The sequence below is a fragment of the Nostocoides sp. HKS02 genome, from assembly GCF_009707485.1.
Lineage (GTDB): Bacteria > Actinomycetota > Actinomycetes > Actinomycetales > Dermatophilaceae > Pedococcus.
Genome location: NZ_CP046121.1, coordinates 57,672 through 114,241, shown reverse-complemented (window position 1 = coordinate 114,241; position 56,570 = coordinate 57,672). Strand labels below are relative to the sequence as shown.

51 protein-coding genes and 4 pseudogenes (2 of these 55 cut by a window edge) are annotated in these 56,570 nt (G+C 71.5%); 31 read left to right on the top strand and 24 right to left on the bottom strand.

Annotated features, from left to right (window positions below):
* Together GKE56_RS00520 and GKE56_RS00515 are read right to left on the bottom strand one after the other, a co-directional pair.
* Positions 1–998: the 5' portion of an acyl-CoA carboxylase subunit beta gene (locus GKE56_RS00520; protein ID WP_154682898.1), read on the bottom strand. 559 nt of this gene lie to the left of the window's left edge; only the first 998 of its 1,557 coding nucleotides appear in the window; it begins with the start codon at positions 996–998; its stop codon lies off the left edge, out of view.
* Between the two features lie 84 nt (positions 999–1,082).
* Positions 1,083–2,264, bottom strand: coding sequence for an acyl-CoA dehydrogenase family protein (locus GKE56_RS00515; RefSeq protein WP_154682897.1), 1,182 nt, complete (start codon positions 2,262–2,264; stop codon positions 1,083–1,085).
* A 107-nt stretch (positions 2,265–2,371) separates the two neighbouring features.
* On the opposite strand from GKE56_RS00515, the gene GKE56_RS00510 reads away from it, so the two are divergent.
* From GKE56_RS00510 to GKE56_RS00500, 3 genes are read left to right on the top strand one after another with little or no spacing between them, the layout of a single operon-like run.
* Positions 2,372–2,761 carry a MerR family DNA-binding transcriptional regulator gene (locus GKE56_RS00510; protein WP_154682896.1) on the top strand — a complete coding sequence of 130 codons (390 nt, stop codon included), beginning with the start codon at positions 2,372–2,374 and terminating at the stop codon, positions 2,759–2,761.
* Between the two features lie 43 nt (positions 2,762–2,804).
* Positions 2,805–3,803 (top strand): NAD-dependent epimerase/dehydratase family protein, encoded by a 999-nt coding sequence (locus tag GKE56_RS00505; RefSeq protein WP_154682895.1) that lies wholly within the window; start codon positions 2,805–2,807, stop codon positions 3,801–3,803.
* A 41-nt stretch (positions 3,804–3,844) separates the two neighbouring features.
* On the top strand, positions 3,845–4,549 hold the full coding sequence (locus tag GKE56_RS00500) for a M50 family metallopeptidase (protein WP_230209071.1): 705 nt from the start codon (positions 3,845–3,847) through the stop codon (positions 4,547–4,549).
* A gap of 6 nt (positions 4,550–4,555) precedes the next feature.
* On the opposite strand, the gene GKE56_RS18000 is transcribed toward GKE56_RS00500, so the two are convergent.
* Together GKE56_RS18000 and GKE56_RS00495 are read right to left on the bottom strand one after the other, a co-directional pair.
* Positions 4,556–4,843 (bottom strand): PfkB family carbohydrate kinase, encoded by a 288-nt coding sequence (locus GKE56_RS18000; protein WP_370518501.1) that lies wholly within the window; start codon positions 4,841–4,843, stop codon positions 4,556–4,558.
* Positions 4,844–4,880: 37 nt separating this feature from the next.
* A pseudogene (locus tag GKE56_RS00495) lies at positions 4,881–5,522 on the bottom strand (PfkB family carbohydrate kinase); the annotation flags it as partial.
* Positions 5,523–5,615: 93 nt separating this feature from the next.
* Between GKE56_RS00495 and GKE56_RS00490 the strand changes: the two are divergent.
* On the top strand, positions 5,616–6,995 hold the full coding sequence (locus GKE56_RS00490) for a glucose-6-phosphate dehydrogenase (RefSeq protein WP_154682894.1): 1,380 nt from the start codon (positions 5,616–5,618) through the stop codon (positions 6,993–6,995).
* Between the two features lie 28 nt (positions 6,996–7,023).
* Here GKE56_RS00490 and GKE56_RS00485 read toward each other — a convergent pair whose 3' ends face one another.
* The gene (locus GKE56_RS00485; protein WP_154682893.1) at positions 7,024–7,884 is read right to left on the bottom strand and encodes a tryptophan 2,3-dioxygenase; all 861 of its coding nucleotides are present in this window, start codon (positions 7,882–7,884) and stop codon (positions 7,024–7,026) included.
* Positions 7,885–7,986: 102 nt separating this feature from the next.
* Here GKE56_RS00485 and GKE56_RS00480 point away from each other — a divergent pair, with 102 nt between their 5' ends.
* A complete protein-coding gene (locus GKE56_RS00480; RefSeq protein ID WP_154682892.1) occupies positions 7,987–9,792 on the top strand; it encodes a biotin carboxylase N-terminal domain-containing protein in 1,806 nt (601 codons plus the stop codon).
* Positions 9,793–9,817: 25 nt separating this feature from the next.
* Here the strand turns inward: GKE56_RS00480 and GKE56_RS00475 are convergent, their stop codons facing one another.
* Both GKE56_RS00475 and GKE56_RS00470 read right to left on the bottom strand, forming a co-directional pair.
* Positions 9,818–10,276 carry an antitoxin gene (locus tag GKE56_RS00475; protein ID WP_154682891.1) on the bottom strand — a complete coding sequence of 153 codons (459 nt, stop codon included), beginning with the start codon at positions 10,274–10,276 and terminating at the stop codon, positions 9,818–9,820.
* A 96-nt stretch (positions 10,277–10,372) separates the two neighbouring features.
* Positions 10,373–11,779, bottom strand: coding sequence for an NAD(P)H-quinone dehydrogenase (locus GKE56_RS00470; protein WP_154682890.1), 1,407 nt, complete (start codon positions 11,777–11,779; stop codon positions 10,373–10,375).
* 157 nt (positions 11,780–11,936) lie between these two features.
* On the opposite strand from GKE56_RS00470, the gene GKE56_RS00465 reads away from it, so the two are divergent.
* The 15 genes and pseudogenes from GKE56_RS00465 (at position 11,937) to GKE56_RS00390 (ending at position 27,879) form a co-directional block, all read left to right on the top strand.
* Positions 11,937–13,070 (top strand): ABC transporter substrate-binding protein, encoded by a 1,134-nt coding sequence (locus tag GKE56_RS00465; RefSeq protein ID WP_154682889.1) that lies wholly within the window; start codon positions 11,937–11,939, stop codon positions 13,068–13,070.
* Complete coding sequence (locus GKE56_RS00460; RefSeq protein ID WP_195908196.1) at positions 13,063–13,947, top strand: ABC transporter permease subunit; 885 nt, start codon at positions 13,063–13,065, stop codon at positions 13,945–13,947. Before GKE56_RS00465 ends, GKE56_RS00460 begins: the two co-directional genes overlap by 8 nt.
* Entirely contained in the window at positions 13,944–14,801 is an 858-nt protein-coding gene (locus tag GKE56_RS00455; protein ID WP_154682888.1) for an ABC transporter permease, read from the top strand. Before GKE56_RS00460 ends, GKE56_RS00455 begins: the two co-directional genes overlap by 4 nt.
* A complete protein-coding gene (locus tag GKE56_RS00450) occupies positions 14,798–15,895 on the top strand; it encodes an ABC transporter ATP-binding protein (RefSeq protein ID WP_154682887.1) in 1,098 nt (365 codons plus the stop codon). Before GKE56_RS00455 ends, GKE56_RS00450 begins: the two co-directional genes overlap by 4 nt.
* A gap of 38 nt (positions 15,896–15,933) precedes the next feature.
* Positions 15,934–16,785: a purine-nucleoside phosphorylase gene (locus tag GKE56_RS00445; RefSeq protein WP_154682886.1), complete on the top strand. Its 852-nt coding sequence runs from the start codon at positions 15,934–15,936 to the stop codon at positions 16,783–16,785.
* Positions 16,786–16,801: 16 nt separating this feature from the next.
* The gene (locus GKE56_RS00440; RefSeq protein ID WP_154685527.1) at positions 16,802–18,514 is read left to right on the top strand and encodes a phospho-sugar mutase; all 1,713 of its coding nucleotides are present in this window, start codon (positions 16,802–16,804) and stop codon (positions 18,512–18,514) included.
* A 20-nt stretch (positions 18,515–18,534) separates the two neighbouring features.
* Complete coding sequence (deoC, locus tag GKE56_RS00435; RefSeq protein ID WP_195908195.1) at positions 18,535–19,545, top strand: deoxyribose-phosphate aldolase; 1,011 nt, start codon at positions 18,535–18,537, stop codon at positions 19,543–19,545.
* Positions 19,546–19,572: 27 nt separating this feature from the next.
* Positions 19,573–21,021 carry an aldehyde dehydrogenase family protein gene (locus tag GKE56_RS00430; RefSeq protein WP_154682885.1) on the top strand — a complete coding sequence of 483 codons (1,449 nt, stop codon included), beginning with the start codon at positions 19,573–19,575 and terminating at the stop codon, positions 21,019–21,021.
* An 8-nt stretch (positions 21,022–21,029) separates the two neighbouring features.
* Positions 21,030–21,951 (top strand): annotated as a pseudogene (locus tag GKE56_RS00425) (aldehyde dehydrogenase family protein).
* A 213-nt stretch (positions 21,952–22,164) separates the two neighbouring features.
* Positions 22,165–22,569 carry a hypothetical protein gene (locus tag GKE56_RS00420; protein ID WP_230209069.1) on the top strand — a complete coding sequence of 135 codons (405 nt, stop codon included), beginning with the start codon at positions 22,165–22,167 and terminating at the stop codon, positions 22,567–22,569.
* A gap of 83 nt (positions 22,570–22,652) precedes the next feature.
* Positions 22,653–23,750, top strand: a complete 1,098-nt coding sequence (locus GKE56_RS00415; protein ID WP_154682884.1) for a glycerophosphoryl diester phosphodiesterase membrane domain-containing protein — start codon at positions 22,653–22,655, stop codon at positions 23,748–23,750.
* Positions 23,747–24,397, top strand: a complete 651-nt coding sequence (locus GKE56_RS00410; RefSeq protein WP_154682883.1) for a DUF4129 domain-containing protein — start codon at positions 23,747–23,749, stop codon at positions 24,395–24,397. Before GKE56_RS00415 ends, GKE56_RS00410 begins: the two co-directional genes overlap by 4 nt.
* Positions 24,394–25,473: a DUF4350 domain-containing protein gene (locus GKE56_RS00405; RefSeq protein WP_154682882.1), complete on the top strand. Its 1,080-nt coding sequence runs from the start codon at positions 24,394–24,396 to the stop codon at positions 25,471–25,473. Before GKE56_RS00410 ends, GKE56_RS00405 begins: the two co-directional genes overlap by 4 nt.
* Before the next feature lie 103 nt (positions 25,474–25,576).
* A complete protein-coding gene (locus GKE56_RS00395) occupies positions 25,577–26,587 on the top strand; it encodes a MoxR family ATPase (protein ID WP_154682880.1) in 1,011 nt (336 codons plus the stop codon).
* Positions 26,587–27,879, top strand: a complete 1,293-nt coding sequence (locus GKE56_RS00390; protein ID WP_154682879.1) for a DUF58 domain-containing protein — start codon at positions 26,587–26,589, stop codon at positions 27,877–27,879. Before GKE56_RS00395 ends, GKE56_RS00390 begins: the two co-directional genes overlap by 1 nt.
* A gap of 96 nt (positions 27,880–27,975) precedes the next feature.
* On the opposite strand, the gene GKE56_RS00385 is transcribed toward GKE56_RS00390, so the two are convergent.
* Entirely contained in the window at positions 27,976–28,971 is a 996-nt protein-coding gene (locus GKE56_RS00385) for a stage II sporulation protein M (RefSeq protein ID WP_154682878.1), read from the bottom strand.
* A 23-nt stretch (positions 28,972–28,994) separates the two neighbouring features.
* On the opposite strand from GKE56_RS00385, the gene GKE56_RS00380 reads away from it, so the two are divergent.
* The gene (locus GKE56_RS00380; RefSeq protein WP_154682877.1) at positions 28,995–29,819 is read left to right on the top strand and encodes an RDD family protein; all 825 of its coding nucleotides are present in this window, start codon (positions 28,995–28,997) and stop codon (positions 29,817–29,819) included.
* 42 nt (positions 29,820–29,861) lie between these two features.
* Here GKE56_RS00380 and GKE56_RS00375 read toward each other — a convergent pair whose 3' ends face one another.
* The 4 genes from GKE56_RS00375 to GKE56_RS00360 form a co-directional block, all read right to left on the bottom strand.
* Positions 29,862–30,977, bottom strand: a complete 1,116-nt coding sequence (locus tag GKE56_RS00375; RefSeq protein ID WP_154685525.1) for an adenosine deaminase — start codon at positions 30,975–30,977, stop codon at positions 29,862–29,864.
* 62 nt (positions 30,978–31,039) lie between these two features.
* Positions 31,040–31,444 carry a cupin gene (locus tag GKE56_RS00370; protein WP_154682876.1) on the bottom strand — a complete coding sequence of 135 codons (405 nt, stop codon included), beginning with the start codon at positions 31,442–31,444 and terminating at the stop codon, positions 31,040–31,042.
* A gap of 29 nt (positions 31,445–31,473) precedes the next feature.
* Entirely contained in the window at positions 31,474–32,490 is a 1,017-nt protein-coding gene (locus GKE56_RS00365) for a cell wall metabolism sensor histidine kinase WalK (protein WP_154682875.1), read from the bottom strand.
* A complete protein-coding gene (locus GKE56_RS00360; RefSeq protein ID WP_154682874.1) occupies positions 32,487–33,224 on the bottom strand; it encodes a response regulator transcription factor in 738 nt (245 codons plus the stop codon). Before GKE56_RS00360 ends, GKE56_RS00365 begins: the two co-directional genes overlap by 4 nt.
* A 160-nt stretch (positions 33,225–33,384) precedes the next feature.
* Here GKE56_RS00360 and GKE56_RS00355 point away from each other — a divergent pair, with 160 nt between their 5' ends.
* Positions 33,385–33,846 (top strand): hypothetical protein, encoded by a 462-nt coding sequence (locus GKE56_RS00355; RefSeq protein WP_154682873.1) that lies wholly within the window; start codon positions 33,385–33,387, stop codon positions 33,844–33,846.
* Between the two features lie 28 nt (positions 33,847–33,874).
* Here GKE56_RS00355 and GKE56_RS00350 read toward each other — a convergent pair whose 3' ends face one another.
* The 5 genes and pseudogenes from GKE56_RS00350 to GKE56_RS00325 form a co-directional block, all read right to left on the bottom strand.
* Positions 33,875–35,164: a thymidine phosphorylase gene (locus tag GKE56_RS00350; protein WP_154682872.1), complete on the bottom strand. Its 1,290-nt coding sequence runs from the start codon at positions 35,162–35,164 to the stop codon at positions 33,875–33,877.
* Positions 35,165–35,205: 41 nt separating this feature from the next.
* Positions 35,206–35,568, bottom strand: coding sequence for a cytidine deaminase (locus GKE56_RS00345; protein WP_230209356.1), 363 nt, complete (start codon positions 35,566–35,568; stop codon positions 35,206–35,208).
* 424 nt (positions 35,569–35,992) lie between these two features.
* Positions 35,993–38,020, bottom strand: a pseudogene (locus GKE56_RS17025) (hypothetical protein); the annotation flags it as partial.
* Entirely contained in the window at positions 38,017–39,660 is a 1,644-nt protein-coding gene (locus GKE56_RS00330; protein ID WP_154682870.1) for an ABC transporter ATP-binding protein, read from the bottom strand. The pseudogene GKE56_RS17025 and the gene GKE56_RS00330, both read right to left, overlap by 4 nt.
* A gap of 173 nt (positions 39,661–39,833) precedes the next feature.
* Positions 39,834–40,751 (bottom strand): BMP family protein, encoded by a 918-nt coding sequence (locus GKE56_RS00325; RefSeq protein WP_230209068.1) that lies wholly within the window; start codon positions 40,749–40,751, stop codon positions 39,834–39,836.
* On the opposite strand from GKE56_RS00325, the gene GKE56_RS17020 reads away from it, so the two are divergent.
* Positions 40,750–40,896: a hypothetical protein gene (locus GKE56_RS17020; protein ID WP_230209067.1), complete on the top strand. Its 147-nt coding sequence runs from the start codon at positions 40,750–40,752 to the stop codon at positions 40,894–40,896. The two genes, GKE56_RS00325 and GKE56_RS17020, sit on opposite strands and share 2 nt — an antisense overlap.
* Before the next feature lie 119 nt (positions 40,897–41,015).
* Here GKE56_RS17020 and GKE56_RS00320 read toward each other — a convergent pair whose 3' ends face one another.
* The 3 genes from GKE56_RS00320 to GKE56_RS00310 form a co-directional block, all read right to left on the bottom strand.
* Positions 41,016–42,233, bottom strand: coding sequence for an amidohydrolase (locus GKE56_RS00320; protein ID WP_154682868.1), 1,218 nt, complete (start codon positions 42,231–42,233; stop codon positions 41,016–41,018).
* A 44-nt stretch (positions 42,234–42,277) separates the two neighbouring features.
* Entirely contained in the window at positions 42,278–43,873 is a 1,596-nt protein-coding gene (locus tag GKE56_RS00315; RefSeq protein WP_154682867.1) for a methylmalonyl-CoA mutase, read from the bottom strand.
* A 128-nt stretch (positions 43,874–44,001) separates the two neighbouring features.
* Positions 44,002–44,481 (bottom strand): GbsR/MarR family transcriptional regulator, encoded by a 480-nt coding sequence (locus GKE56_RS00310; protein WP_230209066.1) that lies wholly within the window; start codon positions 44,479–44,481, stop codon positions 44,002–44,004.
* A 94-nt stretch (positions 44,482–44,575) separates the two neighbouring features.
* On the opposite strand from GKE56_RS00310, the pseudogene GKE56_RS00305 reads away from it, so the two are divergent.
* A pseudogene (locus GKE56_RS00305) lies at positions 44,576–45,488 on the top strand (ATP-binding cassette domain-containing protein).
* Complete coding sequence (locus tag GKE56_RS00300) at positions 45,485–47,074, top strand: ABC transporter permease (RefSeq protein ID WP_154682865.1); 1,590 nt, start codon at positions 45,485–45,487, stop codon at positions 47,072–47,074. The pseudogene GKE56_RS00305 and the gene GKE56_RS00300 overlap by 4 nt, the downstream one beginning before the upstream one ends.
* Positions 47,075–47,098: 24 nt before the next feature.
* Here the strand turns inward: GKE56_RS00300 and GKE56_RS00295 are convergent, their stop codons facing one another.
* Complete coding sequence (locus GKE56_RS00295) at positions 47,099–48,190, bottom strand: mannose-1-phosphate guanylyltransferase (protein WP_154682864.1); 1,092 nt, start codon at positions 48,188–48,190, stop codon at positions 47,099–47,101.
* A gap of 98 nt (positions 48,191–48,288) precedes the next feature.
* Between GKE56_RS00295 and GKE56_RS00290 the strand changes: the two genes are divergently transcribed.
* The 6 genes from GKE56_RS00290 to GKE56_RS00265 all read left to right on the top strand — a co-directional run bounded on the left by GKE56_RS00290 (position 48,289) and on the right by GKE56_RS00265 (position 54,306).
* Complete coding sequence (locus GKE56_RS00290) at positions 48,289–49,428, top strand: glycosyltransferase family 1 protein (protein ID WP_154682863.1); 1,140 nt, start codon at positions 48,289–48,291, stop codon at positions 49,426–49,428.
* Positions 49,429–49,620: 192 nt separating this feature from the next.
* Positions 49,621–49,998 (top strand): succinate dehydrogenase, cytochrome b556 subunit, encoded by a 378-nt coding sequence (gene sdhC / locus GKE56_RS00285; protein WP_154682862.1) that lies wholly within the window; start codon positions 49,621–49,623, stop codon positions 49,996–49,998.
* A 10-nt stretch (positions 49,999–50,008) separates the two neighbouring features.
* Positions 50,009–50,473, top strand: coding sequence for a succinate dehydrogenase hydrophobic membrane anchor subunit (locus tag GKE56_RS00280; protein ID WP_154682861.1), 465 nt, complete (start codon positions 50,009–50,011; stop codon positions 50,471–50,473).
* A gap of 28 nt (positions 50,474–50,501) precedes the next feature.
* Complete coding sequence (gene sdhA / locus GKE56_RS00275) at positions 50,502–52,277, top strand: succinate dehydrogenase flavoprotein subunit (RefSeq protein ID WP_154682860.1); 1,776 nt, start codon at positions 50,502–50,504, stop codon at positions 52,275–52,277.
* Positions 52,277–53,038: a succinate dehydrogenase iron-sulfur subunit gene (locus tag GKE56_RS00270; RefSeq protein WP_154682859.1), complete on the top strand. Its 762-nt coding sequence runs from the start codon at positions 52,277–52,279 to the stop codon at positions 53,036–53,038. The genes sdhA and GKE56_RS00270 overlap by 1 nt, the downstream gene beginning before the upstream one ends.
* 5 nt (positions 53,039–53,043) lie before the next feature.
* On the top strand, positions 53,044–54,306 hold the full coding sequence (locus GKE56_RS00265; protein WP_154682858.1) for a D-alanyl-D-alanine carboxypeptidase family protein: 1,263 nt from the start codon (positions 53,044–53,046) through the stop codon (positions 54,304–54,306).
* A 65-nt stretch (positions 54,307–54,371) separates the two neighbouring features.
* On the opposite strand, the gene GKE56_RS00260 is transcribed toward GKE56_RS00265, so the two are convergent.
* The 3 genes in view from GKE56_RS00260 to trpS are tightly spaced (at most 10 nt apart) and all read right to left on the bottom strand, a layout consistent with a single transcriptional unit that may run on beyond the window.
* Positions 54,372–55,466 (bottom strand): YihY/virulence factor BrkB family protein, encoded by a 1,095-nt coding sequence (locus tag GKE56_RS00260; RefSeq protein WP_154682857.1) that lies wholly within the window; start codon positions 55,464–55,466, stop codon positions 54,372–54,374.
* 1 nt (position 55,467) lies between these two features.
* Positions 55,468–55,986: a 2'-5' RNA ligase family protein gene (locus GKE56_RS00255; protein WP_154682856.1), complete on the bottom strand. Its 519-nt coding sequence runs from the start codon at positions 55,984–55,986 to the stop codon at positions 55,468–55,470.
* A 10-nt stretch (positions 55,987–55,996) separates the two neighbouring features.
* Positions 55,997–56,570, bottom strand: partial view of a tryptophan--tRNA ligase gene (gene trpS / locus GKE56_RS00250; protein ID WP_154682855.1) — the 3' portion only. Its footprint extends 458 nt past the window's final position; only the last 574 of its 1,032 coding nucleotides appear in the window; its start codon lies beyond the right edge, outside the window — the gene reads right to left on this strand; its stop codon occupies positions 55,997–55,999.

The following is a 56,570-nucleotide window of genomic DNA, read 5'->3' as shown; positions in this document are numbered from 1 at the left end:
CCGCCCTTGACCATCGAGTTGTTGGCCACGATGCCAACGGTCTCGCCGGCCATCCGTCCGAAGCCGATCACGAGCTCGGGTGCGAACAACGGCTTGACCTCGAAGAACGACTCGTCGTCGACCAGGCCGTCGATGACCTCGTGGATGTCGAACGGCTGGCTCTCCCGCTCGGGCACCGTGTGCCGGGTGAGCGGCGTCGCGGGCTCCTCCGGCGCGTACGCCGGCAGCTCCGAGCGCCAGCTGGTCGGGAGGTAGGAGAAGTAGAGCTTGGCCAGCTCGATGGCTTCGGTGTCGTCGGAGACGAGCAGGTCGCCGACCCCTGACACGGTGCAGTGCATCCGCGCCCCGCCCATGTCCTCGAGCGAGACCTTCTCTCCCACCACCATCTCGGCCATGCGTGGACTGCCCAGGTACATCGACGCGTTGTCCTCGACCATGATGACCAGGTCCGTGAACGAGGGGATGTACGCGCCGCCCGCGGCACTGGGGCCGAACAGGCAGCAGACCTGGGGCACCTTGCCGGAGAGCGCGACCTGGTTGTGGAAGATGCGACCCGCGCCGCGGCGTCCGGGGAACATCTCGACCTGGTCGGTGATGCGCGCACCCGCCGAGTCGACGAACCAGAAGACGGGCAGCTCCTCGCGCAACGCCATCTCGGTCGCGCGCACGATCTTCTCGACCGTTCGCGCACCCCAGGAACCGGCCTTCACCGTGGGGTCGTTGGCGATGACGACGGCCGCGCGCCCGTCGACCGTGCCACGGCCCGTCACCACACCGTCAGCGGGCAGGCCCTGGGCGGTCGCGTTGGCATACCGGCCGTCCTCGACGAAGCTGCCCTCGTCGAACAACAGCGCGATGCGGTCGCGTACGTAGAGCTTGGCCTGGGAGTCGAGCTTGGCCTGAGCCTTCTCCGTGGCAACCGCCGAGTCCTGGTATGCCGCGGCGAGCCGCTCACGGACGTCGGTCACCTTGGGATCGGTGCCGGAGTCCTCGCCCACCGCGAACGGGGGGCTGGACCGACGGCGTGGACGGGACGGACGACGTGGTGGGGGTCACCGGCATACCCTCTCGCAGCTCGGTGGTCATGCGCTGGGCAGGCCGAGGTGCCGGGCGATCACCATGCGCTGCACCTCGGAGGTGCCCTCGCCGATCTCGAGGATCTTCGCGTCGCGGTAGAACCGGGCGACGGGGTACTCCTCCATGAAGCCGTTGCCGCCGAAGACCTGGGTCGCGATGCGGGTCGCCGTGACGGCCGCCTCGGTCGCGTAGAGCTTGCAGACGGCGGCCGCCTGCTTGACCTCCTTGACCGAGCGGCGGCCGTGCTCCAGCTCGTCCTTGAGCCAGGCGGCCTTGTAGGTCAACTGGCGCGAGGCCTCGACCATGACGGCAAGGTCGGCGATCTGGAACGAGATGCCCTGGTTGACCCCGATCGGCTTGCCGAACGCCTTGCGGGTCTTGGCGTACTCGGTCGTCTCCTCGAGCATGCGCTGGCTCATGCCGACCGCGAGCGCGGAGATGGCGATGCGGCCGTCGTCGAGGGTCTTGAGGAACTGCTTGAACCCGTCGCCCTCGCGGCCGAGCAGGTGGTCGGCCGGGACGCGGCAGTTCTCGAACGTCAGGCCATGGGTGTCGGACGCGTGCCACCCGAGCTTGTCGTAGGCCGGCTCGACCGTGAACCCCGGTGTGCCGGAAGGGATCATGATGGCGCTGAGCTGCGCGGACCCGTCATCGTTGGTGCCGGTGCGGGCCGTCACGGTCACGACCGAGGTGATGTCGGTGCCCGAGTTCGTGATGAACGCCTTGGCGCCGTTCACCACCCAGTCGTCGCCGTCACGGGTGGCCTTGGTGCGGGTGGCACCGGCATCGGACCCGGCGTCGGGCTCGGTGAGGCCGAAGCCCGCGAGCGCACGGCCAGCGACGAGGTCGGGCAGGAAGCGCTCCTTCTGCTCCTGGGTGCCGTAGGTCAGGATCGGGTTGATGCCCAGGCCCACGCCCGCGGACAGCGTGATGCCGATCGACTGGTCGACCCGGCCGAGCTCCTCGATCGCGACACAGAGGCTGGTGAAGTCGCCGTCGGCGCCCATACCGCCGAACTCCTCGGGCACGACGAGGCCGAACAGGCCCAGCTCCCCCATCTTGGGCACGAGCTCGCTCGGGAAGTAGTGGTCCTTGTCCCACTTCGCGATGTGCGGCTCGACCTCGGCCTCGGCGAACTCCCGGACGACCTTCCGGAAGTCCTCGTGCTCCTTGCTCAGCTCGAACATCGTGCTCCCACTCTCGTTGTCGTAGGTGCGGCGCGAGGATCGCCCGACCGCCCGGCATACCGTCAGTTACTTGACGTTGACGTAAACGTAAAGCAATACTCACCGGTATGCCAGCCCCGGAGCGTGAGACGTGGACCATCCGGGACATCGCGGACGAGTTCGCGGTGACGCACCGCACCGTGCGGCACTACGAGGACCTCGGCCTGATCACGCCGGAGCGCCGGGGCACCACCCGCGTCTACCACCGTCGCGACCGGACCCGGCTGGCCCTGATCCTGCGCGGCAAGCGGCTCGGCTTCCCGCTGGAGGAGATCCGGACGATCATCGACCTCTACGACCGCCCCCGCGGCAAGGCGAGCCAGCTCGAGTACGTGCTCGGCCAGATCGACGAGCGCCGCACCGACCTCGAGCAGCGCCGCCGCGACCTCGAGGACGCCCTCACCGAGCTCGAGCAGTTCGAGCGGCGCTGCCAGGAGGACCTGGCCCGGTTGCGCTGAGCCAGGCTCCGATGGGTGGCGCCGACCGGCCTAGGGTGGACGCATGAGTGCCCAGTCAGTTCTGTTCATCGGCGGCACGGGCGTGATCAGCTCGGCCTGCACGCGCGAGGCGCTGGCCCAGGGGTGGGCGGTCACCGCGCTCAACCGGGGCACCAGCACGACCCATCCCCCAGTGGAGGGGGTCGAGGTCCTGCACGCGGATGTGCGCGATGCCGAGGCGGTGCGGGCAGCAGTCGGCGACCGCGAGTTCGACGTCGTCGCGGACTTCCTCTCGTTCACCCCCGACCAGGTCCAGCAGCAGCTCGACCAGTTCGCCAGCCGCACCGGGCAGTACGTCTTCATCAGCTCGGCCTCGGCCTACCAGACGCCGCCGAACAGGCTTCCCGTCACCGAGTCCACGCCGCTGCGCAACCCGTTCTGGGCCTACTCCCGCAACAAGATCGCCTGCGAGGACCTGCTGGTCCGGGCCTATCGCGACGCCGCGCTGCCGACGACCGTCGTGCGCCCCTCGCACACCTACGACCACACCCTGCCGCCGTTCGAGGGCCGGTGGACCGTGGTCGAGCGGATGCGTCGCGGCCAGGAGGTCGTCGTCCACGGCGACGGCACCTCCTTGTGGACGATCACCCACCACACCGACTTCGCCCGTGCCTTCGTGGGGCTGCTGGGACGGCGCGACGCGTTGGGCGAGGCGTTCCACATCACCTCCGACGAGGCACCGACGTGGAACCGCATCTACACCGACCTCGCCGAGGCCGCCGGGGTCGAGCCCCGGTTGGTGCACGTCCCGTCCGAGGCCATCGCCGCCGTGGACGCCGACTTCGGGTCCTCGTTGCTCGGCGACAAGGCGCACTCCATGGTCTTCGACAACAGCAAGATCCGGTCGCGGGTGCCGGGCTGGACGGCCACGGTCCCGTTCGCGCAGGGCGCCCGGGAGATCGTCGCCTGGCACGACGCCGACCCGGCCCGGCGCCAGGTCGATGAAAGGGTCGATGCGATCTACGACCGCCTCGTCGAAGCCCATCGCACCGCCCGCCGGTAGCCGCCGGGGCCCGCACGGCGCGGTCGGCTAGGTTCGCCGCCGTGGACTGGGAAAGCGTGCGCAGCCGGCTGGAACCCGCGACGGGTCAGGTCGCCATGAGTGCGTCAGCCGTGACCGTGGCCTTGGTGGCAGCCGTCATCGTCGTGGCCGTGCCCGCCGTCTGGCAGGTCCTGCGACTGGCGGTGACTCTCGTCCACGAGCTCGGTCACGCCATGGTGGGCCTGGCCGTGGGACGGCGCTTCACGGGTTTCATGCTGCGGGGCGACATGTCCGGGCACGCGGTCACCGTCGGGCCCTCGCGCGGCCCGGGCCGGATCCTGTCGACCTGGGCCGGTTACCCCGCGCCGGCCGTGGTGGGCGCGGTGCTGATCTGGACGGCAGGTCGTGGCTGGGCGGCACCAGCCCTCACCCTCGTGGTCGTCGTCCTGGTCCTCGCCCTGGTCCGGGTGCGCTCCCTGCTCACTGCGGTCGTGATGCTGACGGCGCTCGTCGCGACCGGCACCCTCTGGTGGTGGCGTGATGACGCGGTGCAGGCACAGGCGCTCGTCGCGTCCGGCACCGTGCTGCTCGTGGGGGCGTGGCGACATCTCGGTGCAGTGCTGCGCTCGCGCACCCGCACGAGCGACCCAGCGGTCCTCGCCACCCTGACGCACATCCCGCGCACCGTGTGGAACGGCTCGTTCATCCTCGTCTGCGCCGGCGCCACCGCCCTGGCCGTCCGTGAGGTTGTCAGCGTCTGGCAGTGACGACGCCTACGCCGACGCGTCCCGCCCGGCGAGGAAGGCGTCGATCTCCGCCGCTGTCGGCGCGGTGGCTGGACCGCGCCGCGTCACCTTGATCGCCCCCGCCGCATTGGCCCGGCGCGCCGCCGTGTCCCAGTCCGAGCCGGCCGCACGGCACGCGACGAGCACCCCGGTGTGGGTGTCCCCGGCGCCGTTGGTGTCGATCGCCTCCTGCGGATGACCGGGCAGGTGTGCCGAGCGGCTCCCCCTCGCGCAGCTGGCACCCGTTGGGCCCGTCGCGGACGATGCAGACGGCATCGGCCGGCAGCCGACGCGCGAGCGCCGCGGCCGAGGCCACGGGGTCGGCGTGTCCGGTGAGCTGCTCGGCCTCCTGGGCGTTGGTGGTCCACACCGTTGTGCGCGCGAGCACGCGCCGCTGCACTGCCTCGGGCAGCCCTGCGAAGGCCGCGCCCGGGTCGAGCACGACGACCACCCCGGGCGCGAGGCCCGCGAGCCAGCCCAGGAGCGGGTCGCGGGTGCGGCCCACCAGCGAGAAGCCACTCACGCAGACTAGGTCGCCGGGCACGGGCGCCGAGGTCTGCAGGGACTCCAGGCTGATGCGACGCTCAGCGCCCTGGGTCGTCACGAAGGTGCGCTCCGCGCTCGGCTCGACCATGACGACGCAGATGCCGGTGTCGAGCTCCGCGACAGCCGGGCTGCTCACGGCGACTCCCTCCGCCGCCAGCGCCGACCGCACCAGGTCGCCGTTGGGGCCGGTCCCCACCGACCCGGCGAGCACCGCGGATGCGCCGGAGCGTGCCGCCGCGACGAGGATGTTCACCGCTCCCCCGGCATAGCGCGCGTAGGAGTGCGCCACCGCGTTGCCACCGCGCACCGGCAGCGCGTCCACCACGACCACCTCGTCAACGAGGGCTTGCGCGGTGTGGATCACCCGGGGGGTGGGCACGGTGTTCAAGGCGCCCTCGTGGGTGGTCATGGTGAGGGAGTATGCCGCGTGGGCTGACGGGGCGCTCCGACGAGACCGCGGGCGGGCCGATGCCGCCGGGTGCGGCGTGGAATGCTGCACGGCATGGCGAGCGCACCGCAGACGACCCTGCTCATCCTCGGCGCCGGGGGTGACCTGACCCACCGGTTGCTCCTGCCCGGGCTGGCCAGTCTGCTCGCGGTCGAGCCCGACCGCGAGGTTCGCGTCGTCGGCGCCGACCGCGTCGACTTCACCGACGCCCAGTGGCGCAGCCGCGTCAAGGACGCATTCGCCAGTGCCAAGCCACCCGCGAAGGTCACCAGCGCGGTCACGAAGCACACGGCATACGTCAAGACCGACCTGCTCGACGAGACCGCCCTGCGCGAGCTGGTCCACGGTTGCGGCCCCGGTCCACTGGTCATCTTCTTCGCCCTGCCCCCGCAGGTGACGATGAAGGTCTGTGACCTGCTCCAGCACGTCGACCTGCCCGAGGTCACCCGGCTCGCGCTGGAGAAGCCGTTCGGCACGGACCACGCGACGGCGGTGCGGTTCAACGCGCTGTTGCACAAGGTGGTCGCCGAGGACGACATCTTCCGGATCGACCACTTCCTCGGCGTCGCGACGGTGTTCAACCTCGTCGGCCTGCGCTTCGCGAACCGCATGCTCGCCCCGATCTGGAGCGCCGAGCACATCGAACGCGTCGAGATCGTCTACGACGAGGACCTCGCGCTGGAGGGACGGGCGGGCTACTACGACACCGCGGGGGCGCTGAAGGACATGCTGCAGAGCCACCTGCTCCAGGTGCTCGCGCTCTTCGCCATGGAGTCGATCGCCGCCCTCGACGCCCGGGAGCTGCAGGACCAGAAGGCCCAGGTGCTGCGCGCCACGCGGGTCTGGGGCGGCTCACCCAAGCGGTCGTCCCGGCGGGCGCGCTACACCGAGGGGACGCTCGGTGGCCGAACGGTGCCGGACTACGCCAAGGAGGTGGGGGTCGACCCGAAGAGGTCCACGGAGACCTTGGCCCAGGTCACCCTCGAGGTCGCCAACAGCCGGTGGGCCGGCGTGCCCTTCGTGCTACGCAGCGGGAAGGCGCTGGGCGCTCCGCGCAAGCAGATCGTCGCCCACTTCCGGGACGTCCCGCACCTGCCGACCGGATTCTCCGGGGGCTCGGGCGGGGACCGGCTGACCATCGACCTCAAGCCCGGGGCGGTGTCGCTCACGCTGACGATGAACGCCGAGGGCGACCCGATCGACCTGGAGCAGAAGACCCTGACCGCCACGCTGGCCGCGCCACGGATGCAGCCCTACGGCGAGGTGCTCGCGCAGATCCTCGACGGGAGCCAGCTGCTCACGGTGCGCGGCGATGCCGCCGAGGAGTGCTGGCGGGTCATGGCGCCGGTCATCAAGGCCTGGGCGGACGACACGGTGCCCCTGGAGACGTATGCCGCCGGATCCGCCGGTCCCGACGGCTGGCTCGCGCCGTAGGGGCAACCCCGCAGCAGGACGTCACCCCTCAGACGCGGGCGCGCACGGCGTAGAGCTCGGGGAAGAAGGTCAGGTCGAGGGCCCGGCGCAGGAAGTCGACGCCCGACGAGCCGCCGGTGCCCTTCTTGTGGCCGATGGTGCGCGTGACGACCTGCAGGTGGCGGAACCGCCACAGCTGGAAGTTGTCCTCGATGTCGACCAGCTCCTCGCACGTCTCGTAGACGCCCCAGTGCTCGTGCGGCGCCGCGTACACACCGGCGAAGGTGTCGACCAGCGCCTCGCTGAACCGGTACGGCTGGGTGAAGTCGCGCTCGAGCAGATCGGCGGGCACGGCATACCCGCGCCGCGAGAGGTAACGCAGGAACTCGTCGTAGAGGCTCGGCTCGGCGAGGAGCTCGGCGAGCATCGCGCGCGCTGCCTCGTCGTGGTCGAAGACCTTGACCATGTCCGCGTTCTTGTTGCCGAGCAGGAACTCGACCGCACGGTACTGCCAGGACTGGAACCCCGACGACGTCGCGAGGAACGGCCTGATCTCGGCGTACTCGCTCGGCGTCAGGGTCGCCAGCACCGACCACTGGTCGGTCAGCGTGCGCTGGATGTGCTTGACCCGCGCCATCCGCTTGAGCGCCGGGGCGAGGTCGTCGGAGGCGAGCAGTGACCGCGCCGAGCGCAGCTCGTGGAGCATCAGCTTGAGCCACAGCTCGGACGTCTGGTGCTGGATGATGAACAGCAGCTCGTCGTGCTGCGGGGGCACCGAGCGAGGGTGCTGGGCGCTCAGGAGCTGGTCGAGCCCGAGGTAGTCGCCGTAGGACATGGCGGCGGAGAAGTCCCGCTGCACGCCGTCCTCGATCGGCCGGATGGCCCGCTGGTCCTCATCGCTGACGCTCATGCGCGCAACCTATCGCCTCCCCCTGCGAGTGCCGTGCGAGTGTTGGCGAGGCCACACCCGGGGGTGACCGAAACGGCCCGGAAACGGGCTAGGCTCCGGCGCATGGCGCCCATTTCCGAGTCCACGACGAACCCGGCCTCCCGCCCCATCTCCAAGGTCCTCATCGCGAACCGTGGTGAGATCGCAGTGCGGATCGCCCGCGCGTGCAAGGACAGCGGGATCGGGTCGGTCGCGGTCTACGCCGACCCGGACCGGGACGCGCTGCACGTGAAGGTGGCCGACGAGGCCTACGCGCTGGGCGGCTCGACCCCTGGCGAGTCCTACCTGGTCCAGGACAAGCTCCTGGACGTGGCGAAGCGGTCCGGCGCCGACGCGGTGCACCCGGGCTACGGCTTCCTCGCCGAGAACGCCTCGTTCGCCCAGGCCGTCATCGACGCCGGGCTGACCTGGATCGGCCCCTCCCCCGAGGCCATCGACTCCCTCGGCGACAAGGTCAAGGCCCGGCACATCGCCGCCCGGGCCAACGCCCCGCTGGTGGCCGGGACGTCCGACCCGGTCGAGACGGCCGAGGAGATCGTCGAGTTCGCCAAGGAGCACGGCCTCCCCGTCGCCATCAAGGCGGCATACGGCGGTGGCGGTCGCGGTCTGAAGGTCGCGCGCACCCTCGAGGAGATCCCCGAGCTGTTCGACTCGGCCACCCGTGAGGCGGTCGCCGCGTTCGGGCGCGGCGAGTGCTTCGTCGAGCGCTACCTCGACAAGCCCCGCCACGTCGAGACCCAGTGCCTCGCCGACCAGCACGGCGCCGTCGTCGTGGTCTCGACCCGCGACTGCTCGCTGCAGCGCCGCCACCAGAAGCTCGTCGAAGAAGCCCCCGCACCCTTCCTCTCCCCGGAGCAGAACGCCGAGCTCGTGCGCGCCTCCAAGGCGATCCTGGCCGAGGCCGGCTACACCGGCGCCGGCACGTGTGAGTTCCTCGTCGGCCAGGACGGCACCATCTCCTTCCTCGAGGTCAACACCCGCCTCCAGGTCGAGCACCCGGTCACCGAAGAGGTCACCGGCATCGACCTGGTCCGCGAGCAGTTCCGCATCGCGAACGGCGAGCACCTCGGCTACGACGACCCCACCGCGGTGCGGCACTCGTTCGAGTTCCGGATCAACGGCGAGGACGCCGGCCGCGGGTTCCTGCCCGCCCCCGGCGTCGTGGCCGTGTTCGAGCCGCCATCCGGACCCGGGGTCCGGCTCGACTCCGGCGTCGTCGCCGGTGACGTCATCGGCGGCGCCTTCGACTCCATGCTCGCCAAGCTCATCGTCACCGGCCGCGACCGGCACCAGGCCCTCGAGCGGGCCAGGCGGGCGCTGGCCGAGTTCGTCATCGACGGCATGCCGACGGTGCTGCCGTTCCACCGCGTCGTGGTCGAGGACCCCGCATTCGCCCCCGAGGGCGACACGCCGTTCTCGGTGCACACCCGCTGGATCGAGACCGAGTTCGACAACCAGATCCCCCCGTATGCCGGTCCACTGGGCGAGGCGCCCGAGGACGGCGGCGACCGGCAGACCGTCGTGGTCGAGGTCGGCGGCAAGCGACTCGAGGTCGTCCTGCCCGGCGGCCTCGCGCTCGGTGGCGGCGGCGCTGCGGCGAAGAAGAAGGCACCCAGGCGCTCGGGCGGCGCCAAGTCCGGTGCCGCGGCATCAGGCGACGCGCTCACCGCGCCGATGCAGGGCACCATCGTCAAGATCGCGGTCGAAGAGGGTCAGGAGGTCGCCGCGGGCGAGCTCGTCGTCGTCCTCGAGGCGATGAAGATGGAGCAGCCCATCAACGCCCACAAGGCCGGCACCATCACCGGCCTCGCCGCCCAGGTCGGCCAGACCGTCACCAACGGCGCCGTGATCGCCGAGATCAAGGACTGATCGCGGCGGGTTCCGGCGTCCTGGGTCAGGGAGTCGGGCTGCCCTGCTGGGTCGGACCGCCCTCCGGCAGCGGGTCGTCGCCGCCAGGGTGGGCCGGAGCCTGGTCCGGGCGCAGGTCGGGCTGGAGCGGTCCGCCCGGCTCGCCGGGGCGCTGCGGCCCGCCGGGCGTAAGGGGCCCGTCTCCCTCGCTCGGCAGCTGGGGGTCGTCCGTAGCCGGTGACGGGTTGGGCGCAGGGGCCGGTGGCGGGTCGGGCGCCGGGGTCGGGGATGCGGGAGCGGGCGTCGAGTCGGCCGGCGCGGGAGCCTGGTCCGGGGGAAGGCCGAGCTGCTCGCGGAGCAGGTCGCTGCCCCGGTCGACCTGGTCGGCGTACTTCCCCCCGGTCTTGGTGTCGATGATCTCCTCGACCTTGTCCAGGGCCGAGTCCGCCTGCTGCGGGTTCCCCTTGACGTAGTCCTTCACCTTGTCCAGCCAGCCGTTGGTCATCGGTCTGCCCCTCCTGGATTGGCGCGCCCAGCTGGTCGCGCTCGTCGGTCACTGTCGCTCGACCCTAGCGCCGATGGGCGGGAACGGTGCGGCTCGCTACTCGGGGTGGTGCAGCTGCCGGGCGGCCTCGGCGACGGACCCCGACAGCGAGGGGTACACCGTGAACGTGCCCGCCAGCTGGTCGACGGTCAGTCCGTGCTGGACGGCCAGGGTCACCGGATAGACCAGCTCCGAGGCCCGGGGCGCCACGACCACACCACCGACCACGGTCCCCGTGCCGCGGCGCGCGAACAGCTTGACGAAGCCGTCGGTGATGCCCTGCATCTTGGCGCGCGGGTTGGTAGCCAGCGGGAGCATGACGCCGGTCGCGTCGATGCGGCCTTCGTCGAGGTCCTGCTGCGAGAAGCCCACCGTCGCGATCTCGGGGTCGGTGAAGATGTTCGCGGACACGGCGCGCAGGTTGAGGGGCGCCACGGCGTCACCGAGGGCGTGGGCCATCGCGATGCGGCCCTGCATGGCGGCCACCGACGCCAGCGGCAGGACCCCGGTGCAGTCGCCCGCGGCATACACGCCGCGCACCGACGTACGCGAGACGCGGTCCACCGCGACGTGACCGGACTCAGTGAGGGTGACTCCCGCCTCCTCGAGACCGATTCCCGCCGTCTGGGGGACCGAGCCGACGGCCAGCAGGGCGTGGCTGCCCTCGACCTCACGGCCGTCCACGAGCCGGACGACCACCCCGGTGGCCGTCCGGGTGACGGCAGCCATGCGCGAGCGCCCGAGCACCTCCATGCCGCGCTTGCGGAAGACGTCCTCGATGACGGTGGCGGCGTCGGCGTCCTCGCCGGGCAGGACCCGGTCACGCGACGAGACGAGGGTGACCCGGCCCCCGAGGCCGAGATAGGCCTGCGCGAGCTCGGCACCGGTGACACCGGACCCGACCACGATCAGGTGCTCGGGCAGCTCGGCCAGGGAGTAGATCTGCTGCCAGGTGAGGATGCGCTCGCCGTCGGGCTGGGCCGTGGCCATGACCCGCGGGGTGGCGCCGGTGGCGACGAGCACGACGTCGGCGCGCAGGGTCTGCGTCGAGCCGTCGGCGAGGGTGGCCTCGACCTCGCTGGCCGACACCAGGCGGCCGGACCCCGCGAGGACGGTGACGCCGTCGGCGGCGAGCCGGGCGCCGATGTCCCGGGACTGCGCAGCGGCCAGCGCGAGCACGCGGCGGTTCACCGCGACGAGCTCGGCGACGGAGTCGGAGACCTCGTCGCCCTCCTGGTCCTCGAGGTGCACCCCGAGGTCGGAAGCGGTCTCGAACTGGCTCATGAAGTCGGCCGTGGAGATCAGCGTCTTGCTGGGCACGCAGTCCGTGAGCACGGCGGCGCCGCCGAGTCCGTCCCGGTCGACGACCGTGACGGCCGCGCCGAGGTGGGCGGCCACCAGGGCGGCCTCGTACCCGCCCGGACCCCCTCCGAGGATGACGACCGAGGCTCCGCGCGCATTCACAGGCCCTATCCAACCATCCGCGAGCCGGGCACCATTGGCCACGGCGTGTTCACCAGCCCTTTGCAGTTCTCGCGCCGACCGGTCGCCCAAAGGCCATACTGTCCGCGTCGGCACACTCGCCGCCCGTCGCCTCGGGCCAGGACCTCAGGATGGACAGATGAGAGCGCGAACCCCGTACACCCCTTGGTGCGTCACCCTCGCCGTGGCCACCACCCTCGTCGTGGGGGCCTGTTCACCACCGGCCTCGACCTCGGGCGGCGGCTCGACCAGCGGCGCCGGCGCCGCCTCGGCGACCTCCGCGAAGGACCTCGGCGGCATGGACAAGCTCGTCGCCGCCGCGAAGAAGGAGGGCACGCTCAACGTCATCGCACTGCCCCCGGACTGGGCGAACTACGGCGCCATCATCAAGGCCTTCGGTGACAAGTACGGCATCAAGGTCAACAGTGCCCAGCCCGACGCGAGCAGCGCGGACGAGATCTCTGCTGCGCAGCGCCTCAAGGGCCAGCCCGGCGCCCCCGACGTGTTCGACCTCGGCACCTCGGTCGCCTCGGCCAACACGACCATGTTCGCCCCCTACAAGGTGGCCACCTTCGACTCCATCCCCGCGACCCTCAAGGACGCGAACGGCACCTGGGTCAACGACTACGGCGGCTACATGTCGGTGGGCTACGACTCGTCCAAGGTGCCCGCGCCGACCTCGCTCGCGGACCTGCTCAAGCCGGCATACAAGGGCAAGGTCGCCCTCAACGGTGACCCGACCAAGGCCGGGGCGGCGTTCGCCGGGGTCCAGATGGCCTCGCTGGCCAACGGCGGCACCGCCGGCGACGTGACCAAGGGTGTCGACTTCTTCAAGCAGCTCAAGGCCGCGGGCAACTTCCTGCCCGTCGACCCCACGCCTGCGACGATCGTCTCGGGGCAGACCCCCGTCGTCATGGACTGGGACTACCTCAACGCCGCGCAGAGCAGCAAGGTCAAGACCTGGAAGGTCTTCGTGCCGCAGAACGCCGTCCTCGGCGGCTACTACGTGCAGGCCATCAGCAAGGACGCCCCGCACCCCGCGGCGGCCCGGCTGTGGCAGGAGTTCCTCTACTCCGACGACGGCCAGAACCTCTGGCTCAAGGGTGGCGCCCGGCCCGTCCGGTTCGACGCGATGAAGACGGCCGGCACGCTGGACCAGACGGCCGCCGCAGCGCTGCCGCAGGTCTCCGGCACGCCGACCATCCCCACCCAGGCGGACTCCGACAAGGCGAAGGCGTACCTCGCCGCGAACTGGGCCAACGCCGTTGGCTGACCGACCCGCTCGCAGGGCGCTCGGTGGCCGCCGGCCATCGGGCGCCCTGCTCGGCGTCGTCCCGTTCTTCGCCTACGTCGCGGTGTTCCTCATCATCCCGACGCTGGTCGTCGTCATCGGGGCCTTCGTCGGCGGCAAGGGCGGGTTCACCCTGTCCAACCTCCGGGCGCTGGGCCAGCCGGCCGTCACCACCGCCTTGTGGCACTCGGTGGTGCTCTCGGCGGTGACCGCGCTGGCCGGCGCGGTGATCGGTGCCCTCCTCGCGTATGCCGTGTCCACCGGGAGACCCGGCGGGGTCCTCAAGAAGTTCATCACCTCGCTGTGTGGCGTGCTCGCGCAGTTCGGTGGCGTCGCACTGGCCTTCGCCTTCCTCGCCACCTTCAGCGCCACCGGCTACCTCACGAAGGTCCTCACGAGCGCGGGCCTCGACTCCAGCGGCGGCCTCTGGCTGTACGAGTGGGACAAGGGCCTGATGCTCGTCTACCTGTACTTCCAGATCCCGTTGATGCTCATCGTCTTCCTCCCGGCCGTCGAGGGGCTCAAGCCACAGTGGCGGGAGGCGACGGAGACGCTGGGGGGCAGCACCTTCCTCTACTGGCGCAAGGTGGCCGCGCCGATCCTCATGCCCTCGTTCATCGGCGGTCTGCTGCTGCTGTTCACGAACGCGTTCAGCGCGTATGCCACCGCCGCGGCCCTGGTCTCGCAGGGGTCACCCCTGCTACCCCTCGAGATCGGCGGCACCTTCACCTCCGAGGTCATCCTCGGCCAGGAGAACGTCGGCAAGGCGATGGCCCTGGAGATGGTGGTCGTGGTCGCCGTCGTCATGACGGCCTACGTCATCCTCGACCGGCGCGCGTCGCGGTGGCTCGTCCGATGAGCGGCGGCCGGGGGCAGCGGGCGGCCTTCCGCCGCCGCCAGGACGTCCTGCGGTGGGTGGTCGTCACCGTGGTCCTGCTCTTCTTCTTCACCCCGCTGGTCGCGAGCCTGGACTTCACGACCCGCGACGCCTCGGGCAACCGCAGCCTCCAGACGTGGACCACCTTGCTCAACTTCCCTGCGATCTCCCAGCGGTACCCCGACCTGCAGGCAGGCTTCCTCGCCTCGGTCGGTCTGGCGGTGCTCACGGTCGGGATCATGCTCGTCCTGCTCGTCCCGACGATGACCTGGGTCCGGCTGCGGGTCCCGGGGGCGACGCGCACCGTCGAGTTCCTCTGCCTGCTGCCGCTGACGGTGCCGGCCATCGTGCTCGTCGTGGGCCTCACCCCGGTCTACGCCTGGGTGACCTACTTCCTCGGCGGCGCGACGATCTGGCTGGCCTTCGCCTACGTCGTACTGGTGCTGCCCTATGCGTACCGCGCCATCGACGCCGGACTGCGAGCCATCGACGTCCGCACGCTCAGCGAGGCCGCGCGCTCGCTCGGGGCGAGCTGGCCGACGGTCATGGCGCGGGTCATCCTGCCCAACCTGCGCACCGCCGTGCTGTCGGCATCCTTCCTCGCAGTGGCCCTCACCCTGGGCGAGTTCACCATCGCCAACCTGTTCAGCCGCACCAACCTCCAGGTGGCGATGTTCCTGCTGGGCAAGTCCGACGCGCAGATCTCGGTCGCTGTCGGCCTGGCTTCGCTCGTCTTCGCCTTCCTGGTCCTGTTCGCCATGTCGTTCGTGGGCGGCCAGCGCGGGGCCGTCGCCCCGCTGGCCCGCCTGCGCCGCAACCGCAAGGAGACCCGATGAGTGCCCTGAGTGCCCCGAGTGCATCCGCCGGCGTCGGCGTCGAGCTCACCGGGCTGCGCCGGACCTACGGTCCGGTCGTCGCCCTCGACGACCTCACCCTGCACCTCGCTCCTGGCGAGCTCGTCGCACTGCTCGGCCCCTCCGGCTGTGGCAAGACGACGGCGCTGCGATGCCTGGCCGGTCTGGAGGACCCGGACGCCGGCCGGATCGAGGTGGGCGGCAAGGACATCACCCGCGTTCCGACCAACCGGCGCGACATGGGGATGGTCTTCCAGGCGTACAGCCTCTTTCCCCACCTCACGGCGCGGCAGAACGTCGAGTTCGGCCTCCAGCTGCGCGGCCACGCCGCTGAGCGACGTCGCAAGCGGACCGCCGAGATGCTCGAGCTGGTGGGCCTCTCGAGCCAGGCCGACCGGTACGCCCACCAGATGTCGGGCGGTCAGCAGCAGCGGGTCGCCCTGGCCCGCGCCCTGGCCATCGAGCCGCAGGTCCTGCTCCTCGACGAGCCGCTCTCGGCCCTCGACGCCAAGGTCCGCGTGCAGCTGCGCGACGAGATCCGGCGCATCCAGCTCGATGTCGGCACGACCACGCTGTTCGTCACCCACGACCAGGAGGAGGCGCTGGCCGTCGCCGACCGGGTCGGCGTGATGCGCAGTGGCAGCCTCGAGCAGATCGCCCCACCCCAGGAGCTGTACTCCCAGCCGGCGACCGAGTTCGTGGCGGACTTCGTCGGCGTGACCAACCGGCTGCGTGGCACGGCGTCCGGCGACGGCGCCACCGTGCTGGGGGCGGCGGTCCCGCTGCTGCCCGGTTCGGCGTCGGCCGGGCCGGTCACGGTGCTCGTCCGGCCGGAGCACCTCGCCGTGCAGTCCGGCCCGACCGGTGGCGACGGCGACGGCGCCGGCACCGTCGTGAGCGCCAGCTTCCTCGGTGCACACGGACGAGTCGTGGTGTCCGTGCCGGCCGCTGGGCGGGACGGCGCGGACACCGTCCTCGTGCAGGTGCCGAGCGCGACGGTGGCCCAGTTCAGCCCGGGTGACCCCGTCAACGTCCGGCCGACCGGCGTCCCCGCCCTGGCGGTGGCCGCCGACTGAGGTGCGTGGCCGCTCCCGCTGGTCGGTAGTCTGCGGGAGTGAGCGAGCAGAGCCGCACGTCAGCCGGCGCCCCCGACCTGTCCGACCCCGCGACCGACCCCTTCGACGTCGCCCGAGCCGCCGCGGCGGTCATCGCGGAACGCACCGGGACCGAGCGCCATGACGTGGCGCTCGTGCTGGGCTCCGGCTGGGGCCAGACCGGCGACCTCATCGGCGAGACGCTGACCACGATCGACAACGCCGACGTCCCCGGCTTCGCCAAGGCCGCCGTGGCAGGCCACTCCGGCACCATGCGCTCGGTGGCCATCGGTGACACCGGTCGCCGCGCCCTGGTCTACGGCACGCGCACCCACTTCTACGAGGGCAAGGGTGTCCGCTCGGTCGTCCACGCGGTGCGCACGGCCGCCGCGGCCGGCTGTTCCACCATCGTCCTCACCAACGGCTGCGGAGGGCTCAACCCGGCGTGGTCGCCGGGCACCCCGGTCCTCATCCGCGACCACCTCAACCTCACCGCCCACTCCCCGATCGAGGGCGCGAACTTCGTCGACCTCACCGACCTCTACTCGCCCCGGCTGCGTGCCCTGGCCCGCGAGGTCGACGCCGACCTCGACGAGGGCGTCTACGTCCAGTTCCGCGGCCCGCACTACGAGACGCCTGCCGAGGTGCAGATGGCCAAGATCCTCGGGGGTGACCTCGTGGGCATGTCGACGACGCTGGAAGCCATCGCTGCCCGTCAGGCCGGCCTCGAGGTGCTGGGCATCTCCCTCGTGACCAACCTCGCCGCCGGGATCAGCGACCAGCCACTGTCGCACCAGGAGGTCCTCGAGGCGGGCCAGGCAGCTGCCGAGCGCTGCGGCCGGCTCCTGGCCGCCGTCGTCGCCACGATCTGAGAGGACCACCACGATGATGTATGCCGCGCGGCACGGACGGAACGGGACGACGGCGCCTTCGGCTGCCGAGACGCTCGCCCAGGAGCTCATCGACGCGGCACAGGCCTGGGTGGACGACGACCCGGACCACGAGACCCGGGTCGAGCTCGGAACCGCCCTCGCCAAGGCGAAGCAGGGCGACGCGGCCGCGGTGGCCGACCTGGCAGACCGCTTCTCGGGCCTGCTGGAGTTCGGGACCGCCGGCCTGCGCGGCGCCCTCGGGGCCGGCCCGAACCGGATGAACCGCTCCGTGGTCATCCGCGCGGCTGCCGGGCTCACGGCATACCTCAAGGCCACGGCACCCGAGCCGTTCGTCGTCATCGGGTACGACGCCCGACGCAACTCCGACGTGTTCGCGCGCGACACCGCTGCCGTCGTCGTCGGGGCCGGAGGCCGGGCCGCGGTGCTGCCACACACCCTCCCGACGCCGGTGCTGGCGTTCGCGATCCGACACCTCGGTGCCGACGCCGGCGTCATGGTCACCGCGAGCCACAACCCACCCCAGGACAACGGCTACAAGGTCTATCTCGGCGACGGATCCCAGATCGTTCCGCCCGCCGACGTCGAGATCGGGCGCAAGATCGCGCGCATCGCGGCGGTGGCCGACGTCCCCCTGGCCGACGACGGCTGGGAGACGCTCGGGGACGACGTTCTCGCGGCCTACCTCGAGGCGACCGCGGCCGTAGTGGCCCCCGAGAGCCCCCGCGACCTGTCGGTCGTCCACACGGCCCTGCACGGCGTGGGCAGCGACACCCTGCTGCGGGTGTTCGACCTCGCCGGCTTCCCCGCCCCCACCCCGGTGGAGAGCCAGCAGCACCCTGACGCCGACTTCCCGACGGTCTCGTTCCCCAACCCAGAGGAGCCCGGGGCGATCGACGCGGCCCTCGACCTCGCCCGCTCCACCCATCCCGACCTCGTGCTCGCCAACGACCCCGATGCCGACCGCTGCGCCGTGGCCGTCCCCGACGGCGGCGAGTGGCACATGCTGCGCGGCGACGAGGTGGGCGCACTGCTGGGGTCGCACGTGCTGGAGCGCGGTGTCGACGACGACGCCGTCTTCGCGTGCTCGATCGTCTCCTCCCGGCTGCTCGCCGCGATGGCCTCGGCGGCCGGGATCCGCCACGAGGAGACCCTGACCGGGTTCAAGTGGATCGCGCGCGTCGAGGGACTGCGCTACGGCTACGAGGAGGCCCTCGGCTACTGCGTCGACCCCGGGCACGTCCGCGACAAGGACGGCGTCAGCGCCTGCCTGCTCATGGCCGAGCTGGCCGCCACCCTCAAGGCGCAGGGCCGCACCCTCACCGACCGGCTCGACGAGCTGGCGGTGGCCCATGGCGTGCATGCGACCGATGCGTTCTCGGTCCGGGTCGCCGACCTGTCGCTCATCGGCACCGTGATGGCCAGGCTGCGCGAGAACCCTCCCCAGGCCATCGCCGGCCTGTCCGTCGCCCGTGCCGACGACCTCGCGCTGGGCAGCGACCGCCTGCCACCGACCGACGGCCTGCGCTACTACCTCGAGGACAACTCGCGCGTCATCGTGCGCCCCTCGGGCACCGAGCCCAAGCTCAAGGTCTACCTCGAGGTCATCGAGCCGGTGGCCGACGCTGCAGCGCTCGCCGAGTCCAAGGCGGCTGCGGCGGCCCGGCTGGCACGCGTGCGCGAGGCCATGGGTGCGCTGACCACACTCTGAGACACCGCTAGAATCACGTGGTGAGCACCTCCTCCACCGTCGCCCCGGCAGCCCCCTCGGTCGACGCGACCGCCCGGGCGCGCGACCTCCTCGGCGTCTCCCGCCTGACGAACTCCGCCCTGACCAGCTGGCTCCACGGCCTGCCCGGCGTCGACCAGGTCGGGTGCGAGAGCCGCGCCGCCGGGCTCGGGTCGCGGTCGATCAAGACCACCGCGAAGGCGTGGGGCATCGACACCGCGATCTCGATGATCGACCTCACCACCCTCGAGGGCGCCGACACGGCGGGCAAGGTCCGCGGCCTGTGCGCCAAGGCGATCAGCCCCGACCCCACCGACCCCGCGACGCCCCGGCCCGCGGCGATCTGCGTGTACGGCGACATGGTCCCCGTGGCCAAGGCAGCCCTCGGTGCGAGCGGCGTCAAGGTGGCCGCCGTCGCGACAGCCTTTCCCAGCGGCCGGGCCCTGATGCCGGTCAAGCTCGCCGACACCCGCGACGCCGTGGCGGCGGGGGCCGACGAGATCGACATGGTCATCGACCGCGGCGCGTTCCTCTCGGGCGACTACCTCGGCGTGTTCCGCGAGATCGCCGAGGTCAAGGAGGCCTGCGGGTCGGCCCGCCTCAAGGTGATCATGGAGACCGGCGAGCTCGTCACCTACGACAACGTCCGCCGCGCCTCGTGGCTGTGCATGCTCGCCGGCGGCGACTTCATCAAGACCTCCACGGGCAAGGTGTCCCCCGCCGCCACCCTCCCGGTGACCCTCGTCATGCTCGAGGCCGTCCGCGACTGGCGCGAGACCACCGGCGAGATGGTCGGCGTGAAGCCCGCGGGCGGCATACGCACCAGCAAGGACGCCCTGAAGTTCCTCGTCGCGGTCAGCGAGGTGGCCGGCGACGACTGGCTCGACCCGTACTGGTTCCGCTTCGGCGCCTCCAGCCTGCTCAACGACCTGCTGCTCCAGCGCCAGAAGCTCGCGACCGGCGCCTACTCCGGGCCCGACTACGTCACCGACGACTCGCCCAGCCTCTACTGACCTTCCACCCTGAGGACATTTCCGCACATGGCCACGTTCGAGTACGCACCTGCTCCTGAGTCCCGGGCAGTCGTCGACATCAAGCCCTCCTACGGCTTGTTCATCAACGGTGAGTTCACCGAGTCACAGGGCGGGTCGGCGTTCAAGTCGATCAGCCCCGCCACCGAGGAGGTCCTCGCCGAGATCTCGTCTGCGAGCGAGGCCGACGTCGACCGCGCGGTCGCCGCGGCCCGGCGCGCCTATGCCGGTGTGTGGGGCCGGATGTCCGGCGCCGACCGCGGCAAGTACCTCTTCCGGATCGCGCGCATCCTCCAGGAGCGCGCCCGCGAGTTCGCGGTCCTCGAGAGCCTCGACAACGGCAAGCCGATCAAGGAGAGCCGCGACGTCGACGTGCCCCTCGCCGCCGCGCACTTCTTCTACCACGCGGGCTGGGCCGACAAGCTGGAGTATGCCGGGCTGGGCGCGGGCGCCCGCGCGCACGGCGTCGTCGGCCAGGTCATCCCGTGGAACTTCCCGCTGCTCATGCTGGCCTGGAAGATCGCCCCCGCGCTGGCCACGGGCAACACCGTGGTCATCAAGCCGGCCGAGACCACACCGCTGACCGCGTTGCTCTTCGCCGAGGTGGTCCAGCAGGCCGACCTGCCCCCGGGCGTCGTCAACATCATCACGGGGGCCGGCGCCACCGGCCAGGCCATCGTCGACCACCCCGACATCGACAAGCTGGCGTTCACCGGCTCCACGGGCGTCGGCAAGATGATCGCCCGCTCCATCGCCGGCACCCGCAAGAAGGCCACCCTCGAGCTCGGCGGCAAGGCCGCGAACATCGTCTTCGACGACGCGCCGCTCGACCAGGCCGTCGAGGGCATCGTCAACGGCATCTTCTTCAACCAGGGCCACGTCTGCTGCGCCGGGTCGCGACTGCTCGTCCAGGAGACCATCGCCGACGAGGTCGAGAAGCGACTCAAGCGTCGGCTGGCCACGCTGCGGGTCGGCGACCCGCTCGACAAGAACACCGACGTGGGCGCGATCAACTCCAAGGCGCAGCTGCAGCGCATCACCGAGCTGACCGCGGCCGGCGAGGCCGAGGGCGCCGAGCGCTGGGACACCGGCTGCGAGCTGCCGGCGAAGGGCTTCTGGTTCCGGCCGACCGTCTTCACCGGCGTCAGCCAGACCCACCGGATCGCCCAGGAGGAGATCTTCGGGCCGGTGCTGTCGGTGCTGACCTTCCGCACCCCCCACGAGGCCGTCGCCAAGGCCAACAACACGCCCTACGGCCTGTCGGCCGGTGTCTGGACCGAGAAGGGCTCGCGCATCCTCTGGATGGCCGACCAGCTGCGGGCCGGCGTCGTGTGGGCCAACACCTTCAACAAGTTCGACCCGACCAGCCCGTTCGGCGGGTACAAGGAGTCCGGCTACGGCCGCGAGGGCGGCCGCCACGGCCTGTCCGCCTACGTCACGACAGAAAGCACTCGGTGAGCCCCGTCATGCCTCCCACCCAGCGCAGCAGCACCGATGCCCGCGTCGACGTGCGCAAGACCTACAAGCTCTACATCGCCGGGAAGTTCCCGCGCTCCGAGTCCGGCCGTTCCTACGAGGTGTTCTCGGCCGGGCGCTCGCCGCAGTTCCTCGCCAACGCCTCGATGGGCTCGCGCAAGGACGCCCGCGACGCGGTCGTCGCGGCTCGGGCGGCGTTTGCCGGCTGGGCCGGCGCCACGGCATACAACCGCGGGCAGGTGCTCTACCGCGTCGCCGAGGTGATGGAGGGTCGTCGGGCCCAGTTCGTCGCCGACGTGCGGGCGAGCGAGGGCGTGGCCGAGCGTCGCGCCGAGACGATCGTCTCGGCGGCCATCGACCGCTGGGTCTGGTATGCCGGGTGGACCGACAAGCTGGCACAGGTGCTCGGCGGCCTCAACCCCGTGGCCGGCCCGTACTTCGACATCTCTGCGCCGGAGCCCACCGGGGTGGTGGCGGTCCCTCGCCCCACAGGGCTCGTCGTTGCTCGGCCTGGTCTCGGTGCTCGCCCCGGTGATCGTCTCGGGCAACACCGCGGTGGTCCTCACCAGCGAGCGACGCCCGCTGCCCGCGATCACGCTGTCCGAGGCGCTGGCGACCTCCGACGTGCCCAGCGGGGTGGTCAACCTCATCACCGGGCGCACCGCCGAGGTCGCTCCGTGGCTGGCCTCCCACCGTGACGTCAACGCCATCGACCTTTCGGGCGCGGCCGACGCCGAGGACCTCGCGTGGGGTGACCTCGAGCTCGCCGCCGCCGAGAACCTCAAGCGGGTCCTGCGGCCCGCCGGCATCGGCAGCGACGCCATCGAGCCCGACTGGACCGTGACGCCCGACCTGTCCCGGGTCACCGCCTTCCTCGAGACCAAGACGGTCTGGCACCCCAAGGGCCGCTGACCTCCGTGACCCGTGCGCGCGTGGTCGTCCTTGCCGGTCCCAGTGGGGCCGGCAAGTCGCGTCTGGCGGCGCGGCTCCACGCCGCCCACGGCTGGCCGATCCTGCGGCTCGACGACTTCTACCGCGACGAGGACGACCCGCTCATGCCGCGCAGCGAGGGAGCTCGGGATCGTCGACTGGGACCACCCCGACTCGTGGGACGGCGAGGCCGCCGTGCTGGCCCTGGCGACGCTCGTCGACACCGGCTCGGTCGACACCCCGGTCTACGACATCGGGCTCAGCCGGGCCGTGGGCACCACGACCGTCTCCGCCGGGCCGCACGACCTGGTCCTCGCCGAGGGCATCTTCGCCGCCGAGGTCATCGGCGACCTGCGCGAGCGCGGCCTGCTCGCCGGCGCGTACTGCGTCCACCACCACCGCGTACTGACGTTCGTCTGGCGGCTGCTGCGCGACCTGTCCGAGCGCCGCAAGCCGCCGTGGACCCTGGTGCGTCGCGGTCTGGCGCTGATGCGCGACGAGCCCCGGGTCGTGGCCCGGCAGGAGTCGCTGGGGGCCGTGTCCGCTCGCGCCCAGGACCTCGAGCGGCTGCTGTCCGCGCTGTCCACCCTGGCCCGCTGAGAGCCTGCCGAATCGGCCGACTCGCCGCATAACACCCGTGGTTCGGTTAGGGTTCCAGCACGTCAGGAGGGGGAGAGGACACCATGACCGAACCGCAGTGGGTGGCCCCGGGAACGGGTGCCCAGCCCGACCCGGGCCCCGGACCTCAGTACAGCCCGGCACCCGGACCTCCGTACGGCCCTGGCGCGCCCGGGGCCGCGGCGCCCCCGCTGATGATGGAGTTCCGCCCGGGCATCATCCCGTTGCGCCCGCTCGGTCTCGGCGACCTCTACGGCGCGGCCGTCAAGGCGGTCCGCGGCAACGTCGGCGCCACCGTGGGACTCGCGCTGGTCACCACGCTCATCTTCCTTGTTCCCACCACCGCGCTCGGCGCGTGGGTCAGCTCACTCGAGACGGCGCCCCAGGAGTCCGAGTCGATCCCCGTCCTCGGCATGCTCGGCGGCTACCTCCCCAGCGTCGGCACCTCGCTGTCCTCGATCCTGCTGAGCGGGTTCCTCGCGTTCGTCATCGGGCAGGCGATCCGCGGGCGCCGGGTCAGCGCAGCCCAGACGTGGGAGGGCACGCGGGGTCGGCTGATGCCCCTGGTCGGCGCCACCGTCGTGGCCAGCCTGTCGATCGTCGCGGCCGTGGCCAGCCTGCTCGTCGCGCCGGTCCTCGCACTGGTCAGCGCCATCCAGTCGGGCGACCCCTCGACCGACCCCGCGGGGATCATCGGCGCGGTCCTGCTGGTGGTCGGGGCAGGGTTCGTCGCTGCCGTCGTGGCGCTGTACCTCTCGACCCGGCTGGCCTTCGTCGCGCCATCGGTGGTCCTCGAGCAGCTCGGCGTCGGTGGCGGCATCCGCCGGTCCTGGCGCTTGACCAGCGGTCGCGAGTTCTGGCGGGTGCTCGGCATCCGGCTCCTCACGGGGATCATCGTCGGGATCGCCGCCGAGGTCGTGACGTTCCCGCTGTCGATGCTCGGCACGATCGGCATCCTCGGCACGGGCGACCCATCCCGCATCTACGTCTGGCAGGCCGTCGTCGCCGGGGTCAGCGGCCTGGTCGCTGGCGCGCTCACCACCCCCTTCACCGCGGGCGTCGACGCGCTCCTCTACGTCGACCAGCGGATCCGTCGCGAGGGGTTCGACGTGCGGCTGATCGCCGCCGTCCAGGAGGATGCGGGAGCACCCGGACGTCCATGACCTTCCCGTTCGACGGCCCGCCGCTCGACCCGAGCTCACCGACGGCCCAGCAGTGGCTGCGCGACGAGTTCGCCCACGGGAGCTACACGACCCAGCCATCGTGGTTCCAGCGGTTGGTGGAGTGGATCGCCAACCTCCTGGGCCGGTTCGGCGGTCACGGCCCCGGCGGCTTCCCTGCCTGGGTGGCCGGGGTCGTCGCGCTGGTGTTCGTGGCCGTGGCGGTGCTGGTGGTGTCGCGCCTGGTCCGCCCCGAAGCCCGCGCCCTGTCGCGCACCCGCCGCGCCACAGCGGGGACGATGGACGACGAGGGGTTGAGCGCCGCCGACTACCGCGGGCGTGCGGCCCTGGCGCTCGCCCGCGCCGACTGGGACGCGGTCCTGCTCGACCGGTACCGCGCCCTCGCGGCCTCGGCCGTCGAGCGCACCCTGCTCGGGGAGCTGCCCGGCAGGACCGCGCACGAGGTGGCGGTCGCCCTGGCCCCCGTCTTCCCCGACCACCGCGCGCCGCTCGCTGCAGCCGCAGCCGCGTTCGACGCGGTTCGTTACGGCCACGAGCGGGCCACGAGCAGGCAGGCGCATGATGCCGCCGAGCTCGACGACGCCCTGCTGCGCACCCGGCCGCGGATCGCCGCGGAGGTCCGGTCGTGACCGCGTCCCGCCTGAGCCGCATCCGGGCCCGCGGCGCCTGGCTGCTGGTCGTCGCCATAGGCGTGGCCGTCCTCGTGGCGATCAGCCTCGCCAACTCCGGACCGTCCCAGGACCTCGACCCCGACAGCGCCGGCCCGAGCGGTGGCAAGGCGCTCGTCCAGGCGCTGCGCCACCACGGCGTGGACGTGCAGGTCGTCCGGTCAGCGCAGGCGCTCGCCGACGCCGCTCCGGCCCCTGGCGTCACCGTCGTCCTGGCGAACCCCGAGTACCTCGGCTACGACAGCGCCGTGCGGATGCGCGCCACGGCCGCCCACGCTGACCGGCTCGTGCTGCTCTCGCCGAGCAGCGACCAGCTGACGGCGCTCGGGCTGGAGCTGGTCTCGGCGCCCGCGCCCCCCTCGGACGGCTCGGCGGGGTGCACCAGCCCGATCGCGCGCGCCGACGACACGGTGAGCGAGTCCGACGTCCGGTTCGCGCGCCCCGACAGCGCTCGCGGACCCGCAGCCCAGCTGTGCTTCGTCCTGTCCGACCCGAGCAGGCACGGGACCACGCGACCCGACCCCACCTTCGGTGCCCTGATGGCGACCCAGCCAGCCACCTCCGACCAGCCCGAGGTCGTCGCGCTCGGTTTTGCCTCCGCCTTCACCAACCGCTATGTCACGCAGGCCTCGCACGCCGGGTTGGCCGTCCGGGCGCTCGGCCACTCCCCCGCCTGCTCTGGTACCAGCCCGGCCTCGACGACCTCGTCAATGCCTCCGGGCGCGCGACGCCCTCGCCCTGGCCCCCCTGGCTGGCCCCGGGCGCGGCGGTGCTCGCGATCGCGGTCCTCGTTCTCGCCGTCGTGCGCGGGCGCCGGATGGGCTCGCTCGTCGCCGAACCGCTGCCGGTCGTCGTCCGCGCCGTGGAGACCACCGAGAGCCGTGGTCGCCTCTACCGCCGGGCCGGCGACCGTGGCCGCGCGGCCACCATCCTCCGCTCGGCGACCACCGGGCGGCTCGCCCGTCGGCTCGCGGTGCCCCCAGGGGACGTGGCGGATGTCGTGCGCGCGGCCGCCGCCGCCTCCGGTATGCCGTTGACGCACGTCGCTGCCCTGCTCACCGGGCCGCCACCCACCACCGATGTCGAGCTGCACACCGTGGCCAGCTCGCTGACCGAGCTCGAGGAGAGGGTCCGTACCTCATGACCGACTACCCCGCACCAACCCAGACCGTGCCTGCACAGGACGGCCCGGCCGCCGCAGCGCCGGACGCGCGCGCCGCGCTGCTCGCCGTCCGCGCCGAGGTGGCCAAGGCGGTCGTCGGCCAGGATGCCGCGGTCGCCGGGCTGCTGGTGGCCCTGCTCACGGGCGGGCACATCCTCCTCGAGGGTGTGCCGGGCGTCGCCAAGACCCTCCTCGTCCGCAGCCTTGCCGCTGCCTTGTCCGTCGAGACCAAGCGAGTCCAGTTCACCCCGGACCTCATGCCCGGTGACCTCACCGGATCGCTGATCTACGACGCCTCCACGAGCGACTTCACCTTCCGCGCGGGCCCGGTCTTCACGAACCTGCTGCTCGCCGACGAGATCAACCGGACGCCCCCGAAGACGCAGTCCGCCCTGCTCGAGGCCATGGAGGAGCGTCAGGTCAGTGTCGACGGGCGTGCCCACCCGCTCCCGGTGCCGTTCATGGTCGCCGCCACCCAGAACCCCGTCGAGTACGAAGGCACCTACCCGCTGCCCGAGGCCCAGCTGGACCGGTTCCTGCTCAAGGTCAGCCTGCCCGTGCCGCCCCGCGACGACGAGATCGCCGTGCTCCGCAGGCACGCCACCGGGTTCGACCCGCGCGATCTGGCGGCCGCTGGACTGCGCCCGGTCGCGTCGGTCGACGACCTCGCGGCGGGCGCCGAGGCGGTCCGTACCGTCGAGATCTCCGAGGAGGTCACGGCATACATCGTCGACATCGCCCGGGCGACCCGCACCTCCCCCTCGGTTGCGCTCGGGGTGAGCCCACGCGGCGCCACCGCGCTGATGGCTACCTCCCGAGCGTGGGCGTGGATGAACGGCCGCGGCTACGTCACGCCCGACGACGTCAAGGCGCTGGCGCACGCCACGCTCGCCCACCGGCTGTCGCTGCGGCCCGAGGCCGAGCTGGAAGGCGTCAGCGTGGGCGCAGTCCTGCACAGCGCCCTCGGGGCCGTGCCGGTCCCGCGCTGATGGCCCTGACCTACCGTGCGGTGGTGCTGGCCCTGCTCGGGCTGGTCCCCGTCGCCGTGTGGCCCGATGCCACCACGGTCCGGTGGTGGGTCCTGGCGATGGTCGTCCTCGTCGGCCTGGACCTGTTGCTGGCGAGCTCGCCGAAGGCTCTCGCCTTCGAGCGCGTGGGCCCCGGGCAGGTCCGGCTCGGCGAGCGCACCTCGACCGCACTGCTCGTGACCAACACCGGTCGGCGCCAGGTCCGGGGTGCGCTGCGCGACGCCTGGCCGCCCTCGGCGGGGGCGGCCACCACACGGCATACCCTCGCGGTCCCGGCGGGCGAACGCACCCGGGTGACGACCACGCTCGACCCCACGCGTCGCGGTGACCGGATCGCGCACCGCGTCACGGTGCGCTCGGCCGGTCCGCTGGGCCTCGCCGCCCGGCAGCGGTCAGTGGAGGTGCCCGGCAGGCTGCGCGTGCTGCATCCGTTCCCCGCGCGCAAGCACCTCCCTAGCCGGCTGGCGGTGCTGCGACAGCTCGACGGGCGGGCGGCACTGCGCACCCGGGGCCAGGGCACCGAGTTCGACAGCCTGCGCGACTACGTCGACGGCGACGACGTGCGCAGCATCGACTGGCGCGCGACCGCCCGCCGGCAACACCTGGTCGTGCGGACCTGGCAGCCCGAGCAGCACCGCCGCATCGTCATCGTCGTCGACACCTCGCGGACCTCGGCCGGCCGCGTGGGCGACGCCCCGCGGCTCGACGCCGCGATGGATGCCGCGCTGCTACTCACCGCACTGGCCGGCCACGCCCGCGACCGGGTTCAGGTGTTCGCGGGCGACCGCAGCGTGGTCGCCCGTGCCTCCGGGGGCGACCGGGCCACGCTGCTGCACGACACCATCAGCACGCTGGCCCCGATCGAGTCCCGACTCGTCGAGGCGGACTGGAGCCTGCTCGCCACCGAGGTCTCCCGACTGGGCACCCAGCGCGCCCTCGTCGTCCTCCTCACCCCGCTGGAGTCTTCGGCGATCGAGCAGGGACTGCTCCCGGTCCTCCCGGCCCTGTGCGCCCACCACCGGGTCGTCGTGGCCTCCGTGGCTGATCCGGCCGTGGCCCGGATGCGCATCGACAGGGACACCGTGGCCGGGGTCTACGACGCCGCCGCTGCCGAACGCACCACCGCCCTGCGCGAACGAACGGCGACTGCGCTCGGCCAGCTCGGCGTGGACGTCCTCGACGAGCCGCCGGAGCTGTTGCCGGCCCGGCTGGCCGACCACTACCTCATGCTGAAACGACACGGCCTGCTCTGAGCGCCGCTCACCACGCCCGACCAGCGCCGCGTCACCGCGCCCGACCAGCGCCGCGTCACCGCGCCCGACCAGCGCCGCGTCACCGCGCCCGACAGGTCAGCCCACGAGCAGTGGGGCGTCGCCGGCGTCGCGGGCCTCGACGTCGCCGGTGACCCCGGCACGGTGGGCGGCCCGCCCCACCACGAACACATAGGCGAGGAAGCCGCTCTCGGCGACCAGCCCGACCCCGATCCGTGCCCAGGTCGGCAGCCCCGACGGCGTGACGAAGCCCTCGATGGCCCCACTGACCAACAGCACGAACACCAGGCCGAGGGCGACGGCGACGGCAGTGCGGCCCTCGGCGGCAAGGGACTGCAGCCGCGTGCGGGGCCCCGGCTCGACCCACGACCAGCACAGCCTCAGCCCTATCGCCCCGGCCACGAACACCGCGGTCAGCTCGAGCAGCCCGTGCGGCAGGATCAGCCCGAAGAACAGGCTGGTGCGGTCGTGCGAGATCATCAGCGCCGCGACCACGCCGAGGTTCATGACGTTCTGGAACACCACGTAGAGGACCGGAAGGCCCAGGACGCCACCGGCGATGCACTGCGCCGCGACCCAGGCGTTGTTGACCCACACCTCGGTCGCGAACTCGTGGTGCGGGAACTCCGAGTAGTAGTGCTGGAAGTCGGTGCCGACGTAGGCCCTGATCTCGGCCGGGCTGAGCTGGCTGGTGTAGACCTCCGGATGCCGCAGCGTCCACGCGGCGATGAGCACCGCGACGAGGACGCTGGTCAGGGCAGTCGCCACCCACCACCACCGGGTCCGGTAGAGCGCGGCGGGAAAGGTCCGGGTGAAGAACCGCAGGGCGTCGGTCCAGGTGCTCGTGCGCGTGCCCACCATCTCGAGCCGCGCCCGAGTCAGCAGCAGCGACAGGTAGGAGACGACGGACGGGTCAGGGCTAGCCGACCGCACCACCGACAGGTCTGTCGACACGCGCTGGTAGAGGTCCAGCAGCTCGTCGCCCTCCGCGCCGGTCAGCCGGCGCCGTCGCACGAGCTCCTCGAGGCGCCCCCACTGCCTGCCGCGCGCGGCGGCATACGCGTCCAGATCCACGGGCGTCACTCTATGCTTCCGGCATGAGCACGGGGGCCGGTTACCGCCGCTACGCCAGCGACGACATCGTCACCGGCGAGGGCGTGGCCGTGGAGCTCCCCGTGGCCGGCGTGGCGTCGCGGGCGGCCTCGGGTCTGATCGACCTGGTCATCGCGGCCGTCGCCCTCATCGGTGGGTCCTTCCTGGCGGCGCTCTTCCTCCCGGACGCCTCCGACGCCGTGGTCACGACAACGACGATCCTGCTCGTCGTGGGCGTGACCGTCGGCCTTCCCGCGCTCGTCGAGACCCTCACCCGCGGGCGCACCGTCGGCAAGCTCGCCCTCGGCCTGCGGGTGGTGCGCGACGACGGTGGGCCCATCACGGCCCGGCACGCCATCACCCGTGCGCTGGTCGGCTGGGTCGAGATCTATCTCCTGCTCGGGTCGGGGGCTCTGGTGTCCTCGATCATCAGCCCGCGGGCAAAGCGACTCGGCGACATGGCCGCAGGCACCTACGTGGTCTCGCAACGGGCGACCATGCGGCTCCTGCCCCCACCACTCATGCCGGCCGGCTTGGCCGGCTGGGCCGTAGGCGCCGACCTCGCCGCGCTCCCACCCGGACTGGCCATCGCGGTGCGACAGTTCCTCGGCCGCGCGCCCGGGCTGGCTCCGGGGTCGCGCGAAGTGCTCGGCCAGAGCCTGTTGCGCCAGGTGCTGCCCTATGTCTCGCCGCCGCCACCGGCGGGCGTGCACGCCGAGTACGTCCTCGCCGCGGTCATCGCCGACCGGCGGCGCCGCGACGCCGAGCGACTGGCCCGTGAGGACGCCCGGCGAACCCAGCTGCTGCCCGCCGACCCCTTGCAGCCGTGAGGCGTCCTCGTTGCCGTGAGGCCTGTCTGAACGCGGTGGGTGTCAGCTCGTCGCGAGCGCGTCGTAGCCGGGCTTGACGACGCCCTCGATGATCGCGAGGCGCTCGTCGAACGGGATGAACGCCGACTTCATGGCGTTGATCGTCACCCAGCGCAGGTCGTCCATCGTCCAGCCTGCCTCGTCGACGAGCAGACCCATCTCGCGAGACATCGTCGTGCCGCTCATGAGGCGGTTGTCCGTGTTGACCGTGACCCGGAACCGTAGCCGCTTGAGCAGCGAGATCGGGTGCAGCGCAACGGATTCCGCAGCGCCGGTCTGGACATTGCTGCTCGGGCACATCTCGAGCGGAATGCGCGTGTCCCGGACGTATGCCGCGAGGCGGCCGAGGTGCACCTCGGCCGGGTCAGCGGCGATCGCCGCTGCGACGTCGTCTCCGAACGGCTTGTCGCGCACGACGAGGTCGTCGACGATGCGTACGCCGTGCCCCAGCCGGTCGGCGCCGCACCACTGGATGGCCTCCCAGATGCTGGGCAGACCGAACGCCTCGCCGGCGTGGATCGTGAAGTGCGCGTTCTCGCGGCGCAGGTACTCGAACGCGTCGAGGTGACGAGTGGGCGGGAAACCCGCTTCCGCCCCCGCGATGTCGAAGCCAGCCACGCCGCGGTCGCGGTAGCGGACCGCCAGCTCGGCGATCTCGGTGCTCTTGGCGGCGTGGCGCATCGCGGTGAGCAGGGCCGTCACCCGGATCGGCGTCCCGGCCTCGGCCGCGGCCTGCTCGCCTTCGCGGAACCCGGCGTTGACCGCCTCGACGACGTCCTCGAGCTCGAGACCGCCCTCGAGGTGCTGCTCGGGGGCATAGCGACTCTCGGCGTAGACCACCCCGTCCGCGGCAAGGTCGAGTACGCACTCACGGGCCACCCGGCGCAGGCCGTCGGCCGTCTGCATCACGGCAATGGTGTGGTCGAACGTCTCGAGGTAACGCACGAGGGAGCCGGAGTCGGCGCTCTCGCGGAACCACGCGCCCAGGCCCTCGGCGTCGCCGGCCGGCAACCCGGCATACCCGATCTGGTCGGCGATCTCGATGATCGTCTGGGGCCGCAGGCCACCGTCGAGGTGGTCGTGCAGGAGCGCCTTGGGCGCGCGCAGGATCGGGTCCATGGTGACGTCGGTGGCGGCGTCCGTGGCGGTCTGCGCGGCGTCGCCGACCTTGCGCCCGAAGATCACGCGTCGCCCTTGCCGTCGCTCGAGTCATCGCTCGAGTCATCGCTTGAGTCATCGTCGCGGTGGACGGTCTCGGGCGAGAAGGCGGGCAGGCAGACGGCGACGTACTCGGCACCCTCAGGACCGGTGGAGTAGCGGATGCGCTCGCCCCCGCGGGTGATGACGCTCTGGCCGGCGTCGACGCGCAGCTGGCCACCGTCGTGGTCGACGAGCACGGCTCCGGCGAGGACCAGGGTCACCTCGTCGAACTCAGGCGTCTGGAACGGCTCGGACCAGTCGGCGGGCGCCTTCATGTGGGCCACCGACACGGCGTCGGTGCCGGTGTTCACGCGGCCGACGTGCTCGTCGATGATCTTGCCCCCGGGGACGGGGATGGTCGTGGGCGTCGGGATCAGTTCAGGCACGGACTCACCCTAGCGGCGTCCGGCGGCGCTCAGGTGGGGGCGTGCAGCGGAACCCGCAGCTCGAAGCGACACCCCCCGGCGACGTTGCGGACCGCCGCCGAACCGCCGTGAGCCGCCGCCACCCCACGCACGATCGACAGCCCCAGTCCCGCGCCGGCATCGCCGGGCGTGCGGGCTTGCGTGCCGCGCCACCCCGCCTCGAACACCCGCCCGAGGACACCTTCGGGTATGCCGCCGCAGCCGTCCTCGACGCTCACCACGGCGTCGCCGCGGTCCGCTCCGACCCGCACCGTGACCTCGCCACCGGCAGGCGTGTGCCGGATGGCGTTGACCACGAGGTTCCCCACCGCACGCGACACCTCGCTGGCATCGACGGTCGCCGCCACCGGCTGGTCGACCGAGCCGGTGAGCCGGACCCCGCCGGACTGGGCGAGGGGCTGCCAGGCGGCTACCGCGTCAGACACCAGGTCTCCGACCGCAACCCGCTCGCGACGCAAGGTGAGCGAGGGGGACTGCAAGCGCGAGAGCGCCAACAGGTCGTCCACCATCGCGCTCATCCGCATCACGTCGGCGCCCAGCCGGGCCAGGTAGTCCGCCGGGTCGCTGGCCACGCCGTCCTGGAGGGCTTCGGTCAGAGCCCGCATGCCCGCCAGGGGTGTCCGCAGGTCGTGCGAGACCCAGGCGACGAGCTCGCGCCGCCCTGCCTCGACCTCTCGGTCGCGTTGGCTCGTCGCGGCCGCGAGCGCCGCCGTCCGAGTCACCTGCTGGATCCGCGCCGCGATGACCCAGCCCACGGCCACGGCGATGGGCAGCGAGGCGAGCAGCACCAGCAGGACGGTGGTCGAGTCCCGGTCGGACAGGAACATCGCGCGGGCACTGGCGTAGACCCCGGCGGCCACCGAGCCCACGACGACCAGGGGCGCGAGCGCGGCCGCAGCAGCGACCGAACGGCGGGCCAGCGCCAGGACGAGCAGGGCGCCCAGCGTCCCGAGAACCGCGGCAACGCCCGCGGACAGCCCAACGGCCTGGAGCTCTGGCCCGCTCACCGCGAGAGCCCGGGGCGGTCGGAGAGGTCGGACGCGCCGTGACTCGGCGCCAGGTCCCAGCGATAGCCGATGCCGAAGACGGTGACCAGCCGTCGTGGTCGGGAGGGGTCCGCCTCGACCTTCTCGCGCAACCGACGGACGTGCACGGTGACGGTGGAGCGGTCCCCGAACTCCCAGCCCCAGACCGACCGCATCAGGGCATCGCGATCCTGCGCCCGGCCAGGATGGGCCAGGAACCAGTGCAGCAGGTCGAACTCCCGGGCGGTGAGGGCGAGCTCGACTCCCCCGAGCTGGGCCACGTGCGCCACCGGGTCGAGAACGAGGTCGCCGTCGCGGAACACGGTGCTCTCCTCGGCCAGGCCCGGCACGGGGGCGGCGCGGCGCAACAGCGACTGCACCCGCAGGACGAGCTCGCGCGGGCTGAACGGCTTGGTCACGTAGTCGTCCGCGCCCACCTCGAGTCCGAGGATGCGGTCCTCCTCCTCGCCGCGGGCCGTGAGCATCAGCACGGGCAGCCCCGCCCACGAGGCGCGCAGGCGGCGGCATACCTCGAGCCCGTCGATGCCCGGGAGCATCAGGTCGAGGACCACCGCGTCAGGCGGTCGCGCCTGTGCGGCAGCGAGACCGCTGGGGCCGTCGACGGCCTGCTCGCCCTCGATGCCGGCGCGCTCGAGATACGCGAGCACCACCTGGGAGACGGTGGTGTCATCGTCGATCACCAGGACGCGAGCCACCCCGTCAGGATAGGCGTGGCCGCCCGCCCTCGCGGGCCACCGGCCTCGACGTCACGACCACGTAAGGACCGCGTAAGCGTGCGGTCATGGAGCGCACGGAGATCGCCCGATCTACTGGAGAGCGGACCGGCCGAGCGGCCGGACGGAAAGGCGAACTCCCATGAACCACAAGCGAATCCTTGGCAGTGTGGCGGTCCTCGCCACTGGCATGGCACTGTCCGTCGGAGCGACCGGCGGAGCCTTCGCCGCCGGTGTCAGCGGGCCGGCGATCTACGTCAACCACGTGCTCTATCGCACCGTCGCCACGCCGACGGACCTGTCCGGCACCGGGGCCCCGGCGCAGGCATGGGACACGATCTACAGCTTCAACGGCGCCCAGCGCAGCGTCGCGACGGCAGCGCCCGGCGACCCTGGGTTCAACGGCGGACGGTGGCAGGTGCACAGCGTGACCTTCCCGAACGGGTATGCCGCCGCGCTTGCGTCAGGGGACCTCGACGGCAACGGGGTCCTCGACGCCACCAACGAGGTCCAGGCCGCTCTCACCTCGGGCAACGCCGTGGACAACGGCATCGTCCGCTACTTCGTCTGCACGCTCAACAAGGTGCCAGCCAGCGGGGGCTGAGCCCCGCCGTGGGTTCGCGGCCCGGTCGTCAGGAGATCTTCTCGATGACCAGCGGCAGCAGGGCGGGTCGCGAGCCCTCGGGCGCGATGGTGAACGCTCCCTCGAGTGCGTCGAGCGCCCGCTCGAAACGGTCGGGGGTGTCGGTGTGTAGCGTCAGCAGGCGCTCACCCGCGCGCACCGTGGCGCCGGGCTTGGCGTGCATCTGGACGCCGGCTCCTGCCTGCACCGGGTCCTCCTTGCGGGCCCGGCCGGCGCCGAGCCGCCAGGCCGCCACCCCGACCTTGAGCGCGTCGAGCTCGGTGAGCACACCGTCGGCCGGCGCGAGGATCTCGTGGGTCTCCCGGGCCACCGGGAGCTCGGCGTCGGGGTCGCCGCCCTGGGCCCGGATCATGGCCTTCCAGGTATCCATGGCCCGGCCGTCCCGCAGCGCCTCTGCCGGGTCGACGTCCTCGCGACCCGCGCACGCGAGCATCTCGCGGGCCAGGGCCAAGGTCAGCTCGACGACGTCCTCGGGGCCGCCGCCGGCCAGCACCTCGACCGACTCGCGCACCTCGAGCGCGTTGCCCGCGGTGAGCCCGAGCGGCACCTGCATGTTCGTGAGCATCGCCACGGTCTTCACGCCGGCGTCGGTGCCCAGGTCGACCATGGTGCGCGCGAGCTCGCGGGCGTCGTCGACGTTCTTCATGAAGGCGCCGCTACCGACCTTGACGTCGAGCACGAGGGCGCCCGTGCCCTCGGCGATCTTCTTGCTCATGATCGACGACGCGATGAGCGGGATCGCCTCGACGGTGCCGGTGACGTCGCGCAGCGCGTAGAGCTTCTTGTCGGCCGGAGCGAGGCCGTCACCGGCGGCACAGATGACGGCGCCGACATCCTCGAGCTGGCGCAGCATCTGGTCGTTGGTCATCGCGGCCCGCCAGCCCGGAATCGACTCGAGCTTGTCGAGGGTGCCACCGGTGTGCCCGAGCCCCCGGCCCGAGAGCTGGGGCACGGCCACGCCGCACGCGGCCACGAGCGGCGCGAGGGGCAGCGTGATCTTGTCGCCGACACCGCCCGTGGAGTGCTTGTCAGAGGTGGGTCGCGACAGCGAGGAGAAGTCCATCCGTTCGCCCGTGTTGATCATGGCGTTGGTCCAGCGCGAGATCTCACGACGGCTCATGCCGTTGAGCAGGATCGCCATGGCCAGGCTCGACATCTGCTCGTCAGCGACGACGCCGCGGGTGTACGCGTCGATGACCCAGTCGATCTGGGCGTCGGACAGCTCGCCCCGGTCACGCTTGGTGATGATGACGTCAACAGCATCGAAGGACTCGGTCATGGCCCCATCGTGTCAGATCGGCGGTAGCCGCAGACCTGGGATCAGCCCGGGTGGGTGTGGGCGATCTCGAGGTTGTCGGGGCCGAACGCCTGCGGCAGTACGTCGCTCATCGGCAGGACGCCCTCGGGGGTGAGCAGCAGACAGCTGGGGCCGCCGTTCTCCCACAACAGCTGACGGCACCGACCGCACGGCATGAGCGGCTCGCCGTCGACGCCCACGCACGAGACGGCCACCAGCCGTCCGCCGCCGGTTGCGTGCAGGTGCGAGACCAGCCCGCACTCCGCACACAGCCCCACGCCGTATGCCGCATTCTCGACGTTGCAGCCCACGACGACCCGACCGTCGTCCACCAGGCCCGCGACTCCCACCGGGAAGTGCGAGTACGGCGCGTACGCCTTGCGCATGACCTCGACCGCCCGGCCGCGCAGGGCGTCCCAGTCGACCTCGCCATCGGTCAGGGCGGGCATCACCTAGTGACCCTCGCCCTTGCGGTAGATCTGGCCGTCGGCAGCCGGCATACGGAGCCGTTGCGACGCGAACGCGAGCACGAGCAGGGTCGTGACGTACGGCGTGGTGCCGGTGAGCTCGGCGGGGACGGCATCGGCGGCGAAGTACCACCAGGCGACCAGGGCGCCGATGACGATGGCGATGCTTCCCTGCACCATCCGGCGGTTGCGGACGATCTGCCACACACCGACCGCGACGAGCAGCACGGCGAAGAGCAGGAGGAAGGCGTGGACCGTGGCGCCGCCGCGCAGCTGCACCGCGTCGGTGTAGCCGAACAAGCGCCGCGCCGGTCAGCAGGCCACCGGGACGCCAGTTGCCGAAGATCATGGCCGCGAGGCCGATGTAGCCGCGACCACCGGTCTGGCCGTCGCGGTAGATGTTCGCCGCGACCAGCGCGAGGAACCCGCCACCGAGACCTGCGAGGCCGCCGGAGACGAGCACCGCGAGGAACTTGTAGCGCAGCACGTTCACCCCCAACGACTCCGCCGCGACGGGCGACTCGCCAACCGAGCGCAGTCGCAGTCCGAAGGCCGAGCGCCACAGCACCCACCACGTGCCGACGAACAACAGCACGGCCAGGATGGTCAGGGCCGACAGGTTGGTGCAGACCGCGCCGAGCACGGCCGCGAGGTCGCTGACCAGGAACCAGTGCTTGCCCTCGAGGGTGCCGAGCCCGCTGGAGACGCCCGGGATGGTGAATGCCGGGAGCTCGGCGATCGGGGGCGACTGGGTGGGACCACCGCCGGGCAGCCCGGTGAAGAAGCGCGCGGCAAGGTACTTCGCGACCCCGAGCCCGACGATGTTGAGGGCCACACCCGAGACGATGTGGTCGACGCCGAAGGTCACCGTGGCCACGGCGTGGATCAGGCCGCCGAGGACCCCCATGCCGATGGAACCCAGCACCCCGGCCCAGGGCCCGTAGTGGTAGCCGAAGAACCCCGCGCCCCAGGTACCGAGGATCATCATGCCCTCGAGCCCGATGTTGACCACGCCGGCCCGCTCTGACCAGAGGCCACCGAGCCCGGCGAGACCGATCGGCACCGCAAGACCGATCGCAGCGGACAGCGCGCCCGACGAGTCGATGTCGTTCGCCCCCGTCACCACCCGCAGGATGGAGACGACGGCCAGGGCGCCGATGGCGATGACCGCCCACTCGCGCGGCCCGAAACGGCGACGGGTCAGGGGGCGGTCGGCGACGGTGGTGGCGCCGACCTCGAGTCCGGTGGCGCTCATGCTGGCGCTCCTTCCGTCGCGGGGACGGCACTTCGCTGTGCCGCGAGCTCGCGGGCGACCCGCGCCTGCTCGAGTCGCTTGTCGGCCCGGCGGATCAGCTCGTAGGCGATCACGACCGCGAACAGGATGACGCCCTGGATGATGTTGACGAGCTCCTGGGCCACGCCCGCCTGGATCTGCAGCGCGTTGGACTGCACGTCGAGGAACGCCCACAACAAGCGACGCGAAGGCGATGCCCACGGCGTTGTTGCGACCGAGCAGCGCGATGGCGATGCCGGCGAACCCCAGCCCGGACTGGAACGTCGTGCCGTAGTTGTGGTCCTGCCCGAACAACAGGGGCATGCCGACCAGGCCCGCGAGCGCACCCGACGCGATCATCGCGGTGACGACCATGCGAGGCACGTTGACCCCGCTGGCGACGGCCGCACTCTCGGACCGCCCGGTCGCCCGCAGGTCGAAGCCGAAACGGGTCTTGCCGAGCACGAACCAGTAGAGGAACCCGACGAGCACCGACAGCACGATGAGCGTGTAGACCTTGTTCGTCGCACCCGGGACGAGCAGGAAGCCGTCGAGCTGGGAGGAGTCCGGGATCGTCTTGGTCTGGATGCTGTTGGAGCCGGCCTCGTGCGTGGAGATCTTGACCAGCAGCCAGCTCACCACGCCGGTCGCGATGGCGTTGAGCATGATCGTCGAGATCACCTCCGAGACGCCCCGACGAACCTTGAGGTATGCCGCGATGCTCGCCCACAGCCCGCCCGCGACCATCGCGATCACGAGGCTCGCGAGGACGTTCAGCCAGCCGGGCACCCAGCCCTGCCCGGCGAACACGGCCGCAGCGAAGACGGCGACGCGGTACTGCCCGTCGACGCCGATGTTGAACAGGTTCATGCGGAAGCCGACGGCGACGGCGATGGCCGACAGGTAGAACACCGACGCGGCGTTGATGATGTTGACGCTCTGGCGGGGCTTGGGCACGGCCAGGATGGTCTGCCAGACCTCGGCCACCGGGTCGCCCACCGCGACCAGCACCAGCGAGGTGACCACGAAGGCCACCACGAGGGCGAGGACGGGTGCGGCCACGCTCAGCAGGATCCGGCGCGGGCTGAGGGTGGTCATCGGTCGTTCTCCGTCGTGGTCGCGGCATCGGTGGAGGCGGTGGTCGGTGAGGCGTCGGTCCGGGAGGCGTCGGTCCGGGAGGCATCGGTCCGGGAGGCGTCGGTCGCGGCGCCCCCGGCGCCGGTCATCGCAGCCCCGAGGTCCTCGGCCGTGACGACGTCGGGGTCGAACTCGCCGGAGAGCTTGCCCCGCAGGATGACTCGGATCGTGTCGGACAGGCCGATGAGCTCCTCGAGGTCCGCCGAGATGAGCAGCACGGCCAGTCCCTCACGGCGGGCGGCGCGGATGTGGTCCCAGATGCTCGACTGCGCGCCGACGTCGACCCCACGGGTCGGGTGGGCCGCGACCAGCACCTTGGGCTGGTGGCTCATCTCGCGGCCGATGATGAGCTTCTGCTGGTTGCCGCCCGACAGCGACCCGGCCGTGACGAAGATGGACGGGGTGCGGACGTCATAGGCGTCGACGATGCGCTGGGTGTCCTTCTTCGCGGCCGCGGCGTCGATGAGCGCGCCCTTGACGTTGGGCGACTCCGTCTGGTGGCCGAGGATGCGGTTCTCCCAGAGCGGGGCTTCGAGCAGCAGTCCGTGGCGGTGACGGTCCTCCGGGATGTACCCGACGCCGGCCTCCCGGATCTCGCGGGTATGCCAGTCGGAGATGTCGGTGTCGCCCAGGAAGACGGTGCCCGACGTGGGCTCACGCATCCCCATGATGACCTCGACCAGCTCGGCCTGGCCGTTGCCCTCGACGCCGGCGATGCCGAGCACCTCACCGGCGTGGATGGTCAGCGAGATGCCGTCGAGGATCGGCCGGCCGGTGCCGCCGCCGAGGACGAGGTCGTCCACCCGCAGCAGGACCCGGTCGGTGACCGTGGACTCTTCGGTGGTCGGCGAGGGCAGCTCCGAGCCGACCATGAGCTCGGCGAGCTCACGTGCGTTGACGCTGGCGGGGTCGACGGTGTCGATCGTCGTGCCCCGCCGGATGACCGTGATGGCGTCGGCGACCTTGAGCACCTCGTCGAGCTTGTGGGAGATGAACAGGACAGTCAGGCCCTCGTCCTTGAGCTCGGCGAGCTGGTCGAACAGCTCGTCGACCTCCTGCGGCACCAGGACGGCCGTGGGCTCGTCGAGGATCAGGGTCTTGGCGCCGCGGTAGAGGACCTTGAGGATCTCGATGCGCTGCCGGGCCCCGACGCCGAGGTCGGCGACCAGTGCGCCGGGGTCGACGTCGAGCTTGTAGGCGTCGGAGATACGCATGATCTCGGCCCGGGCCGACTCACCGATGCCGTGCAGCTTCTCGGCCCCCAGGACGACGTTCTCGAGCACCGTGAGGTTGTCGGCCAGCATGAAGTGCTGGAAGACCATGCCGATCCCGGCCGCGATGGCGTCGGCGGGCGAGTGCAGGTGCACCGTCTGACCGTCCACCTTGATGGTGCCCTCGTCCGGGCGTTGCACGCCGTAGAGGATCTTCATCAAGGTGGATTTGCCCGCGCCGTTCTCACCCACGATCGCGTGGACCGTGCCGCGGCGCACCGAGAAGGTCACGTCCTTGTTCGCGACCACTCCGGGGAACCGCTTGGTGATGCCCTCGAGCTCGACGGCCGGAGCACTCGCGGCGGCGCTCGAGGGTGTCGCTTGCGTCATCGGTGGGGAGGCGGTGATGGCTCACTCTCCTGGGACGGGCCCGCATCGGCGCGGGCGGCTGGCGCACGGGGGCGCACCGGGCATACCGGAGCGCCAAGGCCGCCTGGAACGCACACGGCCCGGGTCAGACGCTACCGCGCCCGCCCGGGCCGTGTGAGCCCACAAGAGGCGTATCAGGGGGTCGTGGGGACCTTGATCGTGCCGTCGATGATCTTCTTCTTGTAGTCGTCGATCTTGGCCTTGATGTCGTCGATGTGGCCACCCGTGGTCGAGTAGTCCACACCGCCGACCTTGAGGTCGTAGATGTTGTTGCCCGTGAGCTCCTTGCCCTCGGACGCCGACTTGATGAAGTCGTAGACCGCGACGTCGACCTTCTTGATCATCGAGGTGATGATCACGGACCGGACGTCGGCCGGGGCGGTGAGCGCCTGGTCGGAGTCGACACCGATCGCCATCTTGCCCGCGGCCTTGGCCGCGGTGAAGACGCCGCCGCCCGAGCCACCGGCAGCGTGGTAGACCACGTCGGCGCCCTTCTGGTACATGCCCTCGGCCGCGGTCTTGCCCTTGGCCGGGTCACCGAAGCCGCTGAAGTCCGGCGGCTGGGTGAGGTACTGGGAGTCGATCTTGATGTTCGGGTTGACGGCCTTCGCGCCAGCGATGTAGCCAGCCTCGAACTTCTTGATCAGCGGCACGTTGACGCCACCGACGAAGCCGATCTGGCCCGTCTTGGACTTCAGCGCGGCAGCCACGCCGACGAGGAACGAGCCCTCGTTCTCGGCGAAGGTGATCTGGTCGACGTTCGGGCCCTTGGAGTCCGCAGACGCGTCGTCGACGATCGCGAAGTGCACGTCGGGGTTGGCCTTGGCCACCTTGCCGACGGCCTGCGCGTAGGCGAAGCCCACCGCCACGACGTGGGTGTAGCCCGCGTCGATCAGCTGCTGCAGGCGCTCCTCGCGAGCGGCCTCGTTCTCGCCGTTGACGGCGGCTGCTTCCTTGACGTCGACGCCGAGGTCCGTCTTGGCCTTGTCCAGACCCGCTGCGGCGGCGTCGTTGAACGACTGGTCGCCGCGCCCGCCCACGTCGTAGGCCATGCCGACCTTGAGGCTGGACTTCGAGCTCGAGCTGGAGCTCGAGCTCGAGGAACCGCTCGCGCTGGACCCGGAGTTCCCGGAGTTACCGCACGCGGCCAGCGTCAGCGCTGCTGCCGACACCACCGCAGCAACCTTCATCGTGTGACGCAAGGCTGTCTCCTGTTCTGTGGATTGCATGAGGCGCTGTGCTGCGCCGCTAGGCCGTGAGGATAGTCGCACCGGCGGGCGGCACTTGCGCCCTTCGTGCACACTGCCGGTAAACCGTTACCAACCCGCGACTGTCGACTCCGGCGCTGCCTTGACGACACCCGCGACGGCGGCACCAGCCAGCAGCCGGGCGCCCCAGGTCACGGCGGTCTCGTCGACGACGAGGTCGCCCTGGTGCAGGTCGAAGGTGTGCCCGCCGGGGGTGCGGGTGCCCAGGCGCGCCATCGCGCCCGGCACCTTCTGGAGGTACCACGCGAAGTCCTCGCCGCCGAGCGACTGGACGGTGCCGACGGGGGTGAGCCCGGCCCCGGTCGCTGCCTGCCTGAGCACCTCCACCGCCTCGACCGCGTTGACCACCGGCGGCACGCCCTGGACGTGCTCGAGGACGGCCTGCACGGCATACGGCGCCACGACGTGCTGCACGGACTCGGCGAGCAGGGGGCCGATCGTGGCCCAGGCGGCGGCGTCGAGCATGCGCAGGGTGCCCGCCGCGGTGCCGATGGACGGGATGACGTTGGCGGCCTGGCCTGCGTGGACCTCGCCCCAGACCAGGGCGAAGGCGGTGCGGGGGTCGAGCCGCCGCGAGAGCACCGCCGGAAGCTCGGTGACGACCTTGGCCAGCGCGAAGGTGAGGTCTTCGGTGAGGTGCGGCCTCGAGGTGTGGCCGCCGCGGCCGGTCAGGTGCACCGTCACGCGGTCGGCGGCAGCGGTGATCGCGCCTTCGCGCAGACCCACCGTTCCGACGTCGAGGGTGGGGTCGCAGTGCACCGCGAAGACCGCGTCGACCTCGTGCAGCCCGCCCGCGGCGATGACGTCGAGCGCACCGCCCGGGATGACCTCCTCGGCGGGCTGGAAGAGCAGCCGCACTGCGAGGCCGCGTTCGCGCAGGCCGTCCTCGTGCTCCTTGAGGGCGAGCGCAGCCCCGAGCGCGGCGGCGACGTGGACGTCGTGCCCGCAGGCGTGGCAGATCCCGTCGGTGGTCGAGGCCCACGGCAGGCCGGTGCGCTCCCCCACCGGAAGCGCGTCGAGGTCCGCGCGCAAGGCCACCCGGTACGCCGGGGACTCGGCTCCCAGGTCGGCCACCAGGCCTGTGCCGGGCAGCTCACGGACGCTCACCCCGGCCGCGCGCAACCGGTCGGCGACCAGGCGGGTGGTGCGGGACTCGCCGCGGGAGAGCTCGGGGTGAGCGTGCAGGTCGCGCTGCACCTCGACGAGCTCGGGTCCCAGCGCGGTGATGCTGGCGCAGATGTCGTCCAGCAGGAGGTTGTCACTCATGTCAGGGCGAACTCTACCGCCGGGGGCATGGCCTCCCGACCGTGTCAGAACGTGTCGTGCGGGACGTACAGCCCCCAGACGTCGCGCAGTGCGTGGCTGATCTCTCCGCCGGTGGCGCGCAACCGCAGCGCGTCCCGCATCGGGTAGAGCAGGTTCTCGGTGCCGCGGGCCGCCTCGCGCACGGCCTCCAGCGCCGCCTCGACCGCTGCGTTGTCGCGCTCCGCCCGCAGCGCCGCCAGCCGTTCGCGCTGGTCGAGCTCGATCTGCGGGTCGACCCGCAACGGCTCGTAGGGCTCCTCCTCCTCGAGCGTGAACCGGTTCACGCCGACGATGGTGCGCTCGTCGTGGTCGATCTCGAGGGCGATGCGGTAGGCCGAGCGCTCGATCTCGGACTTCTGGAAGCCTTGTTCGATCGCGGCGACGGCGCCACCCCGGTCCTCGACGGCCTGCATGAGGTCGAGGGCGGCAGCCTCGACGTCGTCGGTCATGCTCTCCACGACGTAGGACCCGGCGAAGGGGTCGACGGTCTTCGTCACGTCGGTCTCGTAGGCGATGACCTGCTGGGTGCGCAGGGCCAGTCGGGCGGCCTTCTGAGTCGGCAGCGCGATGGCCTCGTCGAAGGAGTTGGTGTGCAGTGACTGGGTGCCGCCCAGGACCGCGCCGAGCCCCTGCAGGGCAACCCGCACGAGGTTCACCTCGGGCTGCTGGGCGGTGAGCTGCACGCCCGCGGTCTGGGTGTGGAACCGGAGCATCTGGCTCTTGGGGTTCTTCGCGCCGAACTCCTCGCGCATGACCCGGGCCCAGATCCGCCGGGCCGCGCGGAACTTGGCGACCTCCTCCAGCAGGGTCGTGCGCGCGACGAAGAAGAACGACAACCGGGGCGCGAAGTCGTCCACGTCGAGTCCCGCGCGGATCGCCGTGCGCACGTACTCCTTGGCGTTGGCCAGGGTGAAGGCAATCTCCTGGGCGGGGGTCGCCCCGGCCTCGGCCATGTGGTAGCCGCTGATGGAGATGGTGTTCCAGCGCGGAAGCTCCTTGTGGCAGTAGGAGAAGATGTCGCTGATCAGCCGCAGGGACTCCTTGGGCGGATAGATGTAGGTGCCCCGGGCGATGTACTCCTTGAGCACGTCGTTCTGGATGGTGCCGGCCAGGCGCGAGGGGTCCGCGCCGTTCTCCTCGGCCACCAGCTGGTACATCAGCAGCAGTGTCGCGGCCGGCGCGTTGATGGTCATCGAGGTCGAGATCTCACCGAGCGGCAACCCGCCCATGAGGGTCCGCATGTCGTCGATGGAGTCGATCGCCACTCCGACCTTGCCGACCTCGCCGTGCGCGATGGCCTCGTCGGAGTCGTACCCCATCTGGGTCGGCAGGTCGAAGGCGACGGACAGTCCACCGGTGCCGTTGGCCACCAGCTCGTGGTACCGCTCGTTGGACTCCTTGGCGGTGCCGAACCCGGCATACTGCCGCATCGTCCACGGCCGCCCGGTGTACATGTTCGGGTAGACGCCCCGGGTGTAGGGGAACTCCCCCGGTGCCCCGAGCTGGAGCGCCGGGTCGAAGCCGGCCAGGTCGTCCGCGGCATACACGGCCTTGATCGGGAGGTCGGACTCGGAGCGTGCTGCGGGGACATCGGCGGCCATGGCGCCCAAGATAGCGGCGCGGTAGGCCGGGTCGGCGCGACCCGTGGCCCACCTCACGACGCCCACCCCTCCCACTTATTGCCCTCAGTCCACCGTGTCGGCCACTGATTGCCCGGCAACCGGTCGACTCAGGGCAATAAGTCGAGGGTGGCGCGGTGCTTGTCCCACCGCTCGGCCAGCTGCGCCATCTCCTCGGTGACGAACTCGAGGAACGCCACACTCAGCGCGAGCCGGTCGCCCGCCTGGCTGCCCGGGCCGCCGACCATCGCCACACCCTCGCGCAGGGTCTGCGTCAGCGGCGCGTAGACCGCCGAGGTGTTCATCATGACGTCGTGCCAGGCGTCGTCCGCCACGACGTAGACGTCGCGGCGGCTGCCGGGCTCGCGTTCGCGGTGGATCATCCGCAGCTGCTGCAACGACCGCACGGCACCCGACACCGATGCCGGGCTCACCGAGAGTGCGTCGCCGATCTCGGCCGCCGTCATCCGGCCGGTCTCCTGGGCGAGGAGGCAGGCGAAGACCCGTGAGGGCAGCCGCTGCATGCCCGCGGCCGTCAGTGCGGAGCCGAACCGCTCGACGAAGCGCTCGCGCTCCCCCTCCTGCTGCACGGCTGGCCGTCCCCGCGGCGCGTTCGGCTGTCCTGGCCATGCGTTCCACTTTAGACCATTCAGAAATTTCTGAACATTGTGTATGATCGGTTGCATGGCTCTCGTCATCGAGGCCGCCGGCCTCCGCAAGAACTTCGGCAGCACGACCGCGCTCGACGGACTCGACCTCACGGTCCACGAGGGCGAGGTCCATGGCTTCCTCGGCCCGAACGGCGCCGGGAAGTCCACGACGATCCGCATCCTGCTCGGTCTGCTGCGCTCCGATGGCGGCACCGTCACCCTGCTCGGGCGTGACCCGTGGCACGACGCCACGGAGCTGCACCGGCAGCTGGCCTACGTCCCGGGGGATGTCGTCCTGTGGCCCAACCTCACCGGGGGTGAGGTCATCGACCTGCTCGGGCGGCTTCGTGGCGGGGCTGACCGGGGCAAGCGCGACAAGCTGCTCGAGGCGTTCGAGCTCGACCCGAGCAAGAAGGGGCGCTCGTACTCCAAGGGCAACCGCCAGAAGGTTGCCCTGGTGGCCGCGCTCGCCTCCGACGTCCCCCCTGCTCGTCCTCGACGAGCCGACGTCGGGTCTGGACCCGTTGATGGAGAAGGTGTTCGAGGAGCAGGTCGCGCAGGCCCGGTCCGAGGGACGCACCGTGCTGCTGTCGAGCCACATCCTGTCCGAGGTCGAGGCCACCGCAGACCGGGTCAGCATCGTGCGAGCCGGCCGCGTCGTCGACACCGGCACGCTGAGCGACCTGCGCCACCTCACCCGCACCAGCGTCATCGCCACGCTCGCGACGCCGGTTGCCGTCACCGAGGCTGCCCGCTGGCCCGGGGTCGACGCGGTGCGGCTCGACCGCGACCGGCTGGTGATGTCCGTGGAGACCAGTGCCGTCGGTGACGTGGTCCAGCGACTCGGCACCCACGGCATCGCGGCCCTGACCTGCCAGCCGCCGACGCTGGAGGAGCTGTTCCTGTCGCAGTACCGCGACGACCTCTCGACCGAGCCGACGGCATGAGCACCTTCGCCGGCACCGGAGCCCTGCTGCGGCTGGCCTGGCGACGGGACCGCTGGATCATCGTGACCTGCGTCCTGGTGCTAGCCGCCACGGCATACGGGTCGATGGCGGCCACGATCAGCCTGTACGCCAACCCGGCCGACGCCGCCGCCGGAGCGAGGGTCATGGCCGACAACCCGTCCCTCACCGCCCTCTACGGCCCGCTCCCCGCACTCACCGCCGAAGGGATCGGCGTGCTCAAGACGGTGATGATGGGCAGCCTGTTCACCGCCTTCCTCGCCTTTGCGATCGTGCGCCGGCACACGCGTACCGAAGAGGAGGAGGGGCGGTTCGAGCTGGTCGCCGGTGGCGTGGTGGGGCGACGCGCCGCACTCGCGTCCGCGGTGCTCCTCGCCGTGCTGACCGTCATGGCGACCGGCGCGCTCTCCGCCCTGAGCCTGCTCCCCACCGGAGTCGGCGCGACCGGTTCGGTGGCGCTTGGCGCGGTCGAGGTCGTGGCGGGCCTGGTGATGACGGGGATCACGGCCGTGGCGGTCCAGCTCACCTCGACGACCCGCGGGGCGGGCGGCATCGCCCTCGCGGCGCTTGGTCTGGCCTTCGTCGTCCGCGCCCTGGGCGACGCGTCCACCGGGCGCGGCCAGAACCTCGTCTACGCCTCGTTCCTCGGCTGGGCCGAACAGGTCAGCCCGTTCGGGGCGAACCGCCTGTGGTGGCTGCTGCCGGCCGTCGCCGTGACCGCCGCGCTGCTCGTCGTCGCCGATCTCCTGCTTCACCGCCGCGACCTGGGCTCGGGTCTGTGGGCGGCCCGCCCCGGGCCCGCACGAGCCACGGCTCGGCTGGGGAGCCCGCTGGGCCTGGCCTGGCGGCTCCAGCGCACCTCCCTGCTGGGCTGGACCATCGGGTATGCCGTGCTCGGACTGGTCGTGGGCAGCGTCGCCAGCTCGGTCGACCAGATGGCCTCCAGCCCTGGCGTCGCCGACATGCTGCGCAAGATGAGTGGTGGTCAGGGATCGCTGGTCGATGTCTTCTTCGGGGCGGAGCTGCGTTTCCTCGCGATCGGGGCCGCCGCATACGGCATCGCCACGGTCTTGCGGCTGCGCTCCGAGGAGAGCTCCGGACGGGCCGAGGTCGTGCTCGCCACGAAGGTGAGCAGGCTGCGCTGGATGGCCGGCCACGCCGTCATCGCCGCGGTCGGTGCGCTGTGGCTGCTCGCCGTTGCCGGTGTCACAGCCGGGCTTGCCGCAGGCGGATCGACCTCGACCGGCATCGGTGACCTCCTGCCCGCCGCGCTCGCCACTGCCCCCGCCGTGCTCGTCTGCGTGGCGCTCGCGCTGGTCCTGTTCGGGTTGCTGCCGCGCTGGTCGAGCCTGGCGTGGGGACTGTTGGCCGGGTTCGTCCTGCTGGGCGAGTTCGGCGCCCTGCTCAAGCTCCCGGACTGGGCCCTGGGAGCCTCGCCGTTCGACCACCTCGGCAGCCTGCCCGGCGGCGATGCGAACGCCACAGGAATCCTTGCTCTCGTCGGGGTGGCTGCGGCTGTCGGCGTCGTCGCCGCGGCGGCCTTCCGTCGGCGGGACCTGGCCACCTGAGGGACAACCCGATGCGAGTCGGCGTCAGAGCAGGTCGGCACGTCCCGCGGCGCGGAGCGCGTCCACCACGGCCTTGACGTCCTGGGCGCGCTCGCGAGTCGTGACGAGCAGTGCGTCGGGGGTGTCGACGACCACCACGTCCTGTAGACCCACTACCGCGACCACGCGACCGCCCGACGGCACGACGACGCCGGTCGAGTCGACCACGCGCAGCACCGAGGCGTCGCCGAGGACCCGCACACCCGGCATACCGTCGGCGTCCTGGAGCAGGGTGCCCAGCGAGGCAAAGTCACCCACGTCGTCCCAGCCGAAGGTGCCCGGAACCACAGCCACGCGCCCGGCAGCGGCGGAAGGCTCGGCCACGGCGTGGTCGATCGCGATCTTCTCCAGCCCGGGCCACACCTCGTCCAGGCGCTCCGGGTGGGCCGCGAGCGCACGCAGGCCGCTCGCCAGCTCAGGGTGCCACTGGGCCAGCAGGTCGAGCAGGACGGTGGCGCGCACGACGAACATCCCGGCGTTCCACCGGAACCGGCCGGTCGCGAGGTACTCCACGGCGCGAGCGCGGTCCGGCTTCTCGACGAACTGCGTGACGGCGCGGGTCGGACCCGAGCCCAGCCCGGACCCCATCTCGATGTAGCCGAAGCCGGTCGCCGGGTGGGTCGGCTCGATGCCGATGGTGACGAGGTACCCCTCCTGGGCCGCGACAGTCGCCTCGGTGACGCACTCCCGGAACGCGTGCTCGTCGGCGATGACGTGGTCCGCCGCGAACGAGCCGAGCACCGCATCAGGGTCCCGTGCCTCCAGGACGGCCGCGGCCCACCCGATGGCCGCCATCGAGTCCCGGGGCGAGGGTTCGGCGAGCAGCTGGTCGGCGGACAGGTCGGGCAGCTGCTCGCGCACGGCCGCCTCGTGGGCCCGGCCCGTGACGACCAGCACCCGCGGACCGGTCAGTGGCAGGAGGCGGTCCCAGGTGGCCTGCAGCAGCGACCGGCCGGTCCCGGTGAGGTCGTGGAGGAACTTCGGCGAGCTCGCCCGCGAGAGTGGCCAGAGCCGGGTGCCCGGCCCGCCCGCGGGGATCACGGCCCAGAAGTGCTCGTTCGACGCGCCGGAGGACATGCGGGAACGCTAGCCCACCACCAGGCCGTCATCTCGTTGTCACCCGACACACCCCGTGGAGTCGTCGCCCCCTCACCCGGCCGGTCGACGCTGGTGTCGTGCGAGTCGCGATCGTCACCGAGTCGTTCCTGCCCAACCTCAACGGGGTGACCACCAGCGTCTGCCGGGTGGCCGAGTGCCTGCGCGCCAAGGGGCACGAGGCGGTCATCCTCGCTCCGCGACCCGCTCCGGCGAGCTATGCGGGGTATGCCGTCCACGGCCTTGCGTCCGTGCCCGTCCGCCAGTTCCCCGTCGGCCTTCCGTCGGGCGAGGTCGAGTCGGTGCTCGCGGCGTTCGGTCCGGACGTCGTCCACGTCGCGTCGCCGTTCGTCCTCGGTGCCGGCGCCCTGTCCGCGGCCGGGCGGCTGGGGCTGCCCAGCGTGGCGATCTACCAGACCGACATGCCCAGCTACCTGCGCCAGCACGGGCGCGGAGCGGTCGGCCGGGGCGCCTCGCGGGCGGCCTGGCGCTGGGTGCGACGCATCCACGCCATGGCAGACCGCACCCTCGCGCCCTCCTCGGCGGCGCTCGCCGAGCTCGCCGCGCACGGCATACCGCGGACCGCCCTGTGGGCGCGCGGGGTCGACGCCACCCTCTTCAACCCGGGCTGGCGCGCCGATGCGGGAACTCGGGCGCTGCGCCGCTCGCTCGCCCCGAACGGCGAGGTGCTGGTCGGCTACGTCGGCCGGCTGGCACCGGAGAAGGAGCTGCACCGGCTGGCCTCGCTCGCGGGCCTGCGCGGCATCCGGGTCGTCGTGGTCGGCGAGGGCCCGAGCCGCGCGGACGACGCGGCGACCCTCGCGGGCGCCGGCGTCGATGCCGTGTTCCTCGGTCGCCGCGAGGGCGACGACCTGGCCAGGGCGTATGCCGCGTTCGACCTGTTCGCGCACACCGGCACCCGTGAGACGTTCGGCCAGACCCTGCAGGAGGCCGCGGCCACCGGGCTGCCGGTGGTGGCACCCGCGCGCGGTGGTCCGCTGGACCTCGTCGACCACTCCCGCACCGGGCTGTTGTTCGACCCCGACGACCCGGAGGCACTGCGTGAGGCCGTCGCGCACCTGGCCGGCGACCGCACCAAGCGCGAGGCGATGGGTGCGGTCGCCAGGGTGCGGGTCGCGCCGCGCAGCTGGTCCGGCCTCACCGACGAGCTGCTCGGCCACTACGGCGCCGTCCTGGGCGCCCGCGCGCTCGTCGCCTGAGCCCTCGTCGCCTGAGCCCGCGTCGCCTCAGCCCCCCGGCATACCAGCGGGTAACCGGCCCTGTTCGGTTTCTCACAGGTGGCCCGTGCACGCACGCCGAGCCGGGGCCGATAACCTGACGGGCGAACAACGGCCGGGGCCGCATCGCGCGACCACCAGCCGTGACATCTCTGCTTCTGAAAGGGACGCGCAGTGGCGCAGGCAGCCAACGGGACCCTCTACCGCGGCCGTGAAGGCATGTGGTCGTGGGTGGCCCACCGCATCAGCGGCGTACTCCTCTTCCTCTTCCTCTTCGCGCACGTCCTCGACACTGCGCTGGTCCGGGTCTCCCCCGACGCCTACAACACGGTGATGTCGGCCTACAAGAACCCGGTCGTCGGGCTCGGTGAGACGGGGCTCGTCGCCGCAGTGATCTTCCACGCGCTCAACGGGTTGCGCATCATCGCCGTCGACTTCTGGGCCAAGGGGCCGAAGTACCAGCGACAGCTGTTCTGGGCCGTCATCGTCGGATTCGTCGTGCTCTTCGCGCCTTTCGCGATCCGGCACCTGACCAACGTCTTCACGCACTGAGGGGCCGATGATGAGCACCACCACCAACTACCACGCGGGCCCCGACGCGGTCTCGACCACGAAGTCCCGCTACCGCCGGGTCGCCAAGGCCCGCGGCAACTTCGAGCTCTGGTCCTGGGTTTTCATGCGCGGCAGCGGCGTGCTGCTGCTCGTGCTCGTCTTCGGCCACCTGTTCGTCAACCTCATGCTCGGCAAGGGCATCCACGCGATCGACTTCGCCTTCGTCGGCCAGAAGTGGTCCAACCCGTTCTGGCAGGTCTGGGACACCCTCATGCTCTGGCTCGCGGAGCTGCACGGCTTCAACGGCGTCCGCACGATCATCAACGACTACACCGAGAAGGACCGCACCCGCTGGATCCTCAAGGGCCTGCTGGTCGCGAGTGCACTGCTGGTCATGGTGCTCGGCACCCTGGTGATCTTCACCTTCGACCCGTGCCTCGACCCGCACTCCACCCTCTCCGTGTGCAGCCGATGACCCTGGAACGCCAAAGGAACCAATACTGATGCAGACGCACAAGTACGACGTCGTGATCGTCGGGGCCGGTGGTGCCGGCATGCGCGCGGCGCTCGAGTCCTCCAAGCGGACCCGCACCGCGGTGCTGACCAAGCTCTACCCCACTCGCTCCCACACCGGCGCGGCCCAGGGCGGCATGTGCGCAGCCCTGGCCAACGTCGAGGAGGACAACTGGGAGTGGCACACCTTCGACACCGTCAAGGGCGGCGACTACCTCGTCGACCAGGACGCCGCCGAGATCATGTGCCGTGAGGCGATCGACGCCGTGATCGACCTCGAGAAGATGGGCCTGCCGTTCAACCGCACGCCTGAAGGCAAGATCGACCAGCGCCGGTTCGGGGGCCACACCCGCAACCACGGTGAGGCCGCCGTGCGCCGGTCGTGCTTCGCCGCCGACCGCACCGGCCACATGATCCTCCAGACGCTCTACCAGAACTGCGTCAAGCAGGGCGTCGAGTTCTACAACGAGTTCTACGTCCTCGACCTGCTGCTCAACACCGGCCCGGACGGCGTCGAGCACGCCGCCGGTGTGGTCGCCTATGAGCTGGCCACCGGCGAGATCCACGTCTTCCAGGCCAAGTCCGTCATCTTCGCCACCGGCGGCACCGGCAAGGTCTTCAAGACCACGTCCAACGCCCACACGCTCACGGGCGACGGCATGGGCGTCGCGTTCCGCCGCGGCATCCCGTTGGAGGACATGGAGTTCTTCCAGTTCCACCCGACAGGTCTGGCCGGGCTCGGCATCCTGCTGTCCGAGGCGGCGCGAGGTGAGGGCGGCATCCTGCGCAACGCCGACGGCGAGCGCTTCATGGAGCGCTACGCCCCCACGATCAAAGACCTCGCGCCGCGCGACATCGTCGCCCGGTCGATGGCCAACGAGGTCCGCGAGGGCCGTGGCGCCGGCCCCAACAAGGACTACGTCCTGCTCGACCTCACCCACCTCGAGCCGGCCCACATCGACGCGAAGCTCCCCGACATCACCGAGTTCGCGCGCACCTACCTCGGTGTCGAGCCCTACACCGAGCCGGTCCCGGTCTACCCGACCGCGCACTACGCGATGGGTGGCGTGCCCACCAACGTCGAGACCGAGGTGCTGCGCAACAACACCGACGTCGTGCCCGGCCTCTACGCCGCCGGTGAGGTCGCGTGCGTGAGCGTTCACGGCTCGAACCGGCTGGGCACCAACAGCCTGCTCGACATCAACGTGTTCGGCCGTCGGGCCGGCATCGCCGCCGCCGAGTATGCCGCGTCCGCGCCGTACGTCGACCTCCCCGAGAACCCGTCCGCGCTGGTCGAGGGCATGGTCGAGACGATCCGCACCCGCGAGAGCGGCGAGCGGGTGGCCGACCTGCGCAAGGCCCTCCAGGAGACCATGGACCGCAACGTCCAGGTGTTCCGCACGGAGGCCTCGATGAAGGAGGCGCTGGGTGTCATCGACGAGCTCAAGGAGCGCTACGCCAGCGTCGTGGTCCAGGACAAGGGCAAGCGCTACAACACCGACCTCCTCGAGGCGATCGAGCTCGGCTTCCTCATCGAGCTCGCCGAGGTCATCACGCTGGGCGCGCTGGCCCGCAAGGAGTCGCGTGGCGGCCACTTCCGCGAGGACTACGAGGCGCGCGACGACGTGAACTTCATGCGCCACACGATGGCCTACCGCGCGCCGGTGACCGAGGTCGCTGCCGGACCGGCGTTCGCGGACGAGGTGCGCCTCGACTACAAGCCCGTGACCGTGACCCGCTACCAGCCGATGGAGCGCAAGTACTGATGACCGCGACGATCGACGACACGCCCAAGGCCACCACCGCGAAGGCCGTCCCCACCTTCACGGTGACGCTGAGGATCTCGCGCTACAACCCCGAGGTCGACTCCGAGCCGCACTGGGAGACCTACCAGGTCACCTCCCACGCGACGGACCGCGTGCTGGACGCCCTGCACCAGATCAAGTGGGAGCAGGACGGCTCCCTGTCGTTCCGCCGGTCCTGCGCCCATGGTGTCTGCGGCTCGGACGCCATGCGCATCAACGGCAAGAACCGCCTGGCCTGCAAGACGCTGATCAAGGACGTCAACCCCGACAAGCCGATCACCGTCGAGCCGATCAAGGGCCTGCCGGTCGAGAAGGACCTCATCGTCGACATGGAGCCCTTCTTCGACGCCTATCGCGAGGTCATGCCGTTCCTCATCACCACCGGCAACGAGCCCACCCGCGAGCGCATCCAGAGCCAGCAGGACCGCGACCGCTTCGATGACACGACCAAGTGCATCCTGTGCGCCGCGTGCACCACGAGCTGCCCGGTGTTCTGGAACGACGGCCAGTACTTCGGCCCCGCCGCCATCGTCAACGCCCACCGGTTCATCTTCGACAGCCGCGACGAGGGTGGCGCCCAGCGCCTCGAGATCCTCAACGACAAGGAAGGCGTGTGGCGCTGCCGCACGACCTTCAACTGCACCGACGCGTGCCCCCGCGGCATCCAGGTCACGCAGGCGATCCAGGAAGTCAAGCGGGCTCTGCTCACGAGCCGGTTCTGAGTCGGATGAGCACCCGCCGCGGGAGACCCGCGTGGATTCGCCCAGGCGCCGTCGCCGCACTGGCCGTCGGCGTCCTGGGCGTCGCAGTGCCCACCCAGGCGGTCACGACCCCACCGGCTCCGACGCCGAGGACCGCATCGACACCGACGTTGCCCACGCCGTCCGGCAGCGTCGACCCGCGGGTGTCGATCGGCGGTGAGCGCCTCGCCGCCATGGGCCTGGTCACCGACCTTCCCCCCGGCGTGCCCCCGCCACCCGCCCTGCGTGACGTCTCCTGGCTGCTCGCCGACCTCGACACCGGCGACGTCATCGCGGCCAAGGCGGCCCACGCGCGGATGCTCCCGGCGAGCACCCTCAAGACACTCGCCGCCCTGACCCTCATCCCGCTGGTCCCCGCCCAGCGCACCATCGTCCCGACCCAGGCCGACGCCGCGGCCGACGGCACCCGCGTCGGCATCGTCCCGGGCCTGCCCTACACCGCGAAGCAGCTCTTCGAGGCGATGCTGATGGCCTCGGGCAACGACGCCACGTATGCGCTCACCGAGTCGGCGGGCGGCCGGGCGGCGACGCTCGCCGCCATGAATGCGCACGCGGCATACCTCGGGGCCCACGACACGGTCGCCAAGGACCCGTCCGGCCTGGACGCGCCGGGTGAGACGTCCAGCGCCTACGACCTCGCCCTGATCGGCCGGGCGGCGCTCGCCCTGCCGCAGTTCCGGTCGTACGTGATCACCAAGCGGGTGGCGTTTCCGGGCAACCTCGACCCCAAGACCAAGAAGCGGGCCACCTACACGATCAACAGCCACAACAAGCTGCTGTACAACTACCCGGGCACGATCGGCGTCAAGAACGGCTACACCGTGGCCGCCGAGCGAACCTACATCTCGGCGGTGACCCGCGGCGGCCACACCTACCTCCTCACGGAGATGCACGGGCTGGACGCGTCCTGGCGCCCGCAGGCTGCGATGTACGACTGGGCCTTCCGGTACGCCGCGCGGGCGAGGCCCGTCGGCACCCTCGTCGCCCCCGGTGCGGTCACCACGGCACCGACCGTTGCCCCGAGCGAGGGGTCGGCGATGGTCCCGGGTGGACTTCCGGCGGGCGTCCCCCGAGCGGCCGCGGCCGCCGTGCCGAGCTCGGAGCTGTTGCCCCGCTCGGTTGCCCCCTGGGTGGGGTTGGGCGGGCTGGCTGCCGCGCTGCTGCTGGTGGCGCTGCTGGCGAGCCGAGCCGTCCGGCGCCCCGCGCCGGTGCCTCGCCACCGACGCTGACGCGTCTCCTGCCCCCTCCTGCCCCATCGTGCGGCGTCGTCCGGGGTCGTGCGGGGTCGAGGGGGCTACCGGCGCCGGACCAGCGACCGGATGCCGCGGGCGCCCGAACCGACCACGACCGCACCCAACGCGCCGAGCACCGCTCCGGCCGCCACCGAGGTGCGGTCGGCAGCGCGCTGGCTGAACGTGGGCAGCCCGGCGTCGGTGCGCCCCTTGAGCCCGACGAGGGGCCGCTGCTCGGGGCCTTCGGTGGCCTTGAGCCGCTGGCCTGCGTCCTGACCGCCCTGCGCTGTAGCGGTGGCGGTGGCGGTGGCGAGGTCGTTGGCGGCCCACGCGGCCGCCACGAGCAGCACCCGCGAGATGAAGTTGAGGAACACGAGCAGCCCCACGACCAGGCCGATCGAGGCGAAGACGGGGTTGTGCAGCGTGCCGGCGATCAGGCGGGTGCCGAAGAGCTGCAGCACGGTCAGGCCGACACCGCCGAAGATCGCTCCGTTGCGCAGGCCCTTCCACGGCACCGGGACCCCGGTGAGCACCCGGAGCACGAGGCCGACCACGGCGGTGTTGAGCAGGGCTTGGACGACCACCCCCACTGCCGTGACGAGCCACTGCTGGCGGCCCAGCCCGACCAGTTCGGCCACGAAGCCCGTGGCGCCGTTGGCGAGGGCGGCAACCACCGCCGAGATGATCACCGCCAGGCCGATGACGACGAGGACCCCGATGTCACGCAGCTTGTCGGTGACGACGTTGCCCGCCGACCCGGTGACGCCGAACACCGCGCGGACGCCCTCCCTCAGGGCGTCGAGCCAGCCGAGTCCGCCCCAGAGCAGTCCGGCCACGCCGACGATCCCCACCGTGGCCAGCGTGCCACCGCGTGGCAGCGTGAGCGGGATGAGGCCGTTCTTGCCCTGTGGGTCTTGCACGAAGCCCGGGAGGGCACCGTCGAGGTAGTGCCGGATGTCGCCCAGCCACTGGGGGTGGCCACGAAGCAGGAACCCGAAGACGGCGAACGCCAGCGCCAGGATGGGGAAGATCGACAGGAAGCCGAAGTAGGTGACCCCAGCGGCCAGTAAGCTGCCGCGGGTGTCTCCGTAGCGCTTCCACGCCCGTCCGGCCGGTGTCTGCTGGACGCGGGCCCACCACCGCTTGAGGGTCTGCACGTCAGCCTCCGCCGTTGAGGGGGAATGAGCGCACCTGGCGCCAGATCTGGTCAGCGCCGTGCTCGTAGAGGTAGAACTCGCGCACCGTGAAGGTGCACTCGAAGTCAGCGAGCTCCTGGAAGGCCCGGTCGAGGCTGTCCTCGGGCACGTGGTGTGCCACGGTCACGTGCGGGTGGTAGTAGAAGTCGAGGTCGCGGGCCAACGGGCCGCGTCGTACGGCTCGCTCGAGCACCTCGCACTCGGCGAGGCCACCGGAGACCTGCACGAACACCACCGGCGAGATCGGCCGAAACGTCCCGGTGCCACGCAGCACCATCGAGAACGAGTGCCCCTGCTCAGCCACCTGCTCGAGGTGGGTCACGGCGGAGGCCAGCTGCGCGTCATCGACCTCGGTGGGCGGCAGCAGCGTCACATGGGTGGGGATGCAGTCGGCCAAGGGGTCGCCAAAGGACGCCCGCTTGGCCTGCAGCATCTCTGCGTGGGGCGAGGGGATCGCGATCGACACACCGATGGTGGGCACGGTCGCGACCCTACCGAACGCTCGGCAGCAGCCCCACTCGGTCACGCACCCGGGCCATCGTCGCGACCGCCACCTCGCGGGCCCGGTCGGCGCCGTCCGCGAGGATGCGGTCGAGCTCCGCAGGGTCGTCGAGCAGCTCGGCCATCCGCTCGCGGAAGGGCTCGACGGCGTCGACCACGACCTCGGCCACGGCCTTCTTGAGGTCTCCGTACCCCTTGCCGGCGAACTCGCGCTCGAGCTCCTCGATGCGCTGGCCAGAGAGCACCGAGTGGATGACCAGCAGGTTGGAGACGCCCGCCTTGGTCTCGACGTCGTAGCGCACCTCGGACTCGGTGTCCGTGACGGCGGACATGATCTTCTTGCGTAGCCGAGCGGGCTCGTCGGAGAGCAGCAGAAGCCCCTTGTCCGGCGAGTTGGTGGCAGACATCTTCGACGTCGGGTCGGTCAGCTCCATGATCTTGGCCGAGCCCTTGACGATGTAGGCGTCGGGCACCACGAGCGTCTCACCGAACCGCGCGTTGAAGCGCTCGGCCAGGTCGCGGGTGATCTCGAGGTGCTGGCGCTGGTCCTCGCCCACGGGGACG

What these genes read in the sequence shown, in the direction of transcription:
- GKE56_RS00515 (WP_154682897.1), bottom strand. Translation starts at nt 2,264, where the DNA reads ATGTTCGAGCTGAGCAAGGAGCACGAGGACTTCCGGAAGGTCGTCCGG.
- GKE56_RS00510 (WP_154682896.1), top strand. Translation starts at nt 2,372, where the DNA reads ATGCCAGCCCCGGAGCGTGAGACGTGGACCATCCGGGACATCGCGGAC.
- GKE56_RS00505 (WP_154682895.1), top strand. Translation starts at nt 2,805, where the DNA reads ATGAGTGCCCAGTCAGTTCTGTTCATCGGCGGCACGGGCGTGATCAGC.
- GKE56_RS18000 (WP_370518501.1), bottom strand. Translation starts at nt 4,843, where the DNA reads ATGCCGTCTGCATCGTCCGCGACGGGCCCAACGGGTGCCAGCTGCGCG.
- GKE56_RS00490 (WP_154682894.1), top strand. Translation starts at nt 5,616, where the DNA reads ATGGCGAGCGCACCGCAGACGACCCTGCTCATCCTCGGCGCCGGGGGT.
- GKE56_RS00485 (WP_154682893.1), bottom strand. Translation starts at nt 7,884, where the DNA reads ATGAGCGTCAGCGATGAGGACCAGCGGGCCATCCGGCCGATCGAGGAC.
- GKE56_RS00480 (WP_154682892.1), top strand. Translation starts at nt 7,987, where the DNA reads ATGGCGCCCATTTCCGAGTCCACGACGAACCCGGCCTCCCGCCCCATC.
- GKE56_RS00475 (WP_154682891.1), bottom strand. Translation starts at nt 10,276, where the DNA reads ATGACCAACGGCTGGCTGGACAAGGTGAAGGACTACGTCAAGGGGAAC.
- GKE56_RS00465 (WP_154682889.1), top strand. Translation starts at nt 11,937, where the DNA reads ATGAGAGCGCGAACCCCGTACACCCCTTGGTGCGTCACCCTCGCCGTG.
- GKE56_RS00455 (WP_154682888.1), top strand. Translation starts at nt 13,944, where the DNA reads ATGAGCGGCGGCCGGGGGCAGCGGGCGGCCTTCCGCCGCCGCCAGGAC.
- GKE56_RS00450 (WP_154682887.1), top strand. Translation starts at nt 14,798, where the DNA reads ATGAGTGCCCTGAGTGCCCCGAGTGCATCCGCCGGCGTCGGCGTCGAG.
- GKE56_RS00440 (WP_154685527.1), top strand. Translation starts at nt 16,802, where the DNA reads ATGTATGCCGCGCGGCACGGACGGAACGGGACGACGGCGCCTTCGGCT.
- GKE56_RS00430 (WP_154682885.1), top strand. Translation starts at nt 19,573, where the DNA reads ATGGCCACGTTCGAGTACGCACCTGCTCCTGAGTCCCGGGCAGTCGTC.
- GKE56_RS00415 (WP_154682884.1), top strand. Translation starts at nt 22,653, where the DNA reads ATGACCGAACCGCAGTGGGTGGCCCCGGGAACGGGTGCCCAGCCCGAC.
- GKE56_RS00410 (WP_154682883.1), top strand. Translation starts at nt 23,747, where the DNA reads ATGACCTTCCCGTTCGACGGCCCGCCGCTCGACCCGAGCTCACCGACG.
- GKE56_RS00395 (WP_154682880.1), top strand. Translation starts at nt 25,577, where the DNA reads ATGACCGACTACCCCGCACCAACCCAGACCGTGCCTGCACAGGACGGC.
- GKE56_RS00390 (WP_154682879.1), top strand. Translation starts at nt 26,587, where the DNA reads ATGGCCCTGACCTACCGTGCGGTGGTGCTGGCCCTGCTCGGGCTGGTC.
- GKE56_RS00380 (WP_154682877.1), top strand. Translation starts at nt 28,995, where the DNA reads ATGAGCACGGGGGCCGGTTACCGCCGCTACGCCAGCGACGACATCGTC.
- GKE56_RS00375 (WP_154685525.1), bottom strand. Translation starts at nt 30,977, where the DNA reads ATGGACCCGATCCTGCGCGCGCCCAAGGCGCTCCTGCACGACCACCTC.
- GKE56_RS00355 (WP_154682873.1), top strand. Translation starts at nt 33,385, where the DNA reads ATGAACCACAAGCGAATCCTTGGCAGTGTGGCGGTCCTCGCCACTGGC.
- GKE56_RS00350 (WP_154682872.1), bottom strand. Translation starts at nt 35,164, where the DNA reads ATGACCGAGTCCTTCGATGCTGTTGACGTCATCATCACCAAGCGTGAC.
- GKE56_RS00345 (WP_230209356.1), bottom strand. Translation starts at nt 35,568, where the DNA reads ATGCGCAAGGCGTACGCGCCGTACTCGCACTTCCCGGTGGGAGTCGCG.
- GKE56_RS00330 (WP_154682870.1), bottom strand. Translation starts at nt 39,660, where the DNA reads ATGACGCAAGCGACACCCTCGAGCGCCGCCGCGAGTGCTCCGGCCGTC.
- GKE56_RS17020 (WP_230209067.1), top strand. Translation starts at nt 40,750, where the DNA reads ATGCCGACCTTGAGGCTGGACTTCGAGCTCGAGCTGGAGCTCGAGCTC.
- GKE56_RS00325 (WP_230209068.1), bottom strand. Translation starts at nt 40,751, where the DNA reads ATGGCCTACGACGTGGGCGGGCGCGGCGACCAGTCGTTCAACGACGCC.
- GKE56_RS00320 (WP_154682868.1), bottom strand. Translation starts at nt 42,233, where the DNA reads ATGAGTGACAACCTCCTGCTGGACGACATCTGCGCCAGCATCACCGCG.
- GKE56_RS00315 (WP_154682867.1), bottom strand. Translation starts at nt 43,873, where the DNA reads ATGGCCGCCGATGTCCCCGCAGCACGCTCCGAGTCCGACCTCCCGATC.
- GKE56_RS00300 (WP_154682865.1), top strand. Translation starts at nt 45,485, where the DNA reads ATGAGCACCTTCGCCGGCACCGGAGCCCTGCTGCGGCTGGCCTGGCGA.
- GKE56_RS00295 (WP_154682864.1), bottom strand. Translation starts at nt 48,190, where the DNA reads ATGTCCTCCGGCGCGTCGAACGAGCACTTCTGGGCCGTGATCCCCGCG.
- GKE56_RS00280 (WP_154682861.1), top strand. Translation starts at nt 50,009, where the DNA reads ATGAGCACCACCACCAACTACCACGCGGGCCCCGACGCGGTCTCGACC.
- sdhA (WP_154682860.1), top strand. Translation starts at nt 50,502, where the DNA reads ATGCAGACGCACAAGTACGACGTCGTGATCGTCGGGGCCGGTGGTGCC.
- GKE56_RS00270 (WP_154682859.1), top strand. Translation starts at nt 52,277, where the DNA reads ATGACCGCGACGATCGACGACACGCCCAAGGCCACCACCGCGAAGGCC.
- GKE56_RS00265 (WP_154682858.1), top strand. Translation starts at nt 53,044, where the DNA reads ATGAGCACCCGCCGCGGGAGACCCGCGTGGATTCGCCCAGGCGCCGTC.